We start from the raw sequence: 53,691 nt of genomic DNA, 5'->3' as shown, positions 1-53,691 counted from the left end.
ATGGGTTTACAAGTACCGTCCATTATTAGTACTACAGAAGATACGGCGCAAGTAGCTGTATCTAAAGATGGACAGATTCATCGGTCCTATGATAGACCTTACCATTTCCCAAGCCTAGATATTTTGGCGAAAGGGAAGGGGAGTCAAAACAATGGTGAAGAAGTAGCACAAAATGCGATGATGCTTGAACATGTATTGAGTGACTTTGGTATTACTGCAAAGGTTGTTAATGCTACACAAGGCCCAACTGTTACACGTTATGAAATTGAACCTGCACCAGGCGTGAAAGTGAGTCGTATCGTTAATTTAACAGACGATATTGCCCTCAATTTGGCAGCGCAACATATTCGTATGGAGGCTCCGATTCCAGGGAAATCTGCCATCGGTATTGAGGTCCCTAATAAAACGACAGAAGCCGTTCATTTACGCGATGTACTTGATTGCAGTGACTTTAAAGATGCTCGTGGAGGTATTCCTGTCGGTCTTGGTAAGGATATTGCAGGAAAGCCTGTTATTACAGACCTTGCGAAGATGCCTCACTTGCTCGTAGCTGGTACAACTGGCTCTGGTAAATCCGTATGTGTAAATACATTAATTTCTAGTATTCTCTTTAGCCGCAAACCGGAAGAGGTTAAGTTATTATTAATCGACCCTAAGATGGTTGAATTGTCTATTTACAATGGGATCCCGCACTTGATGGCTCCAGTTGTAACGGATATGAAAAAAGCAGCAGCTGTATTGCGTTGGGCCGTTCGTGAAATGGAGGCTCGTTATAAGGCGTTTGCTGCATCTGGTAAACGCGATATCAAGAGCTACAATGAAGCTCATCCTAAGGCTGCTATGCCGCTAATCGTGTTGATTATCGACGAGTTAGCTGACCTTATGATGACGGCTCCTGATGATATTGAAGAATCTATTAGTCGTTTAGCACAAATGGCTCGTGCCGCAGGTATTCACATGGTTCTTGCGACACAACGGCCATCTGTTAATGTTATTACCGGTTCTATCAAGGCTAATGTACCAAGCCGTATTTCCTTTGCTGTAGGCTCTCAAATTGACTCCCGTACCATTCTTGATATGGCAGGGGCAGAGAAACTATTGGGTAAAGGTGATATGTTATTTGCTCCGATTGGTGCAAATAAACCTATCCGTGTACAAGGGGCCTTCATTTCTGATGATGAGGTAGAAAAACTTGTAGAGTTTGTGAAAGCTCAACGAGAACCAGAATATGATAATACAGTAACTCAAGAAGTGGAAAAGGAAGCTGAAAAAGAATCTTCTGATGCTAATGATGTTTACCGCGATGAATTATTAGAGCGAGCTGTCAATCTCGTTATGGAATCTGGTCAAGCTTCTGTATCGATGTTGCAACGTCGTTTCCGCATAGGTTATACCCGTGCGGCACGTCTTGTAGATACAATGGAAGACCTTAAAATCGTTGGCCCTAGCATGGGCAGTAAGGCTCGAGAAATTTTAATGAGCCCTGAACAAGCTAAGGCTAGATATTTCTCCGATTCCAATGATGAGCAATAATTAGCTAATTACTATATGAATATTACGTAGATTTAGAAAGGAACGAAAATGGCTGAATTAGGCGAAGAATTACGACGTGAACGGGTAAGACGTAATCTAACCTTTAAAGATGTGGAGCAAGTGCTGCACATTAAAACAACCTATTTAGAGGCTATCGAAGATGGTAACTATGATATCATTCCTGGTCAAGTCTACGTAAAAGGTTTTATTCGAAACTATGGTAACTACTTAGATCTTGATGGGGATCGCTTGGTGAAAGTATATCAGGGCCAAGTAGGAGACATAGATACCTTTTCTTTACGTTCTGTTACAAGACGGAAGGCTCAAGCAACTCCTAATTTGGTACAAAGTGAGTTTGTTGAATATCAAACATCTAAAAAGCGTATGTCCTTAGAAACGCGTCAACGAAAACGTCAACGCTCTATTGTACAAGAACGCATTATTTTAGGGATTATTTTAGTTTGTATGGCATTATTTTTACTATGGTTATTCCTGTTCTAGTATCTGATTAGGCATGATAGAAAGGCATTTACACAATCAATGGATAGATTTTTAGTAACAGAACCTTCGGATATGAAGGAACGTGGTTGGGCTGAATTAGATTTCGTTCTCATCAGTGGGGACGCTTATGTGGACCATCCATCCTTTGCGCCTGCAGTTATCGGTAGATACTTGGAATCCAAAGGTTATCGTGTAGGCATTATAGATCAACCAGATTGGAATGATGTAGAGGCTTTCAAAAAACTAGGTAAACCACGTCTAGCATCCCTTGTTACGGCAGGGAATTTAGATTCAATGCTTAATAAATTTACGGCAGCAAAGAAAGTTCGCCGTCAAGATGATTATTCTCCAGGTGGTGAGTCAGGTCATCGTCCAGATCGTGCTACCTTGGTATATGCTAACCGTATGAAGGAGGCTTACAGTGATGTACCTCTTATCATTGGTGGTATAGAAGCGTCTTTGCGTCGCTTTGGTCATTATGACTATTGGTCAGATACGGTGCGTCGATCCATCTTAGTAGATTCTAAGGCCGATGTACTCGTCTATGGCATGGGAGAACTTCAAATCGTTGAACTAGCTGATGCCTTGGATCAGGGTCGATTTAAAGAGTCTTTGCCATCTATACGTGGCATTTGCTACATGGCAAAGGAAATTCCAACCATTGACTATGTAGAGTGCCCATCGTATGAAGCTATTAAGGTGGATAAGATGGATTTTGCCGATGCATTTCGCATTCAATATGATGAACAAGATCCGTTCTATGGTCGTATTGTAGTCCAAAAACATGGTGATAGATATCTCATTCAGAACACGCCTGCCTTGCCATTGACGCAGGAGGAAATGGACGGTGTCTATAACTTGCCATATACTCGAAAGTGGCATCCTAAATATGATGATAAGGGTGGTGTGCCAGCATTAAGTGAAGTTCAATTTAGCCTTGTGAGCCAACGAGGTTGCTTTGGCAGTTGTTCTTTCTGTGCTATTACTAATCACCAAGGGCGTATCATTCAGAATCGTAGTCATGAGTCTTTGATTGAAGAAGCTCACATGATGATCAAGATGGACAATTTTAAAGGGTATATTCATGATGTAGGGGGCCCTACGGCAAACTTCCGCCATCTAGCTTGCGATAAACAAGCTGTCTATGGTGCGTGTAAAGGTCGTACTTGTGCGGCTCCAGAGCCTTGTGAAAACTTGAATACAAATCATGATGACTATATTGCTTTACTACGTAAATTACGTAAACTAAAAGGTGTAAAAAAGGTATTTGTTCGTTCTGGTTTGCGTTATGACTATGTACTGGCCGATAACAATAAAGACTTTGTGCGGGAACTTTGTGAGTTTCACGTAAGTGGGCAGCTAAAGGTAGCTCCAGAACATGTATCTAAACGGGTTACCAATATGATGGGGAAAGCTGGTAAAGAAGAATTCCTAACCTTTAAGTCTTGGTTTGAAGAGGCAAATAAAAAGCTTGGTAAGAAACAATACTTAGTTCCGTACTTTATGAGCTCTCATCCCGGTTGTGCCCTAGAGGATGCTATTGAATTAGCGGAATTTTTACGAGATCACCATATGTACCCAGAGCAAGTACAGGATTTTATTCCTACGCCGGGTAGCCTTTCTACTTGTATGTATTATACGGGCATTAATCCACTAGATGGAAAACCTGTATATGTTGCTAAAAAGGGTCGAGATAAAGCAAAACAGCGCGCATTGATGCAGTTTAAAAATATTGAAAACTATGACCTTGTTAAAGAGGCTCTCATAGAAGCCAATCGACGTGATTTAATTGGCTTTGGCCCAGAATGTTTAATTCCACCCCGACCAATTGGTGGAAATTCTAAGCGTATTAGCCAATCTAGTAAATCTCGTAATGGCAAACGAGGTTGCGAATCTAGGAATCGATACCAGACTGGAAAAAGGCGTAGTAGAGATGTGACTAAAGTTCGTACATCTAATAAAAGTTTTGGTGGTCGTTACATGTAGGGAGTAGCTCTAGCTACTCTCATTTTAAGATACTTTATGTCTTATGGGAGGCATATATGAAACGATGGATTGCTCCGAGCATCTTAGTATTATTTGTGGTAGGAATGTTGATCTATGGCATAAACTTTTACCAACAAGAACAAATAGAACAGGCCAAAGAGCCTATTCGTGGTGAAATTATAGTCTATACGGACTTACCTAATACTTTGACAGCTATGCTTGCTGAGCGTTATGAAGAGGAACAAAAGGTAAAAGTCACTGTAATGCCTCTTACAGAGGAACAAATGTCGCAACGGTCGGCTTCTACAGTGGCTGATACTTCTGGTGATTTGGTGCTAACTTCTGAAGATAATCTCGTAATTGGTGCCAATGCAGGTAAATATATGCCCATCGTCAATGAACGTATTGACGAGGTACGTGATAATCTAAAGGATCCAAATGGCTATTGGGTTGGTATTTGGTACGATCCCATCGTATTTGTTCAGAATGATACCTTCCATAATGGCATTGGTAAATATGTTACTACATGGGATACATTGGGAAAACAAGGTGATTGGTCTATCGTTATGACCGATTTTGTAGCATCTCAGAATGCGGCCAATTTGCTATATAATATGGTAGAGTATAAAGGGGAACCAGAGGCTCTTGAATACTTATATAGTTTGAAGCCCCATGTGGTTCAACATGCTAAATTTTTGTCTACTCCAATACGACTAACTGCGCTAGGGGAGACAAATATTGGTATTGGCAACTTGTCTGATGCGGCGCAATATAGTCATCATGGGTATCCAATTAAGATCATTTATCCTAAAGATGGTACGTCTTATTATGTGACTGGTGCTGCCGTTTTAAAAAATTCAAAACATAAAGCAGATAGTGTAGAGTTTATTAATTGGTTACTATCTTCTAAAACGGCGAAATATATGGTAGAAAAGAATTTTACTTATATATTTACTAATCCTGAGATGGATGAGCCAAAAGATTCTATGGGGCATGATTTAGTATTATGGCCTGTGAATGGTGGCTATACTCTAGAAGGTAAAAAGTTACTATTAAATCATTGGGTTAGTCAAGTACGATTCCGTAAGGACTAAGTCAGTTGTATAAATCCAAGAAATAAATAAGAATCTAGTGACGAAAGGATATAGAATGGGGAAAAAATTAGGATATGTTAGCCTAGGTTGTGCTAAAAATTTAGTAGATACAGAGGTAATGTTAGGCTTATTGAGAGATAATGGCTATTCGATTACAGAAGACTTAAGCGAAGCAGATCTTATCGTTGTAAATACCTGTACTTTTATTGAAAAAGCTAAGGCTGAGTCTATAAATACCATCCTTGAGGTTGCCCAATATAAGGAGGATGGTACTTGTAAGGGCCTTATCGTAGCAGGTTGTCTTAGCCAACAATATCAGGATGAATTATTCCAAGAAATTCCTGAAATTGATGCATTGATCGGTACCGGTGCTTGGGATCAAGTTATGGTAGCCGTTGATGCTATTGAGCATGGCAATCGCAGTTGTATCATGGAAAATATTACGAATATCTATGATGAGCGCATGCCCCGTATTCAAACAACACCTCGTTATAGTGCATATGTAAAAATTGCAGAAGGCTGTAATAACGGGTGTACATTCTGTATTATTCCTAAGGTACGCGGGGCATTCCGTAGTCGTACTATCGAGTCTATTAAGGCTGAAGTGGAACGATTGGCTGCGACCGGGGTTAAGGAAGTTGTCCTTATCGCTCAAGATACAACGAGCTATGGTATCGACCTTAATGCTGGTAAACCATTATTGACGACATTGTTAAAAGAATTAACAACTGTAGAAGGCATAGAATGGATTCGCATGCTATACCTATATCCGACATTTTTCTCTGATGAATTGTTAGATATTATCGTTAATGAGCCAAAGCTTTGTAAATATGTAGATATTCCATTGCAACATGTTAATAACGATATTTTGAAACAAATGAATCGCCGAGACGATCGCAATGATATTGAGCGCTTGCTTAAGAAGATTAGAAATGCACCGACTCATATTACATTGCGCACTTCTATCATCGTTGGATTTCCTGGTGAAACAGATGAACAATTTGAGGAACTTTGTGACTTTGTAAAAGAAATCAAATTCGATAATATGGGCGTATTTACGTATTCTCAAGAAGATGGTACACTAGCTGGTGCTCGTGAAGACCAAATACCAGAAGAGGTCAAAGAAGAGCGTTATCACGTTCTTATGTCCATCCAAGCTGCTATCTCTGAAGAGAATAATCGCAATTTAGAAGGTACCATTGATTATGCGATGGTAGAGGAAATCGAAGAAGGCGAGAATAACACCTTGCTTGCAAAAGGTCGATTGAAATCTCAAGCACCTGATGTAGATGGTAATATGTACATTGAAGACTGCGGTGAAGACATTCAACCTGGTGATATTCTTAAGGTACAAGTAGAGCAAGGCTTTGCTTATGATGTAGTAGCTACGGTTGTAGAATAATACACAGTTCGATACATTCGATTGTGGAGGTGATCTGATGATTGTAGAACTTATTTCTACAGGTTCAGAATTATTGCTAGGTGATACAGTAAATACGAATGTATCTTGGCTAGCACAAGAGTTAAATAAATTAGGATATACCATTGCCCATCAATCGGTGGTAGGTGATAATCCGAAACGAATGGCTGAAGTTTTTCAGCTCGCTAGTACAAGGGCTGATATCGTTATTAGTACTGGTGGGCTAGGACCAACGCAGGGCGACATTACACGTAATGTACTTGCCGATTCAATTGGCAGACCTATTGTGTTTAATCAAGAGGCCATGAACGAGCTTGAAAGGTTCTTTAAAAGTGTAAACCGTACTATACCCGATGCGAGTCGGCGAGAAGCACAATTACCAAAAGGGGCAAAGGTATTATATAACCCTGTTGGAGTTGCTCCAGGTGTAGTCGTTGAAGATGGCGACACTACGTACATACTTTTACCTGGACCTCCTGGAGAAATGAAGGGCATGTTCCAAGAGAGCGTAGTTCCTTATTTAAATGGCCGATTTGGTTCTCAAGGTGTTGTTACATCCTATCGTTATGGCGTATATGATATTCGTGAAATTGATTTAGAAAGCACCTTGATGGATCTAATTAAGAAGCAATCTAATCCGACCATAGCTTTGCTCATTAAAAAAGGCTACATTGAGGTTCGTATCACTGCTAAGGCTGAAACATTAGAAGCGGCACAAGACCTGCTTAATCCTTGGGATGCAATCATACGAGAACGCTTAGGCTCTCGCATAGGGCGCAACTTAACAATTTCTATGGAGGAAACATTAGGTCGAACCTTGTTAGAGGAACATAGTACTATTAGTACTGCTGAATCATGTACATCAGGATTAGTTGGTAAGCTTCTTACTAATGTCAGTGGTAGTAGTGAGTACTATATGGGTGGTGTCATTTCGTATAGTAATGATGTGAAACATCGTGTTTTAGGTGTACCACAAGATATGTTAGATATATATGGCGCTGTTAGTGAACAAGTGGCTAAGGCTATGGCAGAGGGGGCACGAACTGTTGGCCAAACAACATATGCTGTTTCTACGACAGGCATAGCTGGTCCTGGAGGTGGTACTCGAGAAAAGCCTGTTGGTCTTGTATGGTTTGGTGTTACTGGTCCATATGGCACAGTGGCCCATAAAGCTAATTTAATTGGCAATCGAGAAGATATTAGACAAAGTGCGGCAGAACTAGCACTATACTATGTTTATACTTATATAACAGAAAAGGGGAAATAAAATAATGGCTGTAGATGGCAGACAAGCAGCGTTGGATAACGCGTTAAAACAAATTGAAAAAGATTTTGGTAAAGGTGCTATTATGCGTCTTGGTGAAGCGGCAGATCGCATGAATGTAGAGGTGATTTCCTCTGGTTCTCTTGCTATCGATATTGCTGTTGGTGTAGGTGGTTTCCCTCGTGGCCGTGTAATTGAAATCTACGGTCCAGAATCTTCTGGTAAAACAACAGTGGCTCTTCACGCTGTAGCAGAAGCTCAAAAACAAGGTGGTATTGCAGCATTTATTGATGCGGAACATGCGATGGATCCTGTATATGCTCGCAATTTGGGGGTAGACATCAATAATTTGTTGATTTCTCAACCAGATAATGGAGAACAAGCTCTAGAAATTACAGAAGCTCTTGTTCGCAGTGGTGCAGTAGATATTGTTGTAGTTGACTCCGTAGCGGCGTTGGTTCCTAAAGCGGAAATCGATGGCGAAATGGGTGACGCTCACGTAGGCTTACAAGCTCGTTTGATGAGTAAAGCTTTGCGCAAATTGACTGGTATCATCAGTAAATCCAAAACTGTTGTCATCTTTATCAACCAATTGCGTGAAAAAGTAGGTGTTATGTTTGGTAACCCTGAAACAACAACTGGTGGTCGTGCATTGAAATTCTATTCCTCTGTACGCCTCGATGTTCGTAAGGGTGAATTGATTAAGGCTAACAACGAAAACGTAGGTGCCCGTACTAAAGTTAAGGTTGTTAAAAATAAAGTAGCACCTCCATTTAAAACAGCTGAGTTCGATTTGATGTACGGTGAAGGTATCTCTAAAACTGGCACACTTATTGATATTGGTACAAATATGGAAATTATTAATAAATCTGGTGCTTGGTACTCCTATAATGGGGAACGTATGGGCCAAGGTAAGGAAGCGGCGAAACAATACTTGTTAGAGAATCCAGAAATAGCTGATGAAATCGATCGCATTATTCGTGATACATTGGCTGTTGGCACTGAAGAAATCGATGTAATCGGTGAAGAAGTAACTGAAGAAGTATAATCATGAGTGACGAAACGATGCAAGCTGCTATGGATCAAGCATATCGCTTCTTAGCTCAGCGCTTTCTTAGTTCCTATGAGCTGACGCAAAAAATGAGACGTAAACAATTCGAGGACCCTATCATTGAGAGGGTCCTTGAGCGCCTTAAAGATTATGATTACATTAATGATGAACGTTTATCTGAGCAGGTATTAGCCTATTTGATGAAAGAACAGAAATACGGTGCTTATATGATTAAGCAAAAAATGAAACTTCGAGGACTTGCGATTCCTCAAGAAATTTCTGCTTATGATGAGGTAAAAGCTGCTTATCGGGTGGTAGAAAAAAAATTTGGATCTATTCTCAATGAAGAGAAGACTCCTCGGGTAAAAGTTTTTAGTTTTCTCAAATACAGGGGGTTCTCAACAAGCACAATTCAAGTTGTATGCAATGATTTTTATGAATAAATTCTGCTTTTTGAGAGGCCTTGGTAGGCTTGTAAAATCTTGACAGAAAGGGCTTTGAAGTCTAAAATTAATAATAGCCTTATTTATTTATATGATGATATGGCTAATTGATAATTTAATGCATAAAGGGCATAAAAAGGAGCATGAAAGCTCAATTTTGAGAAATAAAAAGGAGGTGAAAGAGATTTTAGAGTATAGTCTAATTGCAGTGGTAATGGTACTGATTGGACTAGGGGTAGGCTATTTTTTAAGAAAAAATATTGCTGAAGGAAAACTGAATCAAGCTGAACAAGAGGCTGCTCGCATCATTGCAAATGGTGAACGCACAGCTGAGTCTAAAAAGAAAGAAGCTTTATTAGAAGCGAAAGAAGAAATTCATAAGCTCCGTTCTGATGTAGAACGAGAAAATAAAGATCGTCGTTCTGAACTTCAACGTATGGAACGTCGTATTCTTCAAAAAGAAGAATCTTTGGATAAAAAATTAGACAATATTGAGCACAAAGAGGAAGCTTTACATCGCAAAGAAGCTGACTTAGCCCAAAGCCGTGAAAAGGTAGAAGCTTTGTATGAAAAACAAATGGCAGAATTAGAACGTATTTCTGGCATGACGTTCGAAGAAGCAAAAAATATCTTGTTAACGAATGTGGAACAAGAAATCCGTCATGAAACGGCGATTATGGTTAAGGAAATGGAGCAGCAAGCTAAGGATGAAGCGGAGAAAAAAGCGAAAGAAATTATCTCCTCTGCTATCCAACGTTGTGCAGCTGACCATGTAGCGGAAACTACCGTATCCGTAGTGGCATTGCCTAATGATGAAATGAAGGGGCGCATTATCGGTCGTGAGGGCCGTAACATTCGTGCACTCGAAACATTAACAGGTATTGATTTGATTATCGATGACACACCAGAAGCAGTTATTCTTTCCGGCTTCGATCCAATTCGTCGTGAAGTGGCTCGTATTGCGCTGGAAAAATTGATTGTAGATGGTCGTATCCATCCAGCTCGTATTGAAGAAATGGTTGGTAAAGCTCGTAAAGAGGTGGACCAAACTATTAAAGAGGCTGGTGAACAAGCGACATTTGAAGCTGATGTTCATGGCTTACATCCTGAAATTGTTAAGATTTTAGGCCGTTTGAAATATCGTACTAGTTATGGTCAAAACGTATTGAAACATTCCATTGAAGTATCTCATTTAGCAGGTTTAATGGCAGCTGAACTAGGCTGTGATGTAACTTTGGCTAAACGAGGTGGTTTGATTCATGATATTGGTAAAGCATTAGACCGTGAACTTGAAGGTTCTCATGTTCAAATCGGTGTTGATGTGGCTCGTAAATATCGTGAAAGTGCAGCAGTAATTAACTGTATTGGTGCTCATCATGGTGATGAAGAGTTCCAAACTGTAGAAGCTGTATTAGTAGCTGCCGCTGATGCTATCTCCGCTGCCCGTCCAGGAGCACGTCGAGAAACATTAGAAAACTACTTAAAACGTTTATCTAAATTGGAAGAAATCGCTGAATCCTTCGAAGGCGTTGAAAAATGTTTTGCTATTCAAGCCGGTCGTGAGATTCGCGTTGTAGTAAAACCGGATAAGATTGATGAAGCTGAGTCTACATTACTTGTTCGGAATATCGTAAAACGCATCGAGTCAGAACTTGAATATCCAGGCCAAATTAAGGTCGTAATTATTCGTGAAACTCGCGTTGTGGATTACGCAAAATAATATGCTATAAGCGATAAGTATAGGCTGCAATGTTTTCATTGCAGCCTATTGTTATCAAAGTTTCGGTAATTATATATTGCTATATACGGCGTATAGGAATCATCATTTACATTGCGTTGTAGATGATGATTCCTATGATTCGTATCAAGTTATTTACTTTTTTAATAATTTAATTGATTGAAATGCTTTACAAATAGAGGATTTTTTATTTGTATATAGAATTAATATATATATGGGGAAGGAGGCGTTGGCTATGAGCCGATATTTTGAAAATGAGTTGATTGAACAAATCAAAGATGCTAATGATATCGTGTCAGTTGTATCCGAGCATGTAGCCTTAAAGAAACGCGGCAAGAACTATTGGGGTTGTTGTCCATTTCATAATGAAAAAACGCCATCCTTTAGTGTAGCCCCTGAAAAGGGTTTTTATTATTGCTTTGGGTGCCATGCATCAGGAAATGCTATTAAATTTCTTATGGAATTAGAGCATTTAACTTTTGTAGAAGCCCTAGAGCGGCTAGCTAATCGAGCTAATATTCCATTGCCAGAGGCGAAACTTTCACCTGAACAAAGAGCTAGAGATGAAAGGCGCAAAAAACTGTATGAAGCTTCTGATTTAGCGGCTACCTTTTTCCATAACTGTCTCACTCAAACGTCTATTGGTAAAGTGGGATTAGATTATTTGAAAAAGCGAGGGCTCACACAAGAGACCATAGAAACATTTAAGCTTGGTTTTGCTCCTGATGGTTGGGATAAGTTATATCGTGCCTTTCATGAGCGTGGCATTGATGATTCCATTCTTTTAGAGTTGAATCTTGTCCGAAAGAACCAAAAGGGTCAATTTTATGACTTCTTCAGAAATAGAATTATGTTCCCTATTATGGATGGTAAAGGGCGAGTAGTTGCTTTTGGTGGACGCGTTATGGATGATAGTACACCAAAATATTTAAACTCTCCAGAGTCATCAATCTTTGAAAAAGGTAAACTCTTATTTGCCTTTGATAAGGCTTATAAATCTATTCGTGAGGAAAAACAAGCTGTTCTTGTAGAAGGCTATATGGATGTTATATCCGCTCATAATCATGGTGTTACTAATGTAGTCGCATCATTGGGGACTGCTTATACAAGAGATCATGGGCATATCTTAATGAGGCAAGCTGAAGAAATCGTGTTAGCTTATGATATGGATGGTGCTGGTCGTCAAGCGGCTGCTAGGGCTATTGAATTATTGCAAAATACGGATTTTAAGGTGCGTGTCCTTGCCATGCCAGACGGTAAAGATCCAGATGATTATGTGCGTAATCATGGGGGACAGGCATTTAAGGAGTTAGTTGCTAAAGCTGTTAAACCTCTTGATTATCTATTAAGTGAGTCTTTGATTAAACACGATACAAATGATACAGAAGGGAAGCAGGCTGTTATGGCAGATGTTTTCCCATATATTGCAAATATAGATAGTCAAACACAGAGAGATGATGCTTTAAAAACATTGGCATTACCATTATGGCTTGATAATAGTACTATTTTTAGATATTTTAGAGATTATGTAAAAAAAGGACAAATTGAATTAGTGGATACTGCATCAACACCTTTGCCAACACAGGACTTACCAAAGGGGGATGCGGAAAAATTATTGTCCTTAGCTTTCACAGATGGCGAAGTATTACAACATATGATGAGCTATTTGCCATTAGAGGACTTTGAAAAAATTGAATATCGAGGTATAATAGAAAAGCTATTCACCTTGTATAAGTCCGAAGGTCGTCTAGATGAAACTGCAATTCAATCTGTTTTATCTTCTCAAGAATACGATATTTACTCTAGGTTGGTCGTCATGAGTGACGATGAATATAAGGTACAAGTGCCTGCATTAATCCGCAAGATAAGGCTCCATTCATTGCGTGAACAGTATAAAGCGCATTCAATTATGGCGGATCAATTAAAACGAGCAGGAGATTCGACGTTTATTAGCGAATTACATAAGTGTCAGGAAATACAGAATTTAATTAGAGAATGGTCTAAGTAAATCATTAATGGTTAAAAAGGAGAGCGCTGTGGCTAAGAAAGTACAAAAAAGTCAAATAGAGGAGATTGTTGAGCAACTTCTTGAAAAAGGCCGTAAGAGCGGTGTGTTGACACAATCCGAGATTTCAGATGCTCTTCATGAGCAGACGGAAATTACTGCGGAACAATTAGATGATATTTATACGACTTTGGGTAAATTGAATGTTGAGATTGTGGCAGATATTGATGCTGATGATACAGATAGTCATACAATTGAAATGGATGAAGATGAAGACGAAGTTTCTAGCGAGAAGAAAATTTCTATCGATTTAAGTGTTGATTCTGGTGTTAATATCGATGACCCTGTACGAATGTACCTAAAAGAGATTGGTCGCGTACCATTGCTTTCAGCTGACGAAGAAATCGTATTAGCTAAGCAAATCGAAGCTGGTGTACAAGAGGATGCTACATATAAAGATATTCAACTTAGCAAAAAGGCTAAGAAAAAATTGGTAGATGCTAACTTGCGATTAGTTGTAAGTATCGCGAAACGTTATGTAGGTCGCGGTATGTTGTTCTTGGATCTAATCCAAGAAGGTAACCTAGGTCTGATTAAAGCGGTAGATAAATTCGATTATACTAAAGGTTATAAATTTTCGACGTATGCTACATGGTGGATTCGTCAAGCGATTACGCGTGCTATTGCAGACCAAGCTCGTACGATTCGTATTCCTGTACATATGGTAGAAACAATTAATAAATTGATTCGTATTTCTAGACAATTGTTGCAAGACAAAGGTCGTGAGCCATTGCCAGAAGAAATTGCTGAAGGTATGGGAATTACTGTAGAGCGGGTGCGTGAAATTCAGAAAATCGCCCAAGAGCCAGTATCCTTGGAAACTCCGATTGGTGAAGAGGAAGATTCCCATTTAGGGGACTTCATCGAGGACCAAGATGCAATTGCTCCAGACGATGCAGCTAGTTATATTTTATTGCAAGAGCAGATTGAAGATGTATTTACATGCTTGACTGATCGTGAGCAACAAGTATTGATTTTACGTTTTGGGTTGAAGGATGGTAAGCCTCGCACATTGGAAGAAGTTGGTCAACATTTCAATGTAACAAGAGAACGTATTCGTCAGATTGAAGGTAAAGCGCTTACTAAATTGCGCAACCGCGGTAAACGTGATAAAATCAAAGACTTCTTATAAGATTTTGAATCTCTTAAGGGTTGTAATGCAGTGTTGTATAGCACTGTATTACAACCCTTTTGTGTTATAATAAAAAACGGTAATATCTTACAATAAAAAGCATTTTATGATAAGACTTACGTAATAGACAAGGGTTTCATGTAATAGCGATAAGTCTTATGTAATAGATATAAGTTAAACGCTTATGTAATAGATAGGAGATATAATGTTTACAGTTACTAAACGGTTAGAGGTGAGTGCATCTCATCAATTGAAACTAGATTATCCAAGTAAATGTCAAAATCTTCATGGGCATAACTGGATTATTACAGTTCATGCTCGCTCTGAAGAGTTAGATCATAATGGGATGGTCATCGACTTTACGATTATTAAAGAAAAAATTCATGGTCGATTGGACCATCGCCATATCAACGATGTACTAGGCGATATAAATCCTACTGCGGAAAATATGGCAAAATGGATCGCTGATGAATTGGGCCCAAAATGCTTTAAAGTAGAGGTTCAAGAATCTGAAGGGAACACAGCTATTTATGAACGTGATTGAGATTTTTGCCTCTATTGATGGGGAAGGTAGTCGGAAAGGTTTGCTGACTACATTTTTACGTCTCCATGATTGCAATATTCGCTGTTCCTATTGTGACACGACTTATAGCTACGGCATTGATAGTGTTTTCACAGAGATGACTGTAGCTGAGGTGGCTGATGTTATTGAAAGCTTAGGCAATCATCGCATTACTATTACTGGTGGGGAGCCTCTATTACAAGAAGCTGCTGTTGTAGAGTTAATTGATGAATTAAATCGTCGGAAGGCTTTAAAGATACAAGACAATCCATCAAGTCAAAGTGATTTAACTCGTATTAATGATGTAGATAAACGAGAGAGGCTTAATAATAGTCCTTATGATTTCAATATTGAAACAAATGGCACGATTGTACCGAGCTTTCATAGAGATAATGTGTGGTTTACCTACGATTATAAAACGCCGTCCTCTTTAGCCGAAGAGTCTATGAATATAGATATATTCAAGGTGGCTACAGAACGTGATTTGATTAAGTTTGTCGTTGGCTCTCCAGAAGATTTGGATTGTATGCGTCGCATAATTAGTAAATATCCTACAGTGGCTCAAATATATGTATCGCCTGTATGGGGACAGATTGAGGCGGCATCGATTATCGATTATATGAAAACATATAATTTGCAGAATGTACGATTCCAACTACAAATCCATAAATTTGTCTGGGATCCAGATGCAAAGGGTGTATAGTATTATTAGGCTGTGTAGTATTAGTATCTTTTCTATGGTATGATATGAGGTCTGATGAAATCTTGATATAAAGGGGTAAATATGGATACAAAAAAAATAGAATCGCTTATATATCAGTTGTTAGAAGCATTAGGTGAGGATCCTAATCGGGACGGTTTGTTAGAAACACCGAAACGGGTGGCTCAAATGATGGAAGAGGTATATGAAGGAATTCAGTATACAAATGCTGAGATTGCAGACATGTATGGTAAGACCTTCGCTGTAGATACAAATCAAATGGTAGTAGTAAAGGATATTACTTGCTTCTCTCATTGTGAACATCATATGGCATTGATGTATGATATGAGTATCAGTATTGGGTACATCCCAAAAGGTCGTGTCATAGGTTTATCTAAGATTCCCCGCATAGCTGAAATGTGCTGCAAGCGTTTACAATTGCAAGAAAAAATTGGTGAAGATATTGCGGAAGTAATTTCCTTAGCGACAGGGTCTGATGATGTTATTGTGCACATTACATCGTCTCACAGCTGCATGAGTGCACGAGGCATTAAATCTACAGATAGCCAAACGACTACACTAACTACTAAAGGCGTATTTAACGAAGATCATATGATTCACCGTTTTATGCTAATGAAATAGTCTTAGCGTTTGAGTTGCCTTGACTAAATGATAGTCTATTCGGTATAATTAATAAGCTAGAAACTAACTGAGGGCCTATAGCTCAGGGGTAGAGCAACCGGCTCATAACCGGTCGGTCCCTGGTTCGAACCCAGGTGGGCCCACCATTATGTTGATATCTACCGTCCTTGAGATTTCAAGGGCGGTTATTTTTATATGTAACTCATTTATTTTTGTAACTTAATAAAGCTTATTTTTGAATAGTATTATGTTTAGAAATAAATAAACGAGAATAAATAAGCAAATAAATAAGCAAAAAATAATCAAGAATAAATAATTAAGAATTAAGAATGAATAGTTAGTAATATATAATTAGTAATAGTAGAGGAAGTTATGGAACCTAGACCTATGATGGACCGCCTAGAAGCGGTATTCTCAATCGTACCAAAGGCTCATGCCATTGCCGATATCGGTACCGATCATGGCTATTTAGCGGTAGAGCTCATCAATCGTCAACGCGCTGAATATGTCATTGCCGGTGATGTACATAAAGGTCCGTTAGAGTCTGCAAGATCATATGTTGAGTCTTGTGGACTAGCCGATAAAGTAGATTGTCGTTTAGGCGATGGTCTTAAAGTGACAGAAAAGGGCGAGTTGAACGGCGTCATTTGTTGTGGTATGGGTGGCTTTTTAATGCGGGATATTGTAGATGCAGGCCCAGAACCATTAGAGTTTTATGTACTCCAACCACAGAATGGACAAAAAGAATTACGTCAATATATGGTTCAAAAGGGATATGTTATCGTTCTAGAAATCATCGTAGAAGATGCTGGTAAGCTCTATACAGCATTTTTAGCAATACGCAATGACTGCGTGAAAGCTTATACAGGTATGACTGAATATGTAGATATTTATCAATCGTTACCGGCAGACTCCTTGTTGTGGTCTGTAGGGGCTTTATTGGAACAAGATAGACCACCACTTTGGAGGAAATATATAGAGTATTTAATATATCAACGACAATGTGCATTAGATGATATGACAGAGAAATTAAATCATACTGATAAATATCAGGATTTAAAGCAGGAAGTTAATTTTCTTCGTAATCTTTTAGAGAATAAATAGAAAGAAGTGAGTTGTATGATAACGGTTCAACAAGTTATTACCTTGATGGAGCAATTAGCACCGCATTCGTATGCAGAGTCTTGGGATAATGTAGGTTTAATGGTGGGCGATCGGAATGTAGTTGTTACAGGTGTAGTGACTACGTTAGACGTAACAGAAGAAACCGTAGAATATGCTATTGAACAAAATTGTAATTTAATTGTTAGCCACCACCCATTAATCTTTAAAGGGTTGAAACAGATATCATGTGATACTGCTCAAGGGCGTACGATTAATAAGCTGATTCAACATAAGGTTGCCGTATATAGTGCTCATACAAATCTTGATATCGCTCCAGGCGGTCTAAATGATATATTGGCGAAGCAATTGGGACTTATTGATATTAAGGGCTTCATTAAAACTGGTGAAGAGGCGCTTTATAAGGTGACCACCTTTGTACCTGAAAGCTCGGCTGATGCGGTTCGTTTGGCGATGGGCGATGCAGGGGCAGGCCGAATTGGCAATTACGAGCATTGTAGTTTCAGTATCCATGGGGAAGGACGCTTTGTTGGTAATGAAGATTCTCATCCTGTCATTGGGGCAGCTGGCGCTTTGACAGTGGTTCCTGAGGTACAAGTGAATGCTATCGTTGATGGTACGCATTTAAGCAAAGTCGTAGCGGCTATGAAAGCTGTTCATCCATATGAAGAAGTTGCTTATGAGGTTTTGAATATAGTCGAGCCTACTAGTTCAACTCAATATCTAGGACGGGTAGGTCGCTTGCCTAATGCATTAAACTTAGATTCTTTCCGTGAGTGGGTACAAGAAGCGTTGCCTGATGCTAACATTCGTTTTGCTGGTATTGTGCCGAAAGCGATTCAATCCATTGCTCTATGCTCTGGTGCAGGTGCAGAATTTATTAAGGATGCTGCCCGGTTACATGTAGATGCCTATATTACAGGTGATGTGAAGTATCATGAGGCGCAAATGGCTAAGGAATTAGGCTTACTCGTAGTTGATGCGGGGCATTTTGGAACTGAGTCTATAGTGGCACATGGTTTACGTGACTATTTAATCTCTGCAGGGCTTACTGTTCCTGTGAAAGCTTTCACAGAACAAAATGATTTCTTCTTTGTGTAATGATGCATTTTCTTGCAACAAATTGTTAGCTATGATAAACTGAATTGAAGCAAGTATGAAAGACGGTTGCGAGTCTATAAGACTCGAGGAAAGTCCGAGCTCCATAGGGCAGGATGCCAGATAACGTCTGGCGAGGGTAACCTTAGGGAAAGTGCCATAGAAAAGGAAACCGCCACGTAAGTGGTAAGGGTGGAAAGGTGAGGTAAGAGCTCACCAGCAGTCTGGTAACAGGCTGGCTCGGTAAACCCCATCCGGAGCAAGACCGAATAGGGAAGGGTTAAGGGTGGTCCCGCCTACCTTCCGGGTTGTGTCGCTCGAGCGTGCAGGCGACTGTACGCCTAGAAAGATAATCGTCACCGCGCAAGCGGAACAGAACTCGGCTTATTGATTGCTTGCTTCTATATTTAACATATAATTGATAGTATATAAGATTGTAGATCTTTGTTAGGAGAACTTCATGGCAATTACAGCAATTACTAGTGTACAAGAATTTGATGAGAAAGTGCTTGGCGCTAAAGGTTTAGCTATTGTTGATTTTTGGGCTGGTTGGTGCGAACCATGCACTGTTATGCGCCCAGAGATTGAAGACGTAGCAGAGCGTTTAAAAGGTCAAGTAGAATTCTTTAGTGTTAATGCAGAAGATAAAAATCTTCGCGGTATTTTGTTAAAAGAAGATGTTGATGGTATTCCATCCTTAGTATTCTTCCGCGATGGCAAAATGCTCGATTCCCTTGTGGGCTATAAAAAAGCAGATATGCTTGAGTCTCTAATAAAGGAAGTTATCTGATTAATTAATAACTAGGAATTCTTAGGAAATGAATAACATGAGGCTGTATATAAGGAAAGTTAATTTCTTATATACAGCTTTTTTGTTAAAATTCATAGTTTTAAAAAATATTAAGTGATATAATAAAATAGTAGAAATATGATTGTCATCATGTTGGTTGAACTTCGTCAAACTGATAGAGGACGCTAATAAAATGATTTTTATCATAAACGTTGTAGTTTATTAAGTAATATGATTATATTGCGCAAAGTTGTTGTAAGGAGGCTATATTCCATGAAGAATCGTATAAATAGTTTGTGGACACTCTTCCAAGAACGCCGTTTGAGTCGACGAACATTTATGAAATCCTGTGTAGCACTCACTGCTATTTTAGGACTACCTCCAACGATGTTAGACACCGTTGTTAAGGCTGCCGAAACAACTGAATTACCTACAGTGATTTGGTTGCATGGTCATGAATGTACTGGTTGTAGTGAATCTTTTATCCGTTCATCCTCTCCCTTTACTTCTGATGTTATTTTAAACATGATCTCTTTAGAATATGATGATACTTTGTCGGCAGCGTCTGGTGCACCATTAGAGGAACATTTAGAAAAAATCATCAAAGAAAAAGCTGGTAAATATATCTTGGCTGTTGAAGGTGGCGTACCACTTGATGAAGATGGTGTTTATTGTACAGTAGGTGGACGTACGTTTAAAGAATCCTTATTAGAAGCAGCTAAAGGAGCTGCGGCGATTATAGAATATGGTTCTTGTGCTTCTTGGGGTGGCATACAGGCGGCAAAACCAAATCCAACAAATACAGTTTCTGTATCTTCCGTTGTATCTGGCAAGCCAATTATCAAGGTTCCTGGTTGTCCTCCAATTCCAGAGGTTATGACTGGCGTAATCATGCACTATGCATTATTTGGTCAAATTCCACCTCTTGATTCTCAAGGCCGTCCTAAACAATTTTATGGCAATCGTATTCACGACACATGCTACCGTCGTGCCTTCTTTGATTCTGGACTCTTCGTTGAAAAATTCGACGATGATGCATCCAAATCTGGTTGGTGCTTGTACAAGGTAGGTTGTCGTGGACCTCAAACATATAATTCTTGTGGTAATTTACGTTGGTGGAATGGTTTGTCTTATCCAATTCAATCCGGTCACGGCTGTATTGGTTGCTCTGAAAAGGGCTTTTGGGATAATGACGTATTCTACAAACGATTACCAGATATTCCATTAGCTAATACCATCACAACTGCGGATACAATTGGTACAGTAGCTGCTGTTGGCGCTACTGCAGCGGTTATCGTTCATGGTGCAGCAACTCTTACGCGTAATAAAATTCTTGATATGAAAGAAGAAAAACGCTTAAAAGAACAAGGCTTATGGGATGAAGAGAAACATAATAATGGAGGAGGTCACTAATGAAACGCGTAGTAGTAGATCCGATTTCCCGTATTGAAGGTCATTTACGGGTTGAAATAAAAGTTGATGAAGCGAGTGGTAAAGTAGAGGATGCATTGTCTTCTGGTACTGCTTGGCGCGGTATCGAACTTGTTGCTAAAGACCGCGATCCTCGTGACCTTTGGGCGTTCGTACAACGTATTTGTGGCGTATGTACTACAACACATGCCTTGGCTTCGTTAAGAGCTGTTGAAGATGCAATTGGTATTACAATTCCTAAAAATGCAAACTATATACGTAATATTATGCATAGTAGTCTAGATGTGCATGATCATATCGTACACTTCTATCACTTACATGCCCTTGACTGGGTTAGCCCAGTAGCTGCTCTTAGCGCTGACCCTGCTAAAACCGCACAATTACAAAATGATGTATTGGCTACGTATAATGTGAGCAGTTTAGCACCTGCTGAAACAGCATCAAAAGACTCAGCCTATCCTAAAGAGTTCCCTAAAGCCACTACAGCATACTTTACGGCAGTACAACAAAAGGTTAAGAAAATTGTTGAATCTGGTCAATTAGGTATTTTCTCTGCTCAATGGTGGGATCATCCTGATTATAATTTGTTGCCACCAGAGGTTCATTTGATGGCCGTATCCCATTACTTGAATATCCTTGATCGTCAACGTGATATTGTAATTCCTCACGTTGTGTTTGGTGGCAAAAACCCTCATCCTCATTACATCGTAGGTGGCATGCCATGTTCTATCTCGATGAATGATATGAATGCGCCTATCAATACACAACGCCTAGGCGCTGTTGAACAGTCTATTGCGCTAGCTAAAGACTTAGTAGATAATTTTTATTTACCAGATTTACTAGCTATTGGCAAAATCTATGTAGAAAAAGGTATGATCGATGGTGGTGGTCTTGCTAAGAAACGCGTTATGTCTTATGGTGATTATCCAGATGATACATACACAGGCACTTCTAATGGTGACTATCATAAGAAATGTATTGTTCGTTCCAATGGCGTTGTTGAAAACTTTGCGTTAGGCGTAGATAAAGCAACATTTATCCCATTAGAAGGTAAAGATTTTATGGATCCTCAATACCTTAGTGAAGAGGTTGATCATTCCTGGTTTACATATCCAGACGGAACAAAAACACTTCATCCTATTGAAGGTGTTACTGATCCTAAATTTACGGGTCCTAAATCTGGTACAAAAGAAAAATGGGAATTCCTTGATGAAGATAAAAAATACTCTTGGATTAAATCTCCAACTTTCAAAGGTAAAACTGCAGAGGTTGGTCCATTAGCAAAATATATTGTTGTGTATACAAAAGTAAAACAAGGCATAATCAAAGCCCCAACTTGGGCTGAATCTATGATTGTTCGTCAAATTGATACAGTATCACAAGTATTGGGTGTACCAGCTCATGTATGGATGACTACTATGGTGGGACGTACAGCATGTCGTGGCCTTGATGCACAAGTGGCAGCAAATATTAGTCAATACTTCTTTAACAAACTTGTATCTAATATCAAAAATGGTGATACTACAGTAGCAGATATGACTAAATTTGAGCCAAACACATGGGATAAAGATGCTAAAGGTGTTGGTCTTGTAGATGCGCCTCGTGGTGGTTTGGGTCATTGGATACATATTAAAGATGGACGCTCTGCAAACTATCAATGTATCGTACCATCTACATGGAATGCGTGCCCTAAAACTGCAGCTAATGAACATGGTGCCTATGAAGATTCCATGATTGATACACATGTAAAAATTGCAGATAAACCACTTGAAATTTTGAAGGTAATTCACTCCTTTGATCCATGCCTCGCATGTGCAACCCATTTATACAATAAAAAAGGCGAAAAAATTGTTTCCGTCAATACAGATGCATTGTGTAAATAAAGGGTGGTGGGCTTATGTTAATACATACTGACAAAAAGGCGTATGTCGTATTTAGTCTATGGCTGCGCATATTCCACTGGACTATGGTGCTTAGTGTAACGGCTTTATTCTGGACAGGACTATATATTGGTGATCCAGGCTTTGCTGCGATTACGGGTAACCCTGAACCAACTTTTGCTATTGATGGCTGGTTCTCTATGGAAACTATGCGGCGTATTCATTTCATTGCAGGTGTTATCTTAACATTCTCCTTTATCTTCCGTTTTGCAGGCGCTCTTTGGAACCGAGGGGATAGATTATTACCTAAATTCCGTCAAAAACGGTATTGGTACGGTCTTAAAGAAACAACATTGCACTATTTAATGATTCCTCAAAAACATGAACATCATTGGCTTCGTAATTCCTTAGCTAGAACTGCGTATATGATGGTATACATTATGTTCTTCTTTGAAATCTTAACGGGTTTTGCAATGTATTCGATGGTTAATCCTAATGGTATTCTAGGAACTTTATTTGCACCAGTGATTACATTATTTGGTGGTGAATATAAAGTCCATGTTATCCATCACTACATTGCGTGGGGATTCTTGTTCTTTACTATTGTTCACGTGTATATGGCATTTCGAGAAGACGTTATGGAGGAATCCGGCGAAGTATCTGCTATGGTTTCGGGCATGAAATATTACGCTCATGACCCAATTGATATTGAAGACCTCAATGGTAAACGTCGTCGTGGGGAACGTATTGATAAACCATCTGGTACTACATATCGTCCAAGTGATCCTAATGATCCTAGAGAAAGAGAATTACAAGAAAATGACTAATACAAGTACTGATATCATCAGTGGCTTGGAACAATACGCGGACTCAGAGGGGCCGCGGATTGATTTAAATAGCCTTTATGATGATGGAGATAATGAAATTGTCCTACTTGGAGTCGGTAATATTTTGCTTACCGATGAGGGATTAGGTGTTCATGTAGTAAAAGAATTGAAAGAATCTTTCACATTTACACCTCCGATTTCCATTATTGATGGTGGCACTATGGGGATGGAATTACTCACGTATATGCGTGGTATGAAGAAAATTCTTCTTGTAGACGCTATTAATGGTGGAGATGCTCCAGGAACTATATATGAATTTCCTCATAAGGAATTGGAACAATATTTTACGGAACATATTTCTGTACATGAAGTAGGAATGCAAGATATTTTACGCATCCGTGCTATTCAAGAAGATCCATTAGAAGATGCAGTGGTTATTGGTGTAGAACCGGAATCATTGGAAATTGGTTTTGAACCTAGCGAGCCGGTACAATGTGCCTTGCCTGAGGTTAAAAAACGTATTTTGCATGTCCTACGAGAATGGGGCGTAACAGTTGAGCCTAAAGCATAAAGTGGAAATTTCATATAATGTATAGATAGCTTATAGAATGTAAAGATAGTTTCTGTATAGGAGTATTTATGATTGAAAATTATGGTAATGTTCGCGCCGTTTTAAATGAGTTGCGTTTGGCTCTAAAGAATTTGCGTGAAAATGGTGAGACATATTCGATTTATATTGAAAAAACAGGTTTAACAGAGGAAGAACAAGTTGAAGTATTAGAAACACTTGGACGCGGTTATATTACGATTAACTTTAATGAAACTGATCAACCTGTAGAATGGTATGAATCACAATTTTCTGGAATCTGGATTGGAACTTATAAAAATGGTCGCGATGATTCCATTTTACATACAGTAGAGGTCGCTAAATATCCAGTTGTAGCTGGTGCTTATATAGAAGATATGGAACTGGCGGAGGAAGATTTACAATCTTGGATTGATGCTGCTGGATTATAGTAAAGGAGACCCTTAACGGGTCTCTTTTTCATGAAAGATAGATGAAATTAGGCGTTTTTGATAATTTTATGATAAAAATTCATATATATTTTTGATTAATAGTTGATAAAGCCAGAAATAATCATATTTATTTCTATATTAATAAAATAAATATTTTTTATAAATTACTTTATTAAGTAGTTTTACGAATAAATTTATATGAAATTAATTCGTTTAGCTTATATAAAGGATAAATGAAGTGTTTCATTGGTGTTTTACAGAGAAATAGCTTATTTACTGGCTTTATAAACATTATTAGGCCTATTGTTAACCTTTAGCATTTGCCTTAATTTACTAATTAACATAAAATATGTGAGTAAAATACTTTGGAGGATTTATGTTACTTTCTATTGTAGTGCCTGTATATAACGAAGAGGAAAATATAGCGAACTTTTATAAAGCTGTAACTGATGTTATGTCAGGTCTCACGTATGATTATGAATTAATCTTCGTGGATGATGGATCTAGTGATTCGTCAGCTATGATACTGCGTGAAATTGCATTCAATGATAAACATGTCAAAGTGTTATTGCTGGCTCGTAACTTTGGGCATCAAACGGCACTTACATGTGGACTTGATTATGCTCATGGCGATGCAGTCATTACAATGGACGGTGATATGCAGCATCCACCTGCATTGATTCCTGAACTAGTTCGGTTGTGGGAATCAGGGTATGACGTGGTGCGTACCATACGCGATTCAACTGATGACGCTAGTTGGGCTAAATCTTTCACATCTAAGTATTATTACAAACTGATGAACAAAATGGCCGATGTTCCTATTGTTGAAGGTGGGTCCGATTTCCGCCTCATGAATAGTAAAGCATTGGGCACGTTGAAACGATTCAGAGAACATGGTCGATTTTTGCGCGGTATTGTCGGCGCCTTAGGGTACAGACAAGCAGAGTTGCACTTTGTGGCACCACCTCGATTTGCAGGTGTCTCAAAGTTTAGTGTGCGTAAAATGATTCGATTTGCTCTCGATGGTGTAACTGCTTTTTCAAGGGTGCCTTTACGGGCCGCCTTGTATGTAGGAGTACTTTGTGGTGGAATGAGCTTTTTGCTCATTTTACATCTTTTGTATGTATATCTTACAGGACAAGCTTTGAATGGGTGGACAACCTTGGGCGTATCAATCTTGTTTATTGGTGGAATTCAACTCGTCGGACTGGGAATTATTGGCGAGTATGTAGGTCGTATTTTTGAAGAGGTAAAGCAACGGCCTTTGTATTGGGTTAAGTCAGCTATAAATTTTGAAGAGCATGAAGAGGCTCCGTTACTCGGACCAAGTAGTGCAGATGTTTTTATGGCACCAGAGGCTTATACTAACAAAAGCAAAGAAGACTAGCTGTATTTGTGAATGCAAATAAATAGACGGTTAGTATATTTTGAATAAATAACTTACTTTAAAAGTTTTTTGGAAAGGAAGCATATGAAGTCAAAATATAGTAAGGTTAAAATAACGGCATTAACATTAACTTTTGTGTGTGCCACAACAGCCATGGTTGGCGCAACAACATTACAATATGGTGATAAGGGCAAAAGTGTTACAGCGGTTCAACAACAACTAATTAAACACGGCTATAATGCTACAGATAAAAATGGTGTATATGGTAAGGAAACGAAGTGGGCAGTTCGTCTGTTCCAACAAGATCGTGGCCTTCCGGTGGATGGTATCGTAGGCCCTGCTACGTATAATGCATTGATGGGTGCTCCTCGTTCTACGAAGGCAGTATTGACCCAAAATGCAGCGACTAAAGCAGTAGCAACGAAATCCGCTTTTACAAACAGTAATGCGACATCCCGTCGTATCGCTGGTCATTCCATTAATGGCAAGAACGTTAAATTAAACAATATTACGAAAAATGAAACACCTAGTAGCATTCACGCAATCTTGGCAGAAGCTGACAAATACCGTGGTGTACCATATGTATTTGGCGGTACAACTCCAAGTGGATTTGACTGCTCTGGTTATGTTAAATATGTATTTGAAAAACAAGGTATTTCCTTACCGCGTTTGGCAGACGAACAGTATAACGTAGGTGTTGAAGTTTCTCGTGCGAACTTGAAAGCAGGGGATTTGGTATTCTTCGAAACCTATGAACCAGGTCCATCTCACTCCGGTATTTATATTGGCGATGGCAAGTTCATCAGCGCCACTTCCAGTCGTGGTGTTGCAGTAGCAGACCTTGATACTGGCTATTGGGGTGAACGTTACATCGGCGCAAAACGCGTTGTACGCTAATTTAATAACTAGCTATAAAAGAGGCTATACGAATCAATTTTGTTTTGTTGATTTGTATAACCTCTTTTTTTATGTTTATTATTTATGATTTAACTAGCATTGACTAAATTTGACCTTTACTTTTATTGTAAAAAATATGGCTTTAAAATTATATTTTTTACGGTTTGCTTGAATTGGTGTGAAAGTGCGTAAATTCCGCATAATCTCAATGTTTTTAATAGATTTTATATCGTTTTTGAGTTATAATGAAGAGTAAATAATTTTAGGAGGAATATACACATGAAGGGTAATGAACTGCGTCAAGCATACTTGCAGTTTTTTGAAAGTAAAGGACATTTAAAATTAGATAGTTTTTCTCTTATACCAGAAAACGATCCGTCTTTGTTATTGATCGGGGCAGGTATGGCGCCATTAAAGCCTTTCTTTACAGGTAAATTGGTACCTCCTTGTCATCGTATTACAACAAGCCAAAAATGTATGCGTACTGGTGACCTTGAAAATGTAGGCCGCACAGCTCGTCACCATACATTCTTTGAAATGCTTGGTAACTTCTCCTTCGGTGATTACTTCAAAAAAGAAGCTATTCACTGGGCATGGGAGTTCTTAACTGAAGTTATTAAACTCGATAAAAATAGACTATATGTCACTGTATATCCAGATGACCAAGAAGCGTATGATACATGGCACAATGATTGTGGCGTAGAAGAAAGTCACATTACGCGCCTCGAAGATAACTTCTGGGAAATTGGTGAAGGCCCATGTGGTCCTGACAGTGAAATCTTCTTCGACCAAGGTCCTGAACATGGTTGTGATGATCCTAATTGTGCACCAGGTTGTGACTGTGATCGCTATCTTGAAATCTGGAACTTAGTATTTACACAATTCAATAAAATGCCAGATGGGTCTTATGAACCATTACAACATAAAAACATCGATACTGGCGCCGGTCTTGAACGATTGGCTTCCGTATTACAAGGTTGTAAAACAAATTTTGAAACCGATTTGATTTTCCCAATTATTGAAGCCACTGCAAAACGGGCCGGTGTGAAATATAACGAAGATCCAAATACAGATGTTTCTTTGAAGGTTATTGCTGACCATGCTCGTGCTGTCACAGCATTGATTTCCGATGGTGTGTTACCGTCTAATGAAGGTCGTGGCTATGTATTGCGTCGTATTTTACGCCGTGCTGTACGTCATGGCCGTTTACTTGGTATTGAAGGTATCTTCTTAACACCTCTTATTGATGTAGTCGTAGACATTCTAGGACCTGGTATTAAATCCATCGCTGAGAAACAAGATTTCGTTAAACGTGTTGTACAAAACGAAGAAGAACGCTTTAACCAAACATTGGAACAAGGCCTTGAGTTGTTAAACTCTTTAATTGATACATTAGCTGCTGAAAAAGCAACTGTTGTTCCTGGTACAGAAGTATTTAAACTATATGATACATATGGATTCCCTTGGGAATTAACAGAGGAAATAGCTTCTGAACGCGGCTTTACAATCGACCATGAAGGTTTTGAAGCTGCTATGAAAGAACAACGTGAACGCGCTCGTGAGGCTCGTGTAAAAGAAGATGCGAAGGTAGCAACACCAGACATTACATTCTTGAAAGATGAAGAACTTGTTGAAGATGAAGCAGAAACTGCATCCGCCGTATTGATGCTTGGTAAAGGTTCTGAACGCTTACAAACAGCAGCTGACGGCGATGAAATTACTGTTATCGTACGCACTACTCCTTTCCATGCTGAAGGGGGCGGTCAATTAGGTGATACAGGCTTTATCGTGGGCCCAATGGGTAAGGTAGAGGTTCATAATACAAAACGTTTACCAGAAGGCACTGTATATCATATCGGTACTGTTGTAGAAGGTTCTATCTCTGAAGGTGATGATGTAACACTTGAAGTGGATACAAATCGTCGCGCAGCAATGGCCCGCAATCATACAGCAACACACTTGTTACATGCAGCATTGAAAAAGGTTCTTGGCGAGCATGTTAACCAAGCTGGTTCTCTAGTAACTCCTGATTACTTGCGTTTTGACTTCACTCATTTCTCCCCTGTAACACAAGAGGAACTTGATCAAATCGAAGCACTTGTAAACGAAGAAATTTTAAAAGCTACGGATCTAGCTATCGAAGAAATGTCAATGGACGAAGCAAAAGCGAAAGGTGCGATGGCACTCTTTGGAGATAAATATGGTGATGTAGTTCGCGTTGTAGAGGTTCCTGGCTTCTCCGTTGAATTATGTGGTGGTTCTCATGTAGGCAACACAGCTTTCATTAGTTCCTTCCGTTTAACATCTGAAGCTGGTATCGGTTCTGGTGTACGTCGTATTGAAGCGATTACAGGTCGTGCAGCTCTCGATGCAGCAAAACAAGATCGTTTGACTATTGAACGCATGGCAAGCGAGCTTAAAACTAAAGCACCTCAAATAGAAGAACGCTTACACCAAGTGTTGACAGAAGCTAAAGACACAGCAAAAGAATTAGAACAAATTCGTAAAGAGGTTTCTGCAGCTGGTGCAGCTGACATCGTTGCTGGTAAAGTTGTGATAGGTGATGTTGAATTTGTTGCCGTAGCTGTAAAGGCGTCCTCCATCGATGAATTGCGTGATTTAGCTGATATGGGCCTTGATAAATTGAATGGCTCTGGTGTGGTTCTTGTAGGCGCTGCTATGGGCGATGATAAGGTAAACTTTGTATGTAAAGTATCTAAAGATGTCGTTGCTAAAGGTGCAAAAGCAGGTAATATTGTTAAAGCAGCAGCTCAAGTAGCTGGAGGTAATGGCGGTGGCCGTCCGGATATGGCACAAGCAGGTGGCAAAGAGCCAGCTAAATTAATGGAAGCATTAAAAGCTGGTGGTGAAGCCTTAAAATCTATGTTACAATAGGCATATAAGTTTATAATTATACTTGTATCTGTTATAGAAATTTTTTATAATGCATAAAAAATTACTGACTTTGTAGCTTTAATTCAAGTATAATAGTAGGTGAGATTTCACTTGTATAGTGAAATCTGCCGATGTAATAAAAAGGAGGGATACGATGAACGTTTCAGATGAAACCATGTTATTCCGTAAAGTAGACGATGAACCGATGACAGCTGAAGAGGTGCTTACACGTGTTTATCAATCTATTCAAGAAAAAGGTTACAATCCAATAAATCAAATCTTAGGGTATCTAATCTCCGGAGATCCTGCGTACATAACAAGTTATAATAATGCGCGTTCCGATATCCGTCGTTTAGAACGTGATGACTTGATTGAAGAATTATTGAAAGAATACGCAAAGGCTAAACAACTATAATGAGAATTATGTCATTAGATGTAGGCAGCCGTACTATTGGTATTGCCTGTAGCGATGCACTGCTCATGACTGCACAAGGTATTGAAACCATTCGTAGAACATCTCTAGAAAAAGACTTTAATCGCTTACAAGAACTCATTTCTGAATATGAAGTACATGAACTTGTGGTAGGTATGCCGAAAAATATGAATGGTACAAAAGGTGAACGGGCTGAAAAGACTGAAGAATTCGTTGCAAAGATGAAGGAAGTCATCGATTTACCTGTTACATATTGGGATGAGCGGTTATCTACTGTTATGGCTGAACGTCAACTCATTGCGGCTGACGTGAGCCGTAAAAAGCGTAAATCCGTTATCGATAAAATGGCAGCGGTTGTAATTTTGCAAGGATATTTAGATCGCTTGCAGTTTAATAAATAAGTATTTTTCTTTAAGGAGGGTTTCCAATGGTTGACCAAAATTTTGAAGGTGAAGTGTATTATTTGGAATTCGAAGATGAACATGGTAATAAACAATACTTCACAGAAGATGTTATCTTGAACCATGAAGGTCAAGAGTATGCCGTTCTTGTACATGTACAAGATGAAGATGCCGACCATGAAGGTCAAGATGACACATACATGATCTTGGCTCGCATCGAAACAAATGAAGAAGGCGTAGAAGAATACGTACCTTTGGATGAAGAAGATGAAAACTTTGAAACTCTAGTAAAATTGTATGAAGACATGGATGAAGACGAATAATCGTCTTTAGCATAAAAATAGCGTATTGTCAGTAGACAATGCGCTATTTTTATTTTGTTATACCTTATCATTGTTGTACAAAGAAGTAACTCCATTCCTGTTAATGGTATAAGAAATACATAAAATTAATATGTCGCATAAAATGGAATAAGCCGAATCACTGCCCTTTTATATAGGGGAAATATAGAGTTTATGGTATAATGAATTGATATACTGTTATGTTACAGAAAGGAACTCAACAACGTGAGAAAAGCCTTAAGATATATTTTGATCCTAGTTATTATAGGTATATTAATTATTGGTGGAGGCCTTGGTGCATTGTACTTTGTACCGAATACCTTTGCTCAAGATGATGGAACACAAGTAGTCGTTATAGAAAAAGGTCAAACGGGTACTGAAATTGCAGATATGCTTTTTGAAAGGGGGCTAATTCGCTCAACTCAGGGCTTTAAGCTCTGGTTATACTTGAGTGGCACCAATGATAAGCTTCAAACTGGCCATTATCAAATACCTAATAAAGTAACTGTGCGCGAACTCATTTCTTTGTTACAAGAAGGTCATGTAGAATCTATTCGTGTTACAATTCCAGAAGGATATACAGTTGGTGATATTGCTATCGTTCTTGAAAAGAATCAAATCATGAAGGCGAAGGACTTCTTAGCTGAAGCTAAGACCTATGTACCATACCCTTATATGAAAGGCACAAAACCTGCCACATATCCTGTAGAAGGCTTCTTGTTTCCAAGTACGTATGAAATCCCCGTAGGTGCTACGCCTCGTGATGTTATTCAAATGATGGCTGACGAAATGAATCGTTACCTTACACCAGCTGTGAAGAAACAAATTCAAGCTCAACATATGAGTATTCATGACTTTGTAACCTTGGCATCTATTGTTGAACGAGAGTCTTTATTTGATGCAGATCGTCCAACTATTGCAGGGGTATTCAAAAAGCGTTTAGCACATGGTATTCCATTACAATCTGATGCGACTATTTCCTATGTACTTGGCTATGCGAAAGAAAATGTAACGATTGGGGATACACAATTGCAAAGCCCATATAATACATATGTATCTAAAGGTTTACCACCAGGTCCAATTGCAAATCCTGGTAAAAAAGCTCTAGATGCAGTTTTACATTCTGAAAATACAGATTATTTATACTTCGTAGCAGATAAAGAGGGGCATAATCACTTCTCTAAATCATACGAAGAACATTTAGCAGCGGTTAATAAAATTTATGGTGCTGACACAGTAAAAAATTCTTCTGCTAATACTGAAGTAGCTGCACAAGCTGGTCCTAACTATGACGTAGCAGTAGCGACTACAGAGCCTAATTATAATTATAGTTCTGCAGAAGCAGTGGAAGCAGATTCTCAATATGTTGATGTAGAGCCTAGTTATAAATACACACCAACTACAGTTCCAGCGGCTGAGATTCCAGATCCTGTACCAGGTTCAACACAAAATCAATCATCAACACAAGTTACGCCAGCTGCTCCATCCTATGGAAATAATACAAATACCAATACGTATGTACCAACGACGACACCTGTACCTGAATCGATGCAGAATGTGATTCCTAATGCACAACAAGTACCACAAATTCAGGTAGAATCTGCAAATCCTGCTGAACGCTCTACGTTGGTAGTTCCTAGTGGTACTAACAATAGATAATGTAGGAGATTTAATCTACTTTCATGACATTAAATGATATTTTAAATGAACAGCGTATTTACGCGATGATTAATGATGTGCCGATTTTACGAGAGTCTGAGGTTCATCTATTTGAAGAATTAATAGGTTTGTACCGGCCCACCTCTGTGTTAGAGGTGGGCACCGCCATTGGTTACTCCGCTTTGTTGATGGCTCCGCTACTCGACGAGGAAGAGGGGCATATTACATCCATTGAACTGGATGATGTGCGTCACGAAATGGCGAAATATTATATTAACCAATCCGATTATGCCGATAAAATTACATTGCTGAAAGGCGATGCGTCTCAAGTCTTAACGGAACTCACAGGCGAATATGATCTAGTGTTTTTAGATGGTCCAAAGGGGCAATATTTAAAACAACTTGAACTTATTCTGCCACATGTGAAAGAAGGGGGCGTCATTCTTGCAGATAATGTACTCTTTAGAGGTTATGTAAGGGGCGATAAGGAACCACCAAAACGGTTCAAAACTATCGTAAAACGGTTACAAGAATACTTAACATATGTTGAAAATAAAAAATTGTTTAACACTACTATTTACCCAATGGGTGATGGTATGAGTGTGAGTGTGTGGAAAGGGCACAACAAATAATGGCAGAACATTTTATGGAATTACTTTGTCCTGCAGGTAATATGGACAAGCTTAAAATGGCTATCCGCTATGGTGCGGATGCCGTATATTGCGCAGGTAAACGCTTTGGCTTGCGCGCAGGAAACTCTAATTTCTCCGACGAGGAATTAAAGGAAGCTGTAGAATTTGTACATGCACATGGTAAAAAGATTCATGTTACATGTAATATCATTCCTCACAACGAGGACTTTGAAGGTTTAGAGGACTATTTGAAATTTCTTGAAAGCATCGGTGTTGATGCTATCATCGTTGCAGACATGGGGATTTTCAGCCTTGCTAAGCGCGTAGCTCCAGGTTTAGAGCTTCATGTAAGTACACAAGCTTCTACTACGAATTGGCATACAGTTCAGATGTGGAAAGAACTTGGTGCCACACGTGTTGTAGCGGCTCGCGAAGTATCCTTAGCAGACCTTAAAGAAATGAAGGATCATGTAGATATTGAAATTGAGTCCTTCGTACATGGTTCTATGTGTATTTCTTACTCTGGTCGTTGCTTATTGTCTAACTATATGACAGGTAATCGCGATGCGAACCGTGGTCAATGTTCTCAATCTTGTCGATGGAAATATTCTCTTGTGGAATCTAATCGACCTGGTGAATATTACCCAATCGAAGAAGATGAACATGGCACGTATATCTTTAACTCTAAAGACTTGTGTTTAATTCACCGCATTCCAGATCTATATGAAGCTGGTATTGATAGCCTTAAAATCGAAGGTCGCATGAAATCCGTTCACTACTGTGCCACAGTGGCAAAAGTATATCGCACAGCGATTGATACATACCTTAAAGAAGGTAAAGATTGGTACGTTCGTCCAGAATGGATTGCAGAATTAGAAAAGATTTCCCATCGCCCTTATACAGACGGCTTTGCTGAAGGTCGTCCTGATGAAACGGCGCAAAACTATGGTAAATCTACGAATACTCAAAGTCATGACTTCATCGGTTTAGTTATGGGCTACAACGAAGAAGAAAAATACGTTGATCTTGAACAACGTAATAACTTCAAGGTGGGTGATAAGGTAGAATTCTGTCAACCAAAAGGGGAACTCGTTGAAACTGTTATCGAAAAAATGACAGATGAAGATGGTAATCCTATCGATGTAGCACCGCATGCACAAATGAAAGTACGCATTTACATGGATACACCACTTGAACCGTATTCCATGATGCGTCGTGAGTGCAAACCTAAAGAGGATGAATAGTTTATGAGTGGTGCAGCCTTAGAGCCGAGTAAATCAATTGGTGCATTTCCAGATGTACCCGATTTAACCACCTCTGGAGAAGAAGCGTATGTGTACTTTCACATTGATCCTAAGCATACGAATTTCATCAATCGCATCATTGAAGGCTATGAATATTTAGGTGTTATGACCTCTGTAGATGCGAGTGGGCGCTGCATGTTGCGTTGCACACCATCTACAAGGCCCTTGGCGCTTGAAGTATTAAGTAGCTTATCCGACTATGTCACTATAGAAGGTTAAGTATAATTTTGATTGTAAATCGTATGAGGAAATTTTATGACTATACTAGATTTACAATTACATCAAATGTATACAAATTATAGAGAAATGAGAGTATATCTATGAAACAATCTATTTTGAAACGCGCATTATTAACAGCTTGCCTTGGAGTATCGATGGCAAGTGTAGCTATGGCGGGCCCTGTAGGCCCTGTCGTTATTCCTCAAGCAGGGGATGTGGTTGTTATCAATCATGGCCCTGATATGACGTTTACAGGGAATATCAATTTTGATGTGGAAAGCCAAACTAACAACAATTTACAAATTGGCTCTACTGTGATTCCTAATGTAGTATATGGTGCGGCATTCAATAAATCTGGTGCACCAGATACCATCATCCCGGCTCAAACGTATGTATATGTAGGCACAAAAGACGGGGCGAATGCTTTCACAGAAGCTAGCGATGCAGATAAAAAAGGTGCAAGCTGGAATGTGGAAACATTAAAGAAAACTAAATCTGGCGATGTACAATTGGCGAGCCGTGGCGTTCCTGAAAAACCATTGGCTAACCAAGTGGCGACCATTAAAGATTCCATTATGCTTAGCGCTGTAGATCTCAGTACGACAGAGGTGGGCCGCAATAGCAAGGGCGTTTTATACATGACCGTTCCTAAGGAATTGAAATTGACTGCTGACACAGGTATTCCTGATGACGTGCGTGAAACGATGCCAGCCATGTTCCGCGGCAAGATGGGTGACTCCCTCATGGTAAACCTCATGCCTCTAAATGAAGAAGAGAAGCAACAATTAGCGGCAAATCCTCATAATGCAAATGCAATCGTATTTAACCGTGGTATGAATATGGCAAAAATGATCGGCTCCTCTGCGCGTACAAGCAAGGTGTATACATACATGAAGGACCATTATTTGAACCTTGTTATCGTAGCGAAAGATTACGATGATAATGGTGCTCGCGGTAGTGGCGTTATGATGGTATCTAAACAAGATAACTCTAATGACGTGCTCTTAACACTTTATAAAGGTCCAGACCTTTCCACTAGCAAATTGGAAAAAGTAATTGGCGCTATGTTGTCTACAAACTTCAAACGCTAATTTACAAATAATGTATATAAAATGGCTCGAGATTCTGATATGTTCCGCCTTCACTGGTTGTCTAGTAAAGGGGGCCATATCATTCTCGGGCCGTTTTCTTTTAAAAATAAATGTATATAGGAAAAATAAAGGTGAAGTTTATAGTATATCGCTCTAACAACAATTACAATTTATAGTTCTTATTAAATTTCCAGTTAAACTGTATTGAATTTTTTAATTCTCTATGATACTATAATCTAGTAAAAGTGATGCAAAGGACATGATTCTTTTATCCCTGTGTACCAGAGAGAGGCAGATGCTGGAAATGCCTTACACATATATTAGAGTTACCCCCTTTAAACTGATTTGTCGAACCTAAAGTAGGCAAGTACGGTCGCCACCGTTATCGGGCTTAATGAAGTGAATTAACTATACACATATATTCGTATAGGTAGTTAACTAGGGTGGAACCGCGAATGATCTTCGTCCCTTGTTTGTAGGGATAGAAGGTCTTTTTTTATTACCCAATTTCTTCAAGATATTTACTCACTATATATGTATTGTGTGGTAAGTAGGTCTATTGGGGACAGTGAAAAATCAAAGCTATCCTAGTTTATAAATTGGAGGAAAGAAAAATGGCAGATGTAAAAATCATTTTACCTGATGGTAGTGCGAAGGAATATGCTGCTGGCACTACTCTTGGGGAAGCAGTAAAACAACTATCTAACAGCTTGGCTAAAAAAGTACTAGCTGCTAACGTAAATGGCGAATTAACAGACCTTCGCGAAGAACTTGTAGATGGTTCTGAAGTAGCATTCTTAACATTCGAAGAAGATGGTGGTAAACATACTTTGCGCCACACAGCTTCTCATATCTTGGCTCAAGCAGTTAAACGCTTATGGCCTGAAGCTAAATTGGCTATCGGTCCTGCTATCGATAAAGGTTTCTACTATGATATCGATATGGAACATACTTTGACTCCTGAAGATTTGGGTAAAATCGAAAAGGAAATGAGCCGCATCGTAAAAGAAAATTTACCGATTACTAAATCCGTTATGCCTCGTCAAGAAGCTATCGAGTTCTTCAAATCTAAAAACGAAGACTACAAGGTAGAATTGATTCAAGATCTTCCTGAAGATGCTGTAATCTCCTGCTACTCTCAAGGCGATTTCATCGATCTTTGCGCAGGACCTCACGTAGCATCCACTGGTAAGGTAAAAGCTTTTAAATTACAAAGCATTGCAGGTGCATACTGGCGCGGCGATGAAAAAAATAAAATGTTACAACGTATTTACGGTACAGCATTTGAAAAGAAAGAAGAACTTGACGCATACCTTCATTTGCTTGAAGAAGCGGCTAAACGGGATCATCGTAAACTTGGTAAAGAACTTGGCTTGTTCGTTATCAAAGAAGAAGGTCCTGGCTTCCCATTCTTCTTACCAAAAGGTATGGCTCTTCGCAACGAATTAGAAAACTTCTGGCGTGAAGTTCACCATGATTTTGATTATGAAGAAATTCGTACACCTATCATTTTGAGTAAACATTTGTGGGAAACTTCTGGTCACTGGGATCATTACCGTGAAAATATGTATACTACAATCATCGACGATGAAGAATATGCAATTAAACCGATGAACTGCCCAGGTGGTATTTTGGTTTACCAAAACGAAATGCACTCCTACCGTGACTTCCCATTGCGTTATGCTGAACTTGGTTTAGTACATCGTCATGAATTGTCCGGTGCTTTACACGGCTTATTCCGTGTACGTGCGTTCACACAAGACGATGCTCATGTATTCATGTTGCCAGATCAAATGCAAACTGAGTTGATGAAAGTTATCGAATTGTTCGACCGTATCTATAGTCAATTCGGCTTGAAATATCATGTAGAACTGTCCACTAAACCTGATAATGCAATGGGTGATGACGCAATTTGGGAAGCAGCGACAGAAGCATTGCGTAATGCTATCGAAGCGAAAGGTATTCCATACGTAATCAACCCTGGCGACGGCGCATTCTACGGTCCTAAACTTGACTACCATATCGAAGACTCCTTAGGTCGTACATGGCAATGTGGTACTATTCAATTAGATATGAACTTGCCTGAACGTTTCCAAATTGAATACATTGGTGAAGATGGTCAAAAACATCGTCCTATCATGATTCACCGTGCATGCTTCGGCTCTATGGAACGTTTCATCGGTATCTTAACTGAACATTATGCAGGCGCATTCCCAACATGGATGGCTCCTGTACAAGTTAAAATCTTGCCTATTTCTGAAAAACATGTTGAATATGCTAAGGAATTGGCAAAACAAATGCACCGCGACTATGTACGCGTAGAAGTAGACGATCGCAGTGAAAAAATCGGCTATAAAATCCGCCAAGCACAAATGGCAAAAGTTCCTTACATGCTTGTTGCGGGTGATAAAGAGGTTGAAGAAGGCACAGTTAACGTTCGTAAACACGGTGGTGATGAATTAGGTTCTGTACCATTCGAAGAATTCTTTAATTCTATTAAGATTGAAATTAAAGAACGTAATTAATTATCTACTGTCTAGCTATTTATATTGATAAAAATCCCCCTCACATCTTGCACAATTATAATTAGTCTGTATAATTTATTAGTGGTGAGATTATATGAGGGGGATTTTATTATTATATTCTCTTTAATTGTTACCTGTGAGTAGCGAAAGGAAATGACTATGAAAGAAGTAAATTCATACGGTTGGAAAGCTGTTATTGGTTCATCTATAGGTTATGCCATGGATGGGTTTGATCTCTTGATTCTTGGCTTTATGCTAACCTTGATTTCAGGGGACTTAGACTTGACTACTGGTCAAGCAGGTTCACTTGTGACGTGGACCTTGGTAGGTGCCGTAATCGGTGGCTTTATCTTTGGTACCTTGTCAGATAAGTTTGGTCGTGTTCGTGTGTTGACATGGACTATTGTGTTATTTGCTGTATTTACTGGTCTATGTGCTTTTGCACAAGGGTATTGGGATCTTCTCATATATCGGACAATTGCCGGTATCGGCTTAGGCGGTGAATTTGGTATTGGTATGGCCTTAGCAGCTGAAGCATGGCCTGCACAACATCGTGCAAAGGCAACAAGCTATGTTGCCATCGGCTGGCAGTTAGGCGTATTGGCTGCAGCACTGTTAACACCCGTATTACTTCCTTATATTGGATGGCGAGGCATGTTTATGGTTGGCATTATCCCTGCCTTTGTAGCCTGGTTCTTCCGTGCGAAATTACATGAACCTGAAATCTTTGTTCAAAGTAAAGAAACTAAGGAACATTCCCATACGAATTCATTCAAGTTATTAGTTAAAGATGTAAGAACTACAAAGACCTCTATAGGTGTTGCTGTTTTAACATCTGTTCAAAACTTTGGTTACTACGGTATTATGATCTGGTTACCTAACTTCTTGAGTAAGCAATTAGGTTTTTCCCTTACAAAATCGGGCCTGTGGACTGCCGTAACTGTATGTGGCATGATGCTTGGCATTTGGTTATTTGGACGATTGGCTGATAAAATTGGTCGTAAACCAACATTTATCTTGTTCCAAGTATGTGCTGTGGCATCTATCTTGATTTACTCTCAACTATCTGATCCAACAGCTATGCTATTTGCCGGTGCTATTCTAGGAGCCTCTGTAAATGGTATGATGGGTGGCTACGGTGCCTTAATGGCAGAAGCTTATCCAACAAGTGCTCGCGCAACGGCTCAAAACGTGTTATTTAACATCGGTCGCGCCGTAGGTGGCTTTAGCCCAATGGTAGTAGGTATGATTATCTCAATGTATTCGTACCAAGTGGCAATTGCATTCTTGGCGATTATCTATGTAATCGATATATTGGCAACCGTATTCTTGATTCCGGAACTTAAAGGTAAGGAATTAGAATAAATAATTGTTTGTGAAAGCTTTACATCGAAAAGAATATAGACGTTTTATATTGAAACTCATATAAAAATCAAGAGGCTCTGTCTTAAGACAGAGCCTTTTATAGTATGTTTAATTTAAAATATTAGAATTATTTTGAGTGTTTGGTCTATTTAGAATATTTAGACTTACGCAATTCCAATCCAGTGCCAGTATGTAAGTGCAAATACAAGCATCATGATATAGCCGATGATGGTTAATGGAATCCCTGTAGTCATAAATGTTTTTACGTCGAATGTATCTGTACCGTAAGCTACCATGCCTTGAGGTGAGTTTACTGGTAATACTAAACCGAAGCAGATTGCATATTGCATGAGCATTGTTACGCCGAGTGGATTCAGTCCTTCTGCAGAATGTCCCATAACGATGGATATTACGATAGGAATCATGGCAGATGATAGAGCTGTAGCTGATGCAAATCCAAGATGGATTAAAATCAGGAAGGCGGCCATAATAGCAATCAAAAGGAACACGCTTGCTGTTTCAAGGGAGAAGGCATTTACAAATACCTGTGCGAGCCAAGTAGCAGCTTTTGTTTTAAGTAATACGGAACCCAGTCCTATACCAGCTCCAAACATAACAATCGATCCCCAGTCGATATTTGGCTGTGCAAACTTCCAGTCCATAATACCAATTTTAGGGAAGAAGAATAAGGCAATTGCTATAATCGTAGTTGTTGTAGTATCGATAGAGTGTAGTTTACCCCCTGTGGCCCACAATGCTAATAAACCAATGGAGATGCATAATAGTTTCTTTTCATCAAATGTCATTGGACCGATTTCTTTACGCATTTTAGCGAGTTGTACATCACCGCCAACGAGCTCTTTAATCTCTGGTTTGATAAAAGTTTGCGTTACAAAGTAGGTAATGATAGCCATAATTATGGAGAACGGTGCAGCTGCTGTGAGCCAATCAATCCAACTTACCGATGTGTTCATCTGTGTTTGCATAAACCCAACAGCTACGAGGTTTTGAGCAGCAGCTGTTTGAATCATAATATTCCAAAATGTATCTGCTTGTATGGCACCTACCATGAGTAGGGCTGCTACACGGCTTTTACGTTCAATACCTAAGTTTTCGACGATACCGATAATAATTGGAGCCAAACAAGCGATACGAGCCGTTGCACTTGGTACAAAGAAGGCGAGAATAAGGCCTGTAATAATAACACCTAAATAAATGCGACTAACCTTTGTACCTACACTAGATAATACGAGCATGGCTATGCGACGATCGAGACCTGTTTTACGCATGGCTACGGAAATAAACATAGCTGCACCTACGAGGATCATAGCAGGGGAAGAATAACCCGAAATAATCAGCTTTAAGGCATTGGCTGTGCCCATCACCTTGGCAGGGGCCTCAGGATTTGGTGAGAAACCTAAGAGTAATGTTGTAAGCGCCGTAATCATGGTCGCACTTACTGGATAGGATACAGCCGATGTCATCCACAAGATGATAGCAAAGACAAGAACACCAATCATGCGATGACCACCGGTAGATAATGTCTCTGGTGTTGGTAATAATAAAATGCCAACTAACACAATAAAAGCAAGAATAAGACCTATATTTTGAACTGTTGTACGAGCCTTTTGAGGAGGCGAACTAGTTGTTATACTCATAATAAAACCCCTTTCAGTTTGTGTAATACCTATTACTGTATAATACTTAGTTAGATAATGTTTAGTTAGATAATACTTAGTTTAATAATATCTAGTTAGATAATACATAGCTAGATAATACTCACTTAAATAATACTCAGTTAGATAATATCTAGTTAGACAATACTTTGCTAGGTAGAATATATTATATATTATTGTATCGTATTTTTCTATTCTATAGAATTAATGATCATACTATAGAAGTATTGTATACATAAAGGGGGATAGGTGTCAGTAAGTATGCCTATATACAGAACTTATAATCTCTGTTATACTAAAAGAGTTGTAATAATAAATTGCTGAGAGCAACTTAAGATTGTTGTTGACTTTCACTATCTAATTTGTTATTATAATTAAGTAATTTATGAAGCAGAGGCCATCCGCCACTCACCTAATACCAAGAAGTATGAGGTTAATATAGAGAATTCTATTCGGATGGTGTTTGCCGTCCGTTTTTTTTATTCTCTTGGAGGTGAACGCTATTAGCAAGGATACACCACGCATTAATGAAGAGATTCGTGCTCGTGAACTTCGTGTCGTAGGTCCTGAAAACGAACAAATCGGTATTATGTCTGGCCGTGAGGCTTTGGCATTGGCTGAAGAACAGCATCTTGATCTTGTGGAAATTGCACCTAACGCTAAACCACCAGTAGCTCGCATTATGAACTACGGTAAATATCGTTATGAACAACAAAAACGCGAGAAAGAAGCGAAGAAAAAACAAAAAATCGTAACTTTGAAAGAAGTCAAATTACGTCCACATATTGAAGACCATGACTTTTACGTAAAAATGAAAAACGCATCCAAATTCTTGGCTGAAGGTAACAAAGTAAAAGTAACCATCATGTTCCGCGGTCGTGAACTTTCACATCCAGAACTAGGCATGGCAGTGTTGACACGTTTTGCTGAAGAACTCAAAGAAACGGCGTCTATTGAAAAAGCAGCTAAATTAGAAGGTCGTAACATGACCATGATTTTAGTAAGTAAATAAGGTATTGGGAGGATTATATTATGCCAAAAATTAAAACTCGTCGCGCAGCGGCTAAACGTTTCTCTGCAACTGGTACTGGTGAATTTAAGCGTGCAAAAGCTTTCAAAAGCCACATTCTTGAAAAGAAATCTCCAGCTCGTAAACGTAATTTACGTAAAGCTACATTGGTTGCAAAAGCTGACCACAAACGCGTAGCTAAATGCTTACCATACGCTTAATCATTAACTATTAGATCGATAATATCGTAATTTAGGAGGAAATATACAATGGCAAGAGTGAAAAAGGGCGTTACAGCTCATGCACGTCATAAAAAGATTTTAAAATTAGCTAAAGGTTACCGCGGTACACGTTCCCGTTTGTTCAAAAAAGCTAACGAAACAGTAATGAAAGCGTTGTACTACGCTCGTCGTGACCGTCGTGCGAAAAAACGCGAATTCCGTCAATTGTGGATCGCTCGTATCAACGCAGCGGCTCGCATCAACGGTACAACTTACAGCCGTTTCATTGCTGGCTTAGCTAAAGCAGGCGTTGAAGTAAATCGTAAAATGTTGGCTGACTTGGCAGTTAACGATGCAGCAGCATTCGCTAAACTTGTTGAAGTAGCTAAAAACGCTTAATAGCATAACAATATACATTGAGGACTCTCTTTAGAGGGTCCTTTTTTATGTGGTGAAAGTAATAGATTATCAATACTTTTATAATATGATATCCTATACATATAATGTGTGTGATAAATATTGAAAGAGGGGAATTAAAATAATGAAAAAGTTATTTTCTATGTTATTGTTAGTATGTATAGTAATACCATTACAGATCCAAGCTATATCGATGGAAGCTATTAAAAATGATAAGAACAATGTTCCTATTCTTACAGGAAAAAATGCTATTACGTATTTTGTAGATAAAAGTTCCATTAAAAGAGTAGAAGAGAACCAGTTTATTTATAAAGCACAGGCCGTTGTATATGAGGTTGAAAATAATAATAGTCGTAGAACTAACTCATATATTCACAAGGTTTTAGTTACTTATCGTTATGATATAAACCATTCTGTAGCCAGCGTATTACGTACTCCACAGTATGTACAAGATTATTCACTTCTCATATATGCTAAACAAGCTAGCTCTGGTATGAAATTAACAATAAATAGTGTGGAAGATTTTAATTATGAAGGTGTGGCTTTAGGGAATTTCGGTAATATTCCAGAACAATACGTTGATGTAGCTCTGCATGATCCTAAATATGTTGTGGGTAACTATATCTTTAAAGAAGCTTATGATACAGCTTTTGAAAATATGACTCTTCATAAGAAATAAGATAAATGAGTTTATTTGAAATACAAAGATGGAAGATTTCATCGCTGGCTTGACTAAAGCGGGTGTTAAAGTTAACCGTAAAATGTTGGCTAACTTGGCAGTTAACGATGCAGTAGCATTCGCTAAACTTGTTGAAGTAGCTAAAAACGCTTAATAACATAACAATACATAGTAAGGACTCTCTTTGGAGGGTCCTTTTTTGTATGGTAAAAAATTTTTTGTAATTATTGGTATCATGTTAATTTTTTGCTATACAATTAGTTTTATTATTTAAGGGAGCATAATGAATATCTATTTTAATTAATGAGAATTCAAAGGTTTAATTGAGTATGATAACTATACTTTGAAAAAAGGATATTCTATTTAGTATGTAGAAATTAGACAATAAGGAATCTTTTTATGAGGTGCTTAATTAAAAGGGGGGGACTCATAATGGGAATGTTAAAAAAACTATGTATTGCTACTGCTTTAGGAGTTATGGTAGCAGGGGTTAGCTATGCAAGCGTTGTATCTGAAACTATAGTAGAGGGAAAACTACGTTTAACATATCCAGTCGTCTATACAGATAATAAAGTTGCAGAAGCCGCTATTTTTAATGACATTTGGAGCTATGTATTGAAAGCAAAAGAGGACTATTACAATGGTATAGCTTATGAGGTTTTTCAAGGTTATGAAGTTACTTATGAAGATGATCAAGTTATCTCTATTTTGCTAAATACAGGTAAGAATTATAAAGGTGCAGCTCATGGAACTTATAGCACTAGAGGCTTGGTGTATGATAAAAATACCGGTCAAAGGATACCTTTATATAACTATGTAAGAGTTGCTAATGCTCAACAGTTAGAAGATGGTATAAATGAAGATATATTAAACTTTTACACAAGTGCTAGTAAAAGAAAGACGTATTTACCAAAATATAAACATATAATGGATGTTACGGATAATTACTACTTACCAGGTAACGGCTATGTAAAACTGATATATCAACCATATGTATTGGGACCGTTTAATGATGGCGTTACATTTATTGAATTTAGTCCGGAGGCGATTGAGTATTTTAATCGTATGAATAATTGGTAGATAAATCAATATAACTAGGAGGACCATAGGGGGGATTCACAGATATACTAAATAAATTATTTTGAAAGCAGAGGTCGAATGTAATGAATCGTAATGAACTAATTCAATATATTCAGCAAGAATATATTTGTGATTTGGACAATCCATGGGAAAAATACCCTAATTATGTAGTAATTCGACGCAGAGATAATCAAAAGTGGTTCGCTTTAATTTTTGGTATAAAAGGGATTCGATTAGGACTTAATATAAATGAACCGATAGAGATCGTTAATCTGAAATGCGAACCTGATTTAATTCCTAACTTAATTCGTGAAAATGGGATCTATCCTGCATATCATATGAATAAACAACACTGGATATCGGTAGATATAGCAGGATATGAAGATGTGGAAAAACTTAAAATGCTGGTGGATATGAGCTATCAGTTGGTGGGAAAGAAGTAAAAGTTATTACTAGTATAAATAACTGGTTACAATTTGTAGCCAGTTATTTTTATGGATATTATTGAAATAAGAATTATGTTATTATGAAAGAAACATGTAATCTATTTGATAGGGGAATACATATGATAACAGGTGAAATTAAGAATAAAGTAGATAAGATATGGGAGAATGTCTGGGCTGCAGGTTTAACAAATCCTTTATCTGTAATCGAGCAAATTACTTATTTGATGTTTATACGTGCATTAGATGATCAAGAAATTAATAATATTCGCAGTAAGACTTTACTTGGTGCGGATGTGGAATTAATTTTTCCAGAATCAGATATTGGACAAGCTATGCGTTGGAGTAATTTTAAATTTAGAAATGCTGATGAAATCTATAATATTGTTTCTAATTTTGTATTCCCAGCGATTAAGGCTATGAAGCATGGAAAATTGCCAGATTTTGATGAACATGGCAAGCTAATACCAATTCCTGATACTAATGAAACAAAGGATGGTTTTGATTTCTTTGCTAAGCATATGTCTACAGCTACTTTCATAGTTCCGACTGCACAAGTACTTGAAAAAATTATTACTGGATTGGATGATTTATATACTCATGACATTGCGGATTTAGATATGCAAGGTGATTTGTATGAATATATGCTTTCAAAATTATCTACAGCTGGAACGAATGGTCAATTTAGAACACCAAAGCATATACGTGAAATGATGGTTCGATTATTAAAGCCTACACCAAAGGATATAATTTGTGATCCTGCATGTGGCACCGCGGGGTTTTTAGTATCTGCTGCAGAATATGTTCGAAATAATCATAGTGAAAAAATGGATAAAGATGACTGGAAACACTATGAAAGTAACATGTTTAGTGGATTTGACACAGATACAACAATGCTTCGTATATCTGCAATGAACTTAATGTTACATTCTATCAAATATCCTCAGGTTGATTATAAAGATAGTCTATCAAAACAAAATGATGTACATGATTCATATACTATTTGTTTAGCAAATCCACCTTTTAAAGGAAGTTTGGATGCAGCAACAGTTCATGGTGATTTACGCAGTATTACTAATAATACAAAAAAAACAGAGCTCTTATTTTTGGCACTATTTTTGAGAATTTTGAAAAAAGGTGGTACTTGTGCTTGTATTGTCCCAGATGGGGTTCTATTTGGTTCATCTAAAGCACATGTAGCTCTACGAAAAGAAATTATTGAGAATCATCATTTGCGTGCTATTATATCTATGCCTTCTGGGGTTTTTAAACCTTATGCAGGAGTGTCTACAGCAATTATGATTTTTACTAAAACTCAAGCTGGTGGAACCGATAATGTTTGGTTTTATGATATGAAAGCAGATGGTTTTAGTTTAGATGATAAACGACAACCTATTGAAAATAATGACATTGCTGATATTATTGATCGTTTTGAACATATTGATAGTGAAAGTGAACGGAAGCGTACTGAACAAAGCTTCTTAGTACCTAAACAAGAAATCGTGGATAATGGATATGATTTATCTATTAATAAATATAAAGAGATTGAATATATCCCGGTCGAATATCCTCCAACTAGTGAAATATTAGCTAATATTAAGGCACTAAATGAGCAAATTATGTCTGATACGGCTGAGCTAGAACGATTATTAAATGAATAAATTCATATTTGGTGAGATAATATGTATTTAAAAGATCTTGTTGATATTCAAATGGGACAATCTCCTGACTCTAAGTTCTATAACTATGATAAAATAGGACTTCCCTTTTATCAGGGAAAAGCGGATTTTGGTAGAATAAATCCTACACCTAAAATATGGTGTATGAAATCTAAAAAAGAGGCCAAACCAAACGATATCTTAATCTCCGTTAGGGCACCTGTCGGGGATCTAAATATAAATAATGTGCAAAGTTGTATTGGTAGAGGCTTGGCTGCAATAACTTGTAAATCTGATGTTGATATGATGTATTTATATTATTATTTAAAATATTTGAAGCCTCAATTAAAACATATATCAACAGGAAGTACATTTGAGTCTATTAATCGAACTCAATTAGAAAATTTAATTATTGATTGCAAACCCTTTTCTGAACAAATCAAGATTAGTAATATCTTACAAGTTGTGCAACGACAAATTGAAGTTAAAGAAAATCTATTGAGATTGTATAATTTACTTATCAAATCCCGATTTGTTGAGTTATTTGGTGATGTTGTTCTTAATACTTTGAATTGGCCGTTAGTTAAATTAAGTGACATAGCAGAATATAGAATTGGCTTGACCTATAAGCCTGAAGCGGTATCAAGTAGTGGAACAGCTGTTTTAAGATCAGGAAACATACAAAATAGCCAATTATGTTATGAAGATACTATATATGTTGATAGTAAGGTTGAGGCTAAGTTGTTGTTAAAAAAACATGATATTTTAATGTGTGCTAGAAATGGGAGCCAAGCATTAGTTGGTAAAGTTGCTCTTATTGAAGATGATATATTGAATACAACATATGGGACTTTTATGATGGCAATATCTAGTAAGTACTATGTATATTTGTTTGAATACTTTAGAAGTCAGGCTTTTAGACGACTTATTTCAGTTGGATCTACAACCACTATTAATCAGGTAACAACAAAGATGCTTAATTCTGTTGTAATACCATTGCCAGATATTGACACGGTAAATAGATTTGCTTTATATCATTCTCAAATCAACAAATTGAAATCTGATGTTCAAAAATCTATTGATGAGACTCAGTTATTGATGGACTCATTAATGCAAGAATATTTTGGTTAATATTCTTTTGGTATACTGATATAAAAAGAAAAGAGGTATACCTATGCAACAATTGATCAATGATATTTTACATGATATGAGTGAAGTTTTATCTGCTAAAGAGTTATATACTTTACAAATTGTTTTACAAAAAAATTTAAACACAGAGAATAATCAAACATATCCATATACTAATATTGAGTATATGGATATGTTTATTTCTGCTAAAAGAATTGAAGGTTGTTCAGAAAGAACTTTATCTTATTATAAAGTTACTATTGAACATATGCTTAGTATAATAGTTACGCCATTACGCCAGGTTCAAACTGATGATTTGAGAACTTATTTAGCAGAATATCAGTTAAGAAATAATTGTAGTAAAACCACTATAGATAATATTAGAAGAAACCTTTCTAGCTTCTTTTCATGGCTTGAGGCAGAGGACTATATAATTAAAAGTCCAATTAGGCGAATTCATAAGATAAGAACTGGTAGTAAAGTTAAAGAAACATTATCGGAAGAGTGCATTGAAAGGCTGCGAGATTCATGTTTACATATTCGTGATTTAGCAATGATAGACCTTTTGTACTCAACAGGTATTCGGGTAGGTGAATTAGTGAACCTTAATATAGGTGATATTAATTTTGAAGAAAGAGAATGTATTGTTTATGGTAAAGGAAATAAACAACGTAAGGTTTATTTTGATGCTAAATCTAAAGTTCATCTTAAACAATATTTGGAACAAAGAACTGATTATAATGAAGCATTATTTGTTACATTAGATAATCCTTTTGAAAGGTTAAAAATTAGTGGTGTAGAAATTAGACTTAGGAAATTAGGTCGATTAGCTTTATTAGATCAGAAGGTACATCCTCATAAGTTTAGACGATCTATGGCAACAAGGGCTATTGATAAAGGTATGCCCATTGAACAAGTACAAAAGTTATTAGGGCATCAACAAATTGATACTACGATGCATTATGCAATGGTTAACCAATCCAATGTAAAAATATCTCATAGAAAATTTATCGGATAATCAAATTCATATTTGGTGAGCAAAATGAGTTTTATGATATTGGCTGAATTATGTGATAAAGGATCATCTAGTTTAGCTCAAAAAGATTTATTATTTGATAGTGGTATTTATCCAGTATATGGTGCAGCTGGTGAAATAACGAAAGTTGATTTTTTTCATCAAAGTAAACCTTATTTAGGACTTATTAAAGATGGAGCTGGTGTAGGTAGAGTAATGCAATTACCTGCTAATTCATCTGTTATTGGTACTATTCAATATTTATTCCCAAGAGAAAATGTTGATTTGAAGTATTTGTATTATCTTATTAAATATTTAGATTTAGGTAAATCTAATACTGGAGCAACAATTCCACATATATATTTTAAAGATTATAAAAAAAGAAAAGTTAAGTTTAGAGAATATAGTGAACAAAAAGATATTGGACAAATATTGGAGTTAATTGATAGCCATTTGAGTACATATAAAAATGTTCTAGATCAATATGATTTACTTATCAAATCCCGATTTGTTGAGATGTTTGGAAATCCTATAATAAATGATAAGAAATATCCTATCTTTAAGTTAAAAGATATTTCACAAAAAATTGGCTCAGGATTTACTCCACGTGGTGGAGATTTAAATTATATTGAGGAGGGTATAGCTTTTATTAGAAGTATGAATATTTATAATAATACTTTTAAAAAAGAAAATTTAGTCTATATCGATGAATTTTTGGCAAATCAGCTTTCCCAGGTAGAACTATTTTCTGGTGATTTATTATTAAATATTACAGGAGCATCGGTGGCTCGCTGTTGCACTGTCCCTGGCGATATTTTACCTGCAAGAGTAAATCAACATGTCTGTATTATTAGGCAATGTAGGATTTCAAGTGTTTTTTTAGAATATTGCTTAACAAATGAATCATATCAAGAGTATTTGTTATTATTATCCAATAAAAATGGAGCTACACGAGAAGCATTAACTAAAACCCAAGTAGAAAATTTAGAAGTGATATTTCCACCTTTATTAGAAATCGCTAGATTTGAAAAGATAGTGGAGCAAATCAACAAATTGAAATTTGCCTAAATAGTGTATAATTAAACTAAGTATTATATAAAACAGATGAAGTTATATGTATAGGGGATTATATATGGCTAATTTTGATTTTCTTAATGGGATAGTTGAATATAAAGTTTTTGCAGATGCAGCTATTGAGGCAGAGCGTGTATTTCACTCCTCTCCAGCTATGTGTGCAATTGGTTGTCGTAAGGCGTTAGAATTAGCTGTAAAATGGGTATATACTGCAGATACTAGCATGATTATGCCTTATAAAGATAATTTACAGTCACTTTTACATGCTAAATCTTTTAAAGATGAATTGCCAGAATCTTTGTGGCGCGAATTACAACCAATTGTAAAAATGGGGAATTTAGCAGTCCATTCCGATGCAAAAATTTTGCCAAGAACGGCTATTATTTCATTACAGGCCTTATTCAATTTTATTGAATGGATTGACTATTGTTATGGTTATGACTATGTGGAACGTACATTTGATGAGAATGCAATTCCTAAGACCATAGTTTCATTAGATATTAAGAAAATCAAAGAGCAAGAAAGTTTGATTGCTCAAAATGCCCATCAAATTGAAAATTTATATTTAGAAATTGAAAAGCTTTCAAAACTACTATCTTCCACAAAATCTGAGCATGTTTTAACTCGTAGTTTACCTAAAATTCCTGAAACAGAAGCTGAAACACGTAGATATATTATTGATGTTGATCTTAAATTAATGGGCTGGGAGTTTGAGGGACCTAATCAGACTGTGTTTGAAGAGTTTAAGGTCTCAAATCCCTATGTTCCTGGTGGATCAAATCTTAGTGTAGATTATGTATTAATGGGACGTGATGGTAAGCCTCTTGCATTAATTGAGGCTAAGAAAACAAGTCGTGATATAAATGATGGTAAGACGCAAGCTTTAGCTTATGCAAATGCATTGGAACGTGAATATGGGCAGCGCCCAATTATTTTCCTTTCTAATGGGTATGAGACTCATATGTGGGATGATCTTGAATGGAATATGCGTCGTGTAAGTAGTGTATATGGTGAAAGTGATTTAGAACGACTAATTACTCGTAGAAATTTAACTAAGCCTATCTTGAGTACAGTTTCAATTAATGATGATATTTCAGCTCGCTATTATCAAAAGGAAGCGATTAGGGCCGTTTGTCAAAATCTTGAAAACAAGGTTAGAAGAAGCTTACTTGTTATGGCAACTGGTACAGGTAAAACTAGAACCTCGGTAAGCTTAGTTGATGTGCTTTTCCGTAGTAACCAAGTGATGAATGTATTGTTTTTAGCAGATAGAATTGCTTTGGTAAGTCAAGCCAAGGATGCATTTAGAGAACATTTACCATCTGCATCGTTATGTAATCTTTGTGAAAGTAAAGATGATAAAAATGCTCGAATAGTTTTTTCTACATACCCTACAATATTAAATGCTATCGAAAAATCTCTTGATGGTGATGGAAAACGCCTTTTTACACCGGGTCATTTCGATTTAATAATTGTAGATGAAAGCCATCGTAGTATTTTTAAAAAATATAGAGCCATATTTGAATACTTTGATGCTATTCTTGTTGGTTTAACTGCTACGCCTAAATCTGAGGTGGATAGAAATACATTTGACTTCTTTGAGGTTGAAAACGGAGTTCCAACATATGCATATAGTTATGATGCAGCTATTAAGGACAATTACTTAGTGCCATATTATAATTTTGAGATGGAATCAAAGTTTTTAACAGATGGCATTGTTTATGATGAGCTTTCAAAAGAAGACCAGGAACGACTGGAAGATGAAGCTATGGATCAGGCAGGGGAATTCCAAGGTAATTATTCTGCTACGGAAGTAAACTCTATTATTTATAGCACAGATACAATAGACTATGTTCTAAGAGAATTAGACCAGAATGGTATTAAAACTCATAATGGGGACTCTTTAGGTAAAACAATTATCTTTGCTCAAAATAAAAAGCATGCTCGTCTAATTGAAGAAAGGTTTAATTGGTTATATCGTTCTTCAAAAGGTAAGAAGGCACGTGTTATTGTTAGCTCTGATCAACATGCATTACATTTAATTGATCAATTTAAATCTTCAGATGGTGAACCGGATATAGCAATTTCGGTAGATATGTTAGATACGGGAATTGATGTGCCAGCATGTGTTAATTTGGTATTTTTTAAACGTATAAAATCAAAGACTAAATTTTGGCAAATGATAGGGCGTGGAACTCGACTTTGTCCAGAGAAGGAGTTTTTCGATAAAAACAATGGTGATTATGTAGGTAAGAAGTACTTTTATATCTTTGATTACTGTAAAAATTTTGAGTATTTTAGAAATCAAAAAAATACGGTAGAAGTAAAAGGTAATAGTGCTACATTAGGTGAAAGAATCTTTGCTAAGCGAGTTCAAATTATTGCACAACTACAAATAGAAAGATATGGTAGTGAAGACTATCAAAGCTGGCGTTCAGAACTTGTAGATGAGTGCTATAAAGAAATTACTGATTTAGACGTAACAAAACCGGTTGTTCGTTTACAGTTAAAATATGTGGATAAATATAGTGTTAAAACTTCATTTAAGTATTTATCAAATATTAATGAACATGAACTAATTACCTATGTTGCACCTTTGATTTGTGCTGACGTTAAAGAAAATTTGGCACGAGGATTTGACAACTTTGTATATGAAGGGATTTTGAACCTTTTTAATGGTCAATCTATTGACTATTTTAAGAAACGTGTAATAAATCTTTCCAATGCTTTACTACAAAAAATTAGTATTGAACAAATTAGAAAGAAACAAGATTTCTTAAAGATAATAAAAGAAGATGCGTATTGGCAAATAATCGATGCTTTGCGGTTAAATCATATGAGAAAAGAGCTCAGAAATTTAGTTCAATTTCTTGATGTTGCAGAACGTAGAGTTATAATCACAACAATTACGGATTCAGTATTATTAACTAGAGAAGGCGATACTCTTATGCCTGAAGTTTTTGAGAGTTATCAAGAAAAAGTTGAGTCATATTTCTTAACACATCAAGAACATCCAACAATTCAAAAACTTATTAATAATGATCCGATTGATGAATCAGATTATAAAGCATTGGAACATATTTTCACACATAAATTAGGAAGTAAAGATGACTATGAAAAACGCTTTAAAGGTAAAGAGTTTGGGCTGGTTGTTCGAGATATCGTAAAGATGAGCCCACAAGCTGCTGAGAATGCCTTTTCAGATTTGATTAATACCAAGTCTATGAATAGTGATCAAATTAACTTTATTAAACAAGTTATTAACTATATTGCGGTTAATGGATATATGGAATCTCCTAATATGTTAACCTCCCCTCCATTTGATCGACCATTAAATTTATGGAAACTGTTTGATCATGTTGAAGCGGTAGAAATTGCGAATATAGTTAAGCAAATAAAAAATAATGCATGTATAAAATAAAATTTTAATTAGCCATATAAGAGGGGAACTATATGGATATACAAAAGTATTATAGTGATTTTTCTGATGAAAATTTACGTAAAGGTTATATAGATAATATTCTTGATAGAAATACATATATTCATTTTTTTATTTCAATGTTATTAAATATTGAGAAGGGCGGAGTTATAGCTATCGATGGTGAATGGGGGAGTGGAAAAACATATTTTGTTCATCAAGTGAAATGGCTTTTAGACTCTGCTAGTGAAAGTATTGATAGTGATGTTAAAATTGTATTAAATAGCATAGATCCAAAATTAGATAATATTATAGGGCATAAATACAAAGTATTTTATTATGATGCTTGGAAATATGATAAGTCTAACAATCCTTTTTTTACTTTACTAAGATCTAGGCTTATAGGACAGAATGTGTTGTTTTTAATG

Annotated in this window: 48 protein-coding genes, 1 tRNA gene, 1 other RNA gene, 1 pseudogene and 1 other annotated feature; of the genes and pseudogenes, 50 read left to right on the top strand and 1 reads right to left on the bottom strand. The window is 37.5% G+C overall.

Going from position 1 to position 53,691, the window contains the following annotated elements; translation table 11 throughout:
- The 37 genes from HMPREF1865_RS09360 to HMPREF1865_RS03070 form a co-directional block, all read left to right on the top strand.
- A partial coding sequence (locus HMPREF1865_RS09360) for a DNA translocase FtsK (RefSeq protein WP_155640501.1) occupies positions 1–1,533 on the top strand: 1,533 nt, incomplete at its 5' end.
- Positions 1,534–1,581: 48 nt separating this feature from the next.
- Entirely contained in the window at positions 1,582–2,034 is a 453-nt protein-coding gene (locus HMPREF1865_RS03245; protein WP_004698676.1) for a helix-turn-helix domain-containing protein, read from the top strand.
- A gap of 39 nt (positions 2,035–2,073) precedes the next feature.
- Complete coding sequence (locus tag HMPREF1865_RS03240) at positions 2,074–4,020, top strand: YgiQ family radical SAM protein (RefSeq protein WP_060919179.1); 1,947 nt, start codon at positions 2,074–2,076, stop codon at positions 4,018–4,020.
- A gap of 56 nt (positions 4,021–4,076) precedes the next feature.
- On the top strand, positions 4,077–5,114 hold the full coding sequence (locus tag HMPREF1865_RS03235; RefSeq protein ID WP_060919178.1) for an ABC transporter substrate-binding protein: 1,038 nt from the start codon (positions 4,077–4,079) through the stop codon (positions 5,112–5,114).
- A gap of 55 nt (positions 5,115–5,169) precedes the next feature.
- Positions 5,170–6,516, top strand: coding sequence for a 30S ribosomal protein S12 methylthiotransferase RimO (gene rimO / locus HMPREF1865_RS03230; RefSeq protein ID WP_060919177.1), 1,347 nt, complete (start codon positions 5,170–5,172; stop codon positions 6,514–6,516).
- 37 nt (positions 6,517–6,553) lie between these two features.
- Positions 6,554–7,801, top strand: a complete 1,248-nt coding sequence (locus HMPREF1865_RS03225; protein WP_060919176.1) for a competence/damage-inducible protein A — start codon at positions 6,554–6,556, stop codon at positions 7,799–7,801.
- 4 nt (positions 7,802–7,805) lie between these two features.
- Positions 7,806–8,846 (top strand): recombinase RecA, encoded by a 1,041-nt coding sequence (gene recA, locus HMPREF1865_RS03220; RefSeq protein ID WP_060919175.1) that lies wholly within the window; start codon positions 7,806–7,808, stop codon positions 8,844–8,846.
- A 2-nt stretch (positions 8,847–8,848) separates the two neighbouring features.
- Positions 8,849–9,292, top strand: a complete 444-nt coding sequence (locus tag HMPREF1865_RS03215; protein WP_004696402.1) for a regulatory protein RecX — start codon at positions 8,849–8,851, stop codon at positions 9,290–9,292.
- Positions 9,293–9,410: 118 nt separating this feature from the next.
- A complete protein-coding gene (rny, locus tag HMPREF1865_RS03210) occupies positions 9,411–11,012 on the top strand; it encodes a ribonuclease Y (protein ID WP_004696400.1) in 1,602 nt (533 codons plus the stop codon).
- 253 nt (positions 11,013–11,265) lie between these two features.
- Positions 11,266–13,038 (top strand): DNA primase, encoded by a 1,773-nt coding sequence (gene dnaG / locus HMPREF1865_RS03205; RefSeq protein WP_060919174.1) that lies wholly within the window; start codon positions 11,266–11,268, stop codon positions 13,036–13,038.
- A gap of 28 nt (positions 13,039–13,066) precedes the next feature.
- On the top strand, positions 13,067–14,227 hold the full coding sequence (gene rpoD / locus HMPREF1865_RS03200) for an RNA polymerase sigma factor RpoD (RefSeq protein ID WP_060919173.1): 1,161 nt from the start codon (positions 13,067–13,069) through the stop codon (positions 14,225–14,227).
- Positions 14,228–14,432: 205 nt separating this feature from the next.
- Positions 14,433–14,771 carry a 6-carboxytetrahydropterin synthase QueD gene (gene queD, locus HMPREF1865_RS03195; protein WP_004696395.1) on the top strand — a complete coding sequence of 113 codons (339 nt, stop codon included), beginning with the start codon at positions 14,433–14,435 and terminating at the stop codon, positions 14,769–14,771.
- Complete coding sequence (locus HMPREF1865_RS03190) at positions 14,758–15,492, top strand: radical SAM protein (protein WP_060919172.1); 735 nt, start codon at positions 14,758–14,760, stop codon at positions 15,490–15,492. The genes queD and HMPREF1865_RS03190 overlap by 14 nt, the downstream gene beginning before the upstream one ends.
- A gap of 81 nt (positions 15,493–15,573) precedes the next feature.
- A complete protein-coding gene (gene folE, locus HMPREF1865_RS03185) occupies positions 15,574–16,131 on the top strand; it encodes a GTP cyclohydrolase I FolE (protein ID WP_004698667.1) in 558 nt (185 codons plus the stop codon).
- Positions 16,132–16,202: 71 nt separating this feature from the next.
- Positions 16,203–16,277, top strand: a tRNA-Ile gene (locus HMPREF1865_RS03180).
- Between the two features lie 226 nt (positions 16,278–16,503).
- Complete coding sequence (locus HMPREF1865_RS03175) at positions 16,504–17,235, top strand: tRNA (adenine(22)-N(1))-methyltransferase (protein WP_060919171.1); 732 nt, start codon at positions 16,504–16,506, stop codon at positions 17,233–17,235.
- Positions 17,236–17,250: 15 nt separating this feature from the next.
- Positions 17,251–18,354, top strand: a complete 1,104-nt coding sequence (locus HMPREF1865_RS03170; protein WP_060919170.1) for a Nif3-like dinuclear metal center hexameric protein — start codon at positions 17,251–17,253, stop codon at positions 18,352–18,354.
- 49 nt (positions 18,355–18,403) lie between these two features.
- Positions 18,404–18,754: RNase P RNA component class A (gene rnpB / locus HMPREF1865_RS03165), an RNA gene on the top strand.
- Positions 18,755–18,811: 57 nt separating this feature from the next.
- Positions 18,812–19,141 (top strand): thioredoxin family protein, encoded by a 330-nt coding sequence (locus tag HMPREF1865_RS03160; protein ID WP_004698670.1) that lies wholly within the window; start codon positions 18,812–18,814, stop codon positions 19,139–19,141.
- Between the two features lie 273 nt (positions 19,142–19,414).
- Positions 19,415–20,554: a hydrogenase small subunit gene (locus tag HMPREF1865_RS03155; RefSeq protein WP_060919169.1), complete on the top strand. Its 1,140-nt coding sequence runs from the start codon at positions 19,415–19,417 to the stop codon at positions 20,552–20,554.
- A complete protein-coding gene (locus HMPREF1865_RS03150) occupies positions 20,554–22,455 on the top strand; it encodes a nickel-dependent hydrogenase large subunit (protein ID WP_060919168.1) in 1,902 nt (633 codons plus the stop codon). Before HMPREF1865_RS03155 ends, HMPREF1865_RS03150 begins: the two co-directional genes overlap by 1 nt.
- A gap of 14 nt (positions 22,456–22,469) precedes the next feature.
- On the top strand, positions 22,470–23,279 hold the full coding sequence (cybH, locus tag HMPREF1865_RS03145; RefSeq protein ID WP_004698529.1) for a Ni/Fe-hydrogenase, b-type cytochrome subunit: 810 nt from the start codon (positions 22,470–22,472) through the stop codon (positions 23,277–23,279).
- Positions 23,272–23,850 carry a HyaD/HybD family hydrogenase maturation endopeptidase gene (locus tag HMPREF1865_RS03140; RefSeq protein ID WP_060919167.1) on the top strand — a complete coding sequence of 193 codons (579 nt, stop codon included), beginning with the start codon at positions 23,272–23,274 and terminating at the stop codon, positions 23,848–23,850. Before cybH ends, HMPREF1865_RS03140 begins: the two co-directional genes overlap by 8 nt.
- A 68-nt stretch (positions 23,851–23,918) precedes the next feature.
- A complete protein-coding gene (locus HMPREF1865_RS03135; protein WP_060919166.1) occupies positions 23,919–24,296 on the top strand; it encodes a hydrogenase expression/formation C-terminal domain-containing protein in 378 nt (125 codons plus the stop codon).
- Between the two features lie 376 nt (positions 24,297–24,672).
- Positions 24,673–25,683, top strand: coding sequence for a glycosyltransferase family 2 protein (locus tag HMPREF1865_RS03130; RefSeq protein WP_004696372.1), 1,011 nt, complete (start codon positions 24,673–24,675; stop codon positions 25,681–25,683).
- A gap of 84 nt (positions 25,684–25,767) precedes the next feature.
- On the top strand, positions 25,768–26,580 hold the full coding sequence (locus HMPREF1865_RS03125) for a C40 family peptidase (protein WP_004696370.1): 813 nt from the start codon (positions 25,768–25,770) through the stop codon (positions 26,578–26,580).
- A gap of 279 nt (positions 26,581–26,859) precedes the next feature.
- Positions 26,860–29,475 carry an alanine--tRNA ligase gene (gene alaS, locus HMPREF1865_RS03120; RefSeq protein WP_060919165.1) on the top strand — a complete coding sequence of 872 codons (2,616 nt, stop codon included), beginning with the start codon at positions 26,860–26,862 and terminating at the stop codon, positions 29,473–29,475.
- 154 nt (positions 29,476–29,629) lie between these two features.
- A complete protein-coding gene (locus HMPREF1865_RS03115) occupies positions 29,630–29,890 on the top strand; it encodes an IreB family regulatory phosphoprotein (RefSeq protein ID WP_004696366.1) in 261 nt (86 codons plus the stop codon).
- On the top strand, positions 29,890–30,309 hold the full coding sequence (ruvX, locus tag HMPREF1865_RS03110) for a Holliday junction resolvase RuvX (protein ID WP_004696363.1): 420 nt from the start codon (positions 29,890–29,892) through the stop codon (positions 30,307–30,309). Before HMPREF1865_RS03115 ends, ruvX begins: the two co-directional genes overlap by 1 nt.
- A 26-nt stretch (positions 30,310–30,335) precedes the next feature.
- Positions 30,336–30,632, top strand: coding sequence for a DUF1292 domain-containing protein (locus HMPREF1865_RS03105; protein WP_004696361.1), 297 nt, complete (start codon positions 30,336–30,338; stop codon positions 30,630–30,632).
- A 243-nt stretch (positions 30,633–30,875) separates the two neighbouring features.
- Positions 30,876–32,309, top strand: coding sequence for an endolytic transglycosylase MltG (gene mltG, locus HMPREF1865_RS03100; protein ID WP_060919164.1), 1,434 nt, complete (start codon positions 30,876–30,878; stop codon positions 32,307–32,309).
- 23 nt (positions 32,310–32,332) lie between these two features.
- Positions 32,333–32,941 (top strand): O-methyltransferase, encoded by a 609-nt coding sequence (locus HMPREF1865_RS03095; RefSeq protein ID WP_004696356.1) that lies wholly within the window; start codon positions 32,333–32,335, stop codon positions 32,939–32,941.
- On the top strand, positions 32,941–34,185 hold the full coding sequence (locus HMPREF1865_RS03090; protein ID WP_038150033.1) for a peptidase U32 family protein: 1,245 nt from the start codon (positions 32,941–32,943) through the stop codon (positions 34,183–34,185). Before HMPREF1865_RS03095 ends, HMPREF1865_RS03090 begins: the two co-directional genes overlap by 1 nt.
- Positions 34,186–34,188: 3 nt before the next feature.
- The gene (locus HMPREF1865_RS03085; protein ID WP_060919163.1) at positions 34,189–34,464 is read left to right on the top strand and encodes a DUF4911 domain-containing protein; all 276 of its coding nucleotides are present in this window, start codon (positions 34,189–34,191) and stop codon (positions 34,462–34,464) included.
- A gap of 101 nt (positions 34,465–34,565) precedes the next feature.
- Positions 34,566–35,555 (top strand): hypothetical protein, encoded by a 990-nt coding sequence (locus HMPREF1865_RS03080; protein WP_004697463.1) that lies wholly within the window; start codon positions 34,566–34,568, stop codon positions 35,553–35,555.
- A gap of 239 nt (positions 35,556–35,794) precedes the next feature.
- Positions 35,795–36,028, top strand: a binding site (T-box leader).
- A gap of 141 nt (positions 36,029–36,169) precedes the next feature.
- Positions 36,170–38,080 carry a threonine--tRNA ligase gene (thrS, locus tag HMPREF1865_RS03075; protein ID WP_060919162.1) on the top strand — a complete coding sequence of 637 codons (1,911 nt, stop codon included), beginning with the start codon at positions 36,170–36,172 and terminating at the stop codon, positions 38,078–38,080.
- 159 nt (positions 38,081–38,239) lie between these two features.
- Entirely contained in the window at positions 38,240–39,445 is a 1,206-nt protein-coding gene (locus tag HMPREF1865_RS03070) for an MFS transporter (protein ID WP_155640500.1), read from the top strand.
- A 164-nt stretch (positions 39,446–39,609) separates the two neighbouring features.
- Here the strand turns inward: HMPREF1865_RS03070 and HMPREF1865_RS03065 are convergent, their stop codons facing one another.
- Entirely contained in the window at positions 39,610–41,103 is a 1,494-nt protein-coding gene (locus HMPREF1865_RS03065) for a DASS family sodium-coupled anion symporter (protein WP_060919160.1), read from the bottom strand.
- Between the two features lie 511 nt (positions 41,104–41,614).
- On the opposite strand from HMPREF1865_RS03065, the gene infC reads away from it, so the two are divergent.
- The 13 genes and pseudogenes from infC to HMPREF1865_RS03005 form a co-directional block, all read left to right on the top strand.
- Positions 41,615–42,133, top strand: coding sequence for a translation initiation factor IF-3 (gene infC / locus HMPREF1865_RS03060; protein ID WP_038150063.1), 519 nt, complete (start codon positions 41,615–41,617; stop codon positions 42,131–42,133).
- A gap of 20 nt (positions 42,134–42,153) precedes the next feature.
- Entirely contained in the window at positions 42,154–42,351 is a 198-nt protein-coding gene (gene rpmI / locus HMPREF1865_RS03055; RefSeq protein ID WP_060919159.1) for a 50S ribosomal protein L35, read from the top strand.
- 48 nt (positions 42,352–42,399) lie between these two features.
- Positions 42,400–42,750, top strand: coding sequence for a 50S ribosomal protein L20 (gene rplT, locus HMPREF1865_RS03050; RefSeq protein WP_004696335.1), 351 nt, complete (start codon positions 42,400–42,402; stop codon positions 42,748–42,750).
- Positions 42,751–42,892: 142 nt separating this feature from the next.
- A complete protein-coding gene (locus HMPREF1865_RS03045; protein WP_060919158.1) occupies positions 42,893–43,447 on the top strand; it encodes a hypothetical protein in 555 nt (184 codons plus the stop codon).
- Between the two features lie 37 nt (positions 43,448–43,484).
- Positions 43,485–43,601, top strand: a pseudogene (locus HMPREF1865_RS09355) (50S ribosomal protein L20); the annotation flags it as partial.
- A gap of 278 nt (positions 43,602–43,879) precedes the next feature.
- Positions 43,880–44,527, top strand: a complete 648-nt coding sequence (locus HMPREF1865_RS03040) for a polysaccharide deacetylase family protein (protein WP_060919157.1) — start codon at positions 43,880–43,882, stop codon at positions 44,525–44,527.
- Positions 44,528–44,610: 83 nt separating this feature from the next.
- Positions 44,611–44,970, top strand: a complete 360-nt coding sequence (locus HMPREF1865_RS03035) for an MmcQ/YjbR family DNA-binding protein (protein ID WP_060919156.1) — start codon at positions 44,611–44,613, stop codon at positions 44,968–44,970.
- Positions 44,971–45,092: 122 nt separating this feature from the next.
- Positions 45,093–46,631 carry a class I SAM-dependent DNA methyltransferase gene (locus tag HMPREF1865_RS03030; RefSeq protein WP_060919155.1) on the top strand — a complete coding sequence of 513 codons (1,539 nt, stop codon included), beginning with the start codon at positions 45,093–45,095 and terminating at the stop codon, positions 46,629–46,631.
- Between the two features lie 21 nt (positions 46,632–46,652).
- The gene (locus tag HMPREF1865_RS03025; RefSeq protein WP_060919154.1) at positions 46,653–47,759 is read left to right on the top strand and encodes a restriction endonuclease subunit S; all 1,107 of its coding nucleotides are present in this window, start codon (positions 46,653–46,655) and stop codon (positions 47,757–47,759) included.
- Between the two features lie 43 nt (positions 47,760–47,802).
- Complete coding sequence (xerA, locus tag HMPREF1865_RS03020; RefSeq protein ID WP_060919153.1) at positions 47,803–48,774, top strand: site-specific tyrosine recombinase/integron integrase; 972 nt, start codon at positions 47,803–47,805, stop codon at positions 48,772–48,774.
- Between the two features lie 33 nt (positions 48,775–48,807).
- On the top strand, positions 48,808–49,839 hold the full coding sequence (locus tag HMPREF1865_RS03015; RefSeq protein WP_060919152.1) for a restriction endonuclease subunit S: 1,032 nt from the start codon (positions 48,808–48,810) through the stop codon (positions 49,837–49,839).
- A gap of 64 nt (positions 49,840–49,903) precedes the next feature.
- Positions 49,904–53,266: a DEAD/DEAH box helicase family protein gene (locus HMPREF1865_RS03010; protein WP_060919151.1), complete on the top strand. Its 3,363-nt coding sequence runs from the start codon at positions 49,904–49,906 to the stop codon at positions 53,264–53,266.
- Between the two features lie 32 nt (positions 53,267–53,298).
- The coding region (locus tag HMPREF1865_RS03005) for a P-loop NTPase fold protein (RefSeq protein ID WP_196484497.1) at positions 53,299–53,691 on the top strand (393 nt) is incomplete at its 3' end.

This window comes from Veillonella parvula (genome assembly GCF_001553335.1).
GTDB classification, from domain to species: Bacteria; Bacillota; Negativicutes; order Veillonellales; family Veillonellaceae; genus Veillonella; species Veillonella parvula_S.
This window is presented reverse-complemented; position numbering and strand designations above follow the sequence as displayed.

Coding starts and splice junctions, on each gene's coding strand:
- HMPREF1865_RS03245 (WP_004698676.1), top strand. CDS start 1,582: ATGGCTGAATTAGGCGAAGAATTACGACGTGAACGGGTAAGACGTAAT.
- HMPREF1865_RS03240 (WP_060919179.1), top strand. CDS start 2,074: ATGGATAGATTTTTAGTAACAGAACCTTCGGATATGAAGGAACGTGGT.
- HMPREF1865_RS03235 (WP_060919178.1), top strand. CDS start 4,077: ATGAAACGATGGATTGCTCCGAGCATCTTAGTATTATTTGTGGTAGGA.
- rimO (WP_060919177.1), top strand. CDS start 5,170: ATGGGGAAAAAATTAGGATATGTTAGCCTAGGTTGTGCTAAAAATTTA.
- HMPREF1865_RS03225 (WP_060919176.1), top strand. CDS start 6,554: ATGATTGTAGAACTTATTTCTACAGGTTCAGAATTATTGCTAGGTGAT.
- recA (WP_060919175.1), top strand. CDS start 7,806: ATGGCTGTAGATGGCAGACAAGCAGCGTTGGATAACGCGTTAAAACAA.
- HMPREF1865_RS03215 (WP_004696402.1), top strand. CDS start 8,849: ATGAGTGACGAAACGATGCAAGCTGCTATGGATCAAGCATATCGCTTC.
- rny (WP_004696400.1), top strand. CDS start 9,411: ATGCATAAAGGGCATAAAAAGGAGCATGAAAGCTCAATTTTGAGAAAT.
- dnaG (WP_060919174.1), top strand. CDS start 11,266: ATGAGCCGATATTTTGAAAATGAGTTGATTGAACAAATCAAAGATGCT.
- queD (WP_004696395.1), top strand. CDS start 14,433: ATGTTTACAGTTACTAAACGGTTAGAGGTGAGTGCATCTCATCAATTG.
- HMPREF1865_RS03190 (WP_060919172.1), top strand. CDS start 14,758: ATGAACGTGATTGAGATTTTTGCCTCTATTGATGGGGAAGGTAGTCGG.
- folE (WP_004698667.1), top strand. CDS start 15,574: ATGGATACAAAAAAAATAGAATCGCTTATATATCAGTTGTTAGAAGCA.
- HMPREF1865_RS03175 (WP_060919171.1), top strand. CDS start 16,504: ATGGAACCTAGACCTATGATGGACCGCCTAGAAGCGGTATTCTCAATC.
- HMPREF1865_RS03170 (WP_060919170.1), top strand. CDS start 17,251: ATGATAACGGTTCAACAAGTTATTACCTTGATGGAGCAATTAGCACCG.
- HMPREF1865_RS03160 (WP_004698670.1), top strand. CDS start 18,812: ATGGCAATTACAGCAATTACTAGTGTACAAGAATTTGATGAGAAAGTG.
- HMPREF1865_RS03155 (WP_060919169.1), top strand. CDS start 19,415: ATGAAGAATCGTATAAATAGTTTGTGGACACTCTTCCAAGAACGCCGT.
- HMPREF1865_RS03150 (WP_060919168.1), top strand. CDS start 20,554: ATGAAACGCGTAGTAGTAGATCCGATTTCCCGTATTGAAGGTCATTTA.
- cybH (WP_004698529.1), top strand. CDS start 22,470: ATGTTAATACATACTGACAAAAAGGCGTATGTCGTATTTAGTCTATGG.
- HMPREF1865_RS03140 (WP_060919167.1), top strand. CDS start 23,272: ATGACTAATACAAGTACTGATATCATCAGTGGCTTGGAACAATACGCG.
- HMPREF1865_RS03135 (WP_060919166.1), top strand. CDS start 23,919: ATGATTGAAAATTATGGTAATGTTCGCGCCGTTTTAAATGAGTTGCGT.
- HMPREF1865_RS03130 (WP_004696372.1), top strand. CDS start 24,673: ATGTTACTTTCTATTGTAGTGCCTGTATATAACGAAGAGGAAAATATA.
- HMPREF1865_RS03125 (WP_004696370.1), top strand. CDS start 25,768: ATGAAGTCAAAATATAGTAAGGTTAAAATAACGGCATTAACATTAACT.
- alaS (WP_060919165.1), top strand. CDS start 26,860: ATGAAGGGTAATGAACTGCGTCAAGCATACTTGCAGTTTTTTGAAAGT.
- HMPREF1865_RS03115 (WP_004696366.1), top strand. CDS start 29,630: ATGAACGTTTCAGATGAAACCATGTTATTCCGTAAAGTAGACGATGAA.
- ruvX (WP_004696363.1), top strand. CDS start 29,890: ATGAGAATTATGTCATTAGATGTAGGCAGCCGTACTATTGGTATTGCC.
- HMPREF1865_RS03105 (WP_004696361.1), top strand. CDS start 30,336: ATGGTTGACCAAAATTTTGAAGGTGAAGTGTATTATTTGGAATTCGAA.
- HMPREF1865_RS03095 (WP_004696356.1), top strand. CDS start 32,333: ATGACATTAAATGATATTTTAAATGAACAGCGTATTTACGCGATGATT.
- HMPREF1865_RS03090 (WP_038150033.1), top strand. CDS start 32,941: ATGGCAGAACATTTTATGGAATTACTTTGTCCTGCAGGTAATATGGAC.
- HMPREF1865_RS03085 (WP_060919163.1), top strand. CDS start 34,189: ATGAGTGGTGCAGCCTTAGAGCCGAGTAAATCAATTGGTGCATTTCCA.
- HMPREF1865_RS03080 (WP_004697463.1), top strand. CDS start 34,566: ATGAAACAATCTATTTTGAAACGCGCATTATTAACAGCTTGCCTTGGA.
- thrS (WP_060919162.1), top strand. CDS start 36,170: ATGGCAGATGTAAAAATCATTTTACCTGATGGTAGTGCGAAGGAATAT.
- HMPREF1865_RS03070 (WP_155640500.1), top strand. CDS start 38,240: ATGAAAGAAGTAAATTCATACGGTTGGAAAGCTGTTATTGGTTCATCT.
- HMPREF1865_RS03065 (WP_060919160.1), bottom strand. CDS start 41,103: ATGAGTATAACAACTAGTTCGCCTCCTCAAAAGGCTCGTACAACAGTT.
- rpmI (WP_060919159.1), top strand. CDS start 42,154: ATGCCAAAAATTAAAACTCGTCGCGCAGCGGCTAAACGTTTCTCTGCA.
- rplT (WP_004696335.1), top strand. CDS start 42,400: ATGGCAAGAGTGAAAAAGGGCGTTACAGCTCATGCACGTCATAAAAAG.
- HMPREF1865_RS03045 (WP_060919158.1), top strand. CDS start 42,893: ATGAAAAAGTTATTTTCTATGTTATTGTTAGTATGTATAGTAATACCA.
- HMPREF1865_RS03040 (WP_060919157.1), top strand. CDS start 43,880: ATGGGAATGTTAAAAAAACTATGTATTGCTACTGCTTTAGGAGTTATG.
- HMPREF1865_RS03035 (WP_060919156.1), top strand. CDS start 44,611: ATGAATCGTAATGAACTAATTCAATATATTCAGCAAGAATATATTTGT.
- HMPREF1865_RS03030 (WP_060919155.1), top strand. CDS start 45,093: ATGATAACAGGTGAAATTAAGAATAAAGTAGATAAGATATGGGAGAAT.
- HMPREF1865_RS03025 (WP_060919154.1), top strand. CDS start 46,653: ATGTATTTAAAAGATCTTGTTGATATTCAAATGGGACAATCTCCTGAC.
- xerA (WP_060919153.1), top strand. CDS start 47,803: ATGCAACAATTGATCAATGATATTTTACATGATATGAGTGAAGTTTTA.
- HMPREF1865_RS03015 (WP_060919152.1), top strand. CDS start 48,808: ATGATATTGGCTGAATTATGTGATAAAGGATCATCTAGTTTAGCTCAA.
- HMPREF1865_RS03010 (WP_060919151.1), top strand. CDS start 49,904: ATGGCTAATTTTGATTTTCTTAATGGGATAGTTGAATATAAAGTTTTT.